This is a genomic window from Cystobacter fuscus, assembly GCF_044360685.1.
In the GTDB taxonomy this organism is placed as follows: Bacteria; Myxococcota; Myxococcia; order Myxococcales; family Myxococcaceae; genus Cystobacter; species Cystobacter fuscus_C.
The window spans coordinates 3334681-3392351 of record NZ_CP043491.1 but is presented as its reverse complement, the minus strand read 5'-3'; the positions used below and the strand labels follow the sequence as shown (position 1 = coordinate 3392351).

Below are 57671 nucleotides of genomic sequence, written 5' to 3'. Positions count from 1 at the left end.
GGCTCCCCCCTGGATGGCACTCTGCTCACGCGGGCCAACCTCCGCGCGCGGGACAACGACCCGTATACCCACTACCAGCTCGCCCCCTACGCGCGTCCGCTGGCCGAGGGCCTCGTCATCCCCGCGCGCGCCAAGCCCGTCTTCTTCCCCATGGCCAGGGGGCTCGTGCCCGCCTACTACCTGGAGCTCCACACCGCCCGGGACGATAGCCGGGAGTCGGACTACTACTCCTACGTCGTGTCCGCGGCCGATGGCCGGCTGCTCCTGCGCAACAACCTCGAGGCGCACGCGGACATCTCCTACCGCGTCTGGGCGGACACCACGCCTCCGTATACACCGCTGGATGGACCCGCGGGTGGCATCACCACGCCCCACCCCACGGGCACGCCCGGCACCGTCAGCGTGCCGCCATTCGAGGCCCCCGCGCTCATCACCCTGCGGAACGCCCCCTTCAGCCGGAACGATCCCTGGCTGCCGGACGGCGCCACGGAGACCGTGGGCAACAACGTGGACGCCTATGCGGACCTCGTCGAGCCGGACGGATACGGCACCGGTGACTCCCGCGCCTCGGTGACGGCTCCCGGGGTGTTCGACCGGAGCATCGATTTCAGCCTCCAGCCCAATGCGAACGCGGAGCAGATCCAGGCGGCCACCACGCAGCTGTTCTACGTGAACAACTGGCTGCACGACTGGTTCTACGACGTGGGCTTCGACGAGGCCTCGGGCAACGCCCAGCACGACAACTTCGGCCGGGGCGGTCTGGAGCACGACGCCCTCCTCGCCGAGGCGCAGGACTACGGGGGCCGCAACAACGCGAACATGTACACGCCGGCGGACGGCGCGTCCCCGGTCATGCAGATGTACATCTACGACAACAAGGATACGAGCCTGCAGACGAGCGTCCCCGGGGGCACCCCGCGCAAGTACAAGGTGGGGTCCGCCACCTTCGGCGCGCAGGATTACGACATCAACGCCGAGGTCGTGCTCGCGGTCAGCGGCACTCCGGCCCGAAACACCGCCTGCACCGCGCTCACCAACGCCGCGGAGGTGGCCGGAAAGATCGCCCTCGTCGACCGCGACACCACCTGCTCCATCGGCCAGCAGATCCTGAACGTGCAGAACGCCGGCGCCGTGGGCGTCATCTACGCGAACAACGTGGACAGGCTCATGTCGGCCTCCGAATCCAATGCGAGCATCACCATCCCCTCCCAGTACATCACGCTCTCCAATGGCAAGGAGCTCAAGGCCCAGCTCCCCGGACTCACCGCGCGGCTCTACAGCAAGCGGTTCATCGAGCTGGATGGCACGATCGACAGTACCGTCGTGGCGCACGAGTGGGGCCACTACATCAGCAACCGCCTCATTGGAAACGCGAACGGCCTGAGCAACAACCAGGGCTGGGCCATGGGAGAGGGCTGGGCGGACTTCACCGCCCTGCTGATGATGACGCGCCCGGAGGACATCCACGTCCCGTCCAACGCCCGCTGGAATGGCGCCTACGCCACGGCCGGGCACATCGCGCGCGGATTCGGCAGGCCCGGGGACCCCACCTTCTTCGGCGTCCGGCGAGTGACCTACTCGGCGGACATGACCAAGAACGCGCTCACCTTCCGGCACATCTCCAACGGACAGCCACTGCCCACCACGGCGCCCATCGTCCCCAATGCCTACAACAACGCGGAGTCCCACAACGCGGGTGAGGTCTGGGCCACGATGCTGTGGGACTGCTACGTGTCGCTGCTGCGCGCCTACCCCTTCGAGGAGGCCCAACACCGTATGAAGCAGTACCTGGTCAACGGCTACAAGCTCACGCCCGCCACGCCCACCTACCTGGAGGCGCGTGACGCGCTCATCGCGGCGGCCTCCGCCGCCTCCGTCGAGGATGGACGCCGTTTCTGGGAGGCCTTCGCCCGGCGGGGCGCGGGCGTGGGCGCGGTGGCGCCGGACCGCACCTCCCTGGACCATGCCGGCGTCGTGGAGAGCTACGACACGACGGCCGACGTGGCGGTCGTCTCCCTCTCCGTGGAGGCCGTGTCCAGGACGTGTGACCGCGACAACATCCTCGACAACGGCGAGACCGGCTTGCTGCGCATCAAGCTGCGCAACCTGGGCCCCACCCGCACCGAGCAGACCGTCGCCATTGTCACCACCTCCAGTCCGGGCGTGACGCTGGGCCATGGCGGCCAGGTGCAGGTGCCGACCCTGGACATGCTCGAGGAGACGGAGGTGACCCTGGCCGTGTCACTGCAAGGCGTGACGGGGCGCCAGTTGCTGAGCTTCACCGTCACCACCCGCCAGGGCGAACTGTCCCGGCCGGGCGACCGCAAGGGCACCCTGAGCGTGGGGGCCAACCACGACGAGACGCCCGCCTCCACGGCTACGGAGGCAGTGGAGTCCCACACCCTGCCCTGGACCCTGGAGCATGACAGCCACCTGACCCAGCTGGACTGGAGCATCCTCCCGCACCCTACTCCTCCCAACCATGTCTTCTTCGGGGAGAACGCGGACACGACGAGTGACCTGCGCCTCATCACCCCGCCCCTCACGGTGGGCACCACCGAGCCCCTCGTCCTCGAGTTCAAACAGGCCTGGGACTTCGATCAGGACGGCGGTTACTTCTATGACGGCGCGGTCATCGAGCTGAGCCAGGATGACGGACAGACCTGGGCGGACGTCGGCGCGGCCCTGTACAACGGCACGCTCGTCGCCTTCGACGAAAACACCAATCCGCTCCAGGGCCGCGAGGCCATCGTGGGTAGAAACGAGGGATTCCCCGCCCTCATCGACTCCAAGTTGGACCTCGGAACGGCGTACGCGGGCAAGACGGTGCGCCTGCGCTTCCGCATCGGCTCGGACTACTCCTTCAAGGCGACCGGCTGGATGCTGGACGACTTGCGGTTCAGCGGCATCACGAACACGCCCTTCACCGCCATCCACGCGGAGGATGGGGTGTGCGTGCCGCCCCCGGCTCCCGTCATCACCGCCGGAGAAGACGTGTCGGTGGAGGAGCACACGAGCCTGACGCTTCACGGCAGCGCCACGGATCCGGAAGGCAATGCGCTCACCTCCGTGTGGAAGCAGCTGTCCGGCCCGGAGGTGACGCTCACGGACGCGAACACGCTCACGCCGTCCTTCCTCGCCCCCGAGGTGAACGCCAACACCGACCTGGTGTTCAAGCTGTCCGTCTCCAACGGCGGCAGCACGGACAGCGACACCGTGAAGGTGACGGTGACGAACGTGAACCGCGCCCCCACCGCCCACGCCGGTGACGCGCTCACCGTCGAGGAAGGTACCCAGGCGCAGCTCGACGGCACCGCCAGCTCCGACCCGGACGGCGACGCGCTGAGCTACATCTGGACCCAGGTGGAGGGCACGCCCGTGACGCTCTCGGGCGCGGACTCCGCCACCCCGTTCTTCACCGCTCCGGACGCGGACGCCGAGACGACGCTGCGCTTCAGCCTCGTGGTCAAGGATGGCTCGCTCGACAGTGCGCCCGCCTTCGTCTCCGTCACCGTCACGCCCAACCCGGACCCCGAGCCGCAGCCGCAGCCCGAGCCGCCCAAGTGTGGCTGCTCCACCGGCGCCGAGGCCCCCCTGGGCCTCATCGGCCTGGGGCTGCTCGCCCTGGCGCGCCGCCGCCGGGTGAACTGAGAAGCTCCGGTCCTCCTCTTCCCTCCTTCCGGGAAGGGGAGGGTCGTGCGTTGAACATCCCCGCTATCCCCGGGGCGCGTTCGGGCGTAGAGCAGACCGCGTGAAGACGTCCCCTCCTCCGCAGTCCGCTGCCCCCGCGAAGGTCCTGTCCGTCGTGGAGCTGCGCAAGCAGTACGGCGCCACCGTCGCCGTCGACGGGCTCTCCTTCGACGTGGGCCGCCATGAGATCGTCGGGCTGCTCGGCAGCAACGGCGCGGGCAAGACGACCACCATCAACATGGTGCTCGGGTTGCTCGAGCCGAGCTCGGGCTCCATCCACATCGAGGGCGTGGACCTGGCGCGGCACCGCACCCGGGCGCTCGCGCACACGAACTTCGCCGCCATCTACGCGCCGCTGCCCGGCAACCTCACCGTCCAGCAGAACCTGCGCACCTTCGGCCTGCTCTATGGCGTGAAGCGGCTGTCCGAGCGCATCGAGGAGCTCCTCACCCAGTTGGACCTCACGCGCTTCCGCGACGTGCGCTGCGGGGTGCTCTCCTCGGGAGAGCAGACGCGGGTGACCCTGGCCAAGGCCCTCATCAACCGCCCCGCCCTGCTGCTGCTCGACGAGCCGACCGCGTCGCTGGATCCCATGACGGCGCGAGACATCCGCGCCCGCATCCGGGACTTCGCCTCCCAGGGCCAGGGCGGCGTGCTGTGGACGTCCCACAACATGTACGAGGTCGAGGAGGTGTGCGACCGGGTGCTCATCGTCTCGCGCGGGAGGATCGTCCTCCAGGGAGACCCCCGGGCCCTGCCCGGCCAGTACGGCAAGGCCACGCTCGAGGAGCTGTTCATCACCGTGGCGCGAGGGGAGCCGTCATGAATGCCTCCCGTGTCACCGCCATCGTGATGCGCCAGTTCTACCTCTTGAGGGGCAGCCCCGCGCGCATCCTCCCGCTCTTCATCTGGGTGGCCATCGACGTCGTGCTGTGGGGCTTCATCACGCGCTACCTCAACACCGTCACCGCCTCCGGCCTGGACTTCGTCACCTCGCTGCTGGGCACGGTGCTGCTCTGGAACTTCCTCACCCGCGCCATGCAGGGCGTGACGATGGCGTTCTTCGAGGACGTCTGGTCACGCAACTTCCTCAACCTCTTCGCCACCCCGCTGTCGACCTCCGAGTACATCAGCGGCCTGGTGCTCTCGAGCATCGCGACGAGCAGCATCGGCCTGGTCGTCATGGTCGCCGTGGCGGGCGCGGCGTTCGGCCTGTCGCTGTTCACCTACGGCGTGCTGCTGCTGCCCTTCCTGCTCGTGCTCTTCCTGTACGGCATCGCGCTCGGCGTCTTCGGCAGCGCCGTGGTGCTGCGGCTCGGGCCCGCCGCCGAGTGGCTCATCTGGCCCATCCCCGCCATCGTGTCGCCCTTCGCGTGCGTCTTCTATCCCCGCGCCACGCTGCCGGAGTGGATGCAGCTCCTCTCGCTGCTCTTCCCGCCCTCCTACGTCTTCGAGGGCATGCGGGCGGTCGCCACGGGCGGCCCCTTCTCCGGCACGGCGCTGCTCGTGGGCGTGGGGCTCGCGCTGCTCTGCCTGCTGCTCGCCTGCGTCTTCTTCCTCCTCATCTACCGGGAGGCGCTGCGCTCGGGCCGCGTCGCCCGCTACAGCGCCGAGAGCGTGAGCTGAGCCTCCCGGCAGGAAGCCAGGGCGGGCGTCCCACCGAGCGCTTTCCGGCCAGCCACCCGGCGGGCGGGCGCTGGGGGGGTGAAGGGCTTGCTCATGGATGGATGTGTGACGGTGAACGGTTCACCTCCGAGTCCGGATGGCCCGGACAGGAGGCCTCATGCACCGACTGTACGCCCTCGCGCTCGGCGCGATGACCGTGGCACTCACCCTCACCGCGAGTGGTGCGAGCGCCGCGAAACTGACGCGCGAGCCCTACCTGCAGCGGGTGGGACCGGACACCGCCACGGTGGCCTTCCGGCTGGACACGGCGTGTGCCCCCACGGTGCGCTATGGCACCCATGGGAGCATGGAGCTGTCCGTCACCGCGCCCACCTCCCAGACGCGGCAGGCCGTGGAGCTGAGCGGCCTGGAGCCCGGCACCGAGTACACCTATGTCGTGGACGCCTGCGGCTCGCGCACCAGCCCGGTGACGTTCTCCACCGCGCCCGTGCCCGGCACCCGCAGCGTGCACTTCACCACCGTGGGCGACTTCGGCTCGAACAACCAGGATCAGCGCGACGTGGCCCGGGCCATGCTCGGCCGCAAGCCGCAGCTCTTCCTGGCGCTCGGGGACAACGCCTACGAGATGGGCACAGAGGCCGAGTTCCAGCACAACCTCTTCGAGCCCATGGCTCCGCTGCTCGCGCAGGTGCCCTTCTTCGCCGTCCCGGGCAACCACGAGTACGAGACCAACAAGGGCCAGCCCTACTTCGACAACCTCTACCTGCCCACCAGCCAGAGCGGCGGCGAGTACTACTACTCCTTCGACTGGGGCTTCGTGCACTTCGTGGCGATCGACTCCAACTGCGCCATCGGCCTGTCCTCGGCCGACCGCTGCACCTTCGAGGCGCAGCAGCAGTGGGTGGAGGAGGATCTGGCCGCCAGCACCGCCCCCTGGAAGATCGTCTTCTTCCACCACCCGCCCTGGAGCAGCGGGGATCACGGCTCGCAGTTGAAGATGCGCCGGGAGTTCGCCCCCCTCTTCGAGAAGTACGGGGTGGACCTGGTGCTCACCGGGCATGACCACAACTACGAGCGCACCCACCCCATGCGCGGCAATGAGGTGGCTCCCTCGGGCGCCACGGACCCCGTCTACCTCGTGGTGGGCAGCGGCGGCGCGAAGCTGCGCGAGCTCAGCATCGCGAGCAAGCCGTCCTGGTCGGTGCTGCGCAACAACTCGGACCACGGCTACCTGGACGTGCGGGTCGAGGACGGGACGCTCACCGCCCAGATGCTCACACCCTCGGGCAAGGTGATGGACAGCTTCACCCTCACCAAGGACCTCCCGCCCGAGCCCACGTCCCCCACGCAGCCCGCGCCCCCCCCGGGCACGCCCCCCACGACGACCCCGGCGCCCTCGCCGGGCCAGCCGCCCATCGAGGGAAGCACCCAGTCCCCCCCGGGGGTGGTGCCAGACCTGGGGGACCCGAACAACCCGGCCGAGCCCCTCCCGGGCTGCTCGGCCACCCCGGCGATGACGCTGCTGCCGGCCGGGATGTGGGTGCTCGCCAGCGCCCTGCGCCGCCGTCGGCGCTGACCGGGAAGGCGGGGGCGGCCCCCCTCGGCGCCCGGGAAGGCCCCCGGAGCGCCTCCGCCCCCGTCTCCGCCCTTGTCATCGAGCGCCCGGGATGCGATGCGCCTGCGTGCCGACAGCGCGCGCCCGCCCACCCCGGGCCTCCGGAGTCTTTCATGAAGAAGAACCCCCGCCCCTCCCCCAGGGCCCCCCAGTCCCGCCGTAAGCCGCCCGCCGCCGCGGAGGGTGTTCGCGCGATCCGCCCCGTGCGCGAGGATCTCGTCCTCCAGGCGTGCCTGGAAGCCTATGGCTTCATCCGCCAGGAGGGCCGCATGGCGGACCGGGCCCTGGACTACACCCTGCGCCACAAGAAGAACCTCTACTCCAACGAGCGCCGCGCCGTGGCCGAGCGGGTGTACGCCCTGCTTCGCCGCCAGCGCACCGTGGACTTCCTCCTCGAGCACGCCTACCCGGGCTTCGCCCGCCTGGACCGCACGCGCCAGGACGTGCTGCGCCTGGCCGCCTCGCGCGTGCTGCATGGCGAGTCCCTGGAAGAGGTGGAGCACTCGGCGGTGCAGTCCGGCCTGGGCGCGGGCGCGCTGTCCGGGCTCGCGCGGGCCGCCCGGACGTTGGAGGCACTGCCCCCGGACAAGCGCTTCCCCATCGCCGCCTCGCTGCCGGACTTCCTCGCGGCGCGCTTCCGCGAGGCGTTCGGCCCGGACGCCGAGCGCGCCGCCGAGGCGATGAACGAGCGCGCGCCGCTCACCGCCCGCGTCAACGGCCTCAAGGGCGACCGCGAGCGGGTGCGCGAGCTGCTCGAGAAGGAGGGCGTGAGCACCCAGCCCACCCCGCTGTCGCCGCTCGGGCTCATCCTCGACACGCGCACCAATGCCTTCTCGCTCGAGGCGTTCCGCGACGGCGCCTTCGAGCTGCAGGACGAGGGCAGCCAGCTGTTGGGCATGCTCGTGGACGCGCCGCCCACCAAGGTGGTGGACGCGTGCGCGGGCGCGGGCGGCAAGACGCTCCAGCTCGCCGTGCAGATGAAGAACCGGGGCGACCTGTACGCGCTGGACGTCGAGGAGGGGCGCATGGAGGATCTGCGCAAGCGCACGCGCCGGGCGGGCGTGCACAACGTGCGCACCCAGCTCATCCCCGTGGATGGCCCCGAGGTGGATACGGCGCTCGCGCCCCTGATGGGCAAGGCGGACCGGGTGCTGGTGGACGCGCCGTGCAGCGGCACGGGCACCCTGCGCCGCAAGCCGGACGCGCGCTACCGCCTCACCCCCGAGATGCTGGCCGATCACGTGGCACGGCAGAAGCGGCTGCTCGAGCGCTTCTCCCGGCTGGTGAAGCCCGGCGGGCGGCTCATCTACGGCACGTGCAGCGTGCTGCCCGAGGAGAACGAGGCCGTGGTGGAGGACTTCCTCTCGCGGCACCCGGATTACACGGTGCGTCCGGTGGCCGAGGAACTGGGAGCGGAGCTGGGGGCCAAGGTGAGCAAGGGCCCCTACCTGCGGCTCGCCCCGCACCTGCACGGCACGGATGGATTCTTCGGGGCCATCCTCGTGCGCGCGAAGTAACCTCTTCCGGGCGCAGTCCCTGGAGGGAAGGCAATGCCGGAAGCGGTCCACTATCGCGTCTCGATGCTCCGCCCGCACGCGCACCTCATCGAGGTGGAGGCCACCTTCCCCGCGGCGCCGGAGCCGCTTTCCGCGGTGCTGCCGGTGTGGACGCCCGGCAGCTACCTGGTGCGAGAGTTCGCGCGCCAGCTCCAGGACGTGAGCGCCACGGGCCCCGGAGGCGAGCCCCTCGCGGTGCGGCGCGTGGACAAGCGCACCTGGCGTGTGGAATCAGGGGGCCGGGCGGTGACGCTGCGTTATCGCGTCTACGCGCACGAGCTGTCGGTGCGCACCAGCCACCTGGACGGCAGCCACGGCTACTTCAACGGCGCCACGCTCTTTCTCTACACCGAGGCCACGCGCCACCTGGAGCACCACGTCACCGTGGAGGCCCCCGAGGGCTGGCGGACCTTCACCGCGCTGGAGCGCCGGGGCGAGGCGTTCGTCGCGAGCGACTACGACGAGCTGGTGGACAGCCCCTTCGAGGTGGGGCCCCACACGCCGCTCACCTTCACCGCCGCGGGCGTGCCGCACGAGGTGGTGGTGTGGGGGGACTCGGTGCCGGATGCCTCGCGCCTGTGCACGGATCTCCAGCGCGTGTGCGAGGCCCAGGCGCGGCTGTTCGGCGGGCTGCCCCACCGGCGCTACCTGTTCCTCGTCTACCTCACGGACAAGGGACGCGGGGGCCTGGAGCACGGCGCGTCCACGGCGCTGCTCTTTCCGCGCGTGGGCCTGCAGAGCGCGCGGGGCTGGGAGGACTTCCTCACGCTCGCGGCGCACGAGTACTTCCACCTGTGGAACGTCAAGCGGGTGAAGCCCCGGGCGCTCGTGCCCTTCGACTACTCGCAGGAGAACTACACCTCGCTCCTGTGGGCCTTCGAGGGTGTCACCTCGTACTACGACAACCTCTTCGTGCTGCGCGCGGGGCTGATGAGCGCGAGCCGCTACCTCACACGCCTGGGCGAGACGCTCTCGGCGCTCCAGGCCACGCCGGGCCGCAAGGTGCAGACGCTGGCCGAGTCCTCGCTCGTGTGCTGGGTGAAGCACTACCGTCCGGACGAGCACTCCCCCAACAGCGCCATCTCCTATTACCTCAAGGGCGAGGTGGTGGCGGTGTTGTTGGATCTGGAGCTGCGCCGCCTCACCGGCAACGCGCGGGGCCTGGATGACCTGATGCGGCTGTTGTGGAAGCGCTACGGAGACGGCTCCGGCGTGCCGGAGGAGGGCGTGGAGGCGGCGGCCGCGGAGGTGGCGGGGCAGGACCTGTCGGCCTTCTTCGACCGGGCGCTGCGCAGCACCGAGGAGCTGGACCTGTCGCCCTTCGCCCACGTGGGCCTGGAGGTGCGGCTGCGCCCGCGCGAGTCCACGAATGACCGGGGTGGCAGCCCGCCGCCGCGCACCAAGGGAGAGGGCCGGCCCAAGGGGTGGCTGGGGGTGGTGCCCAAGGGAGGCGCCACCTTCTCCGCGGTGCTGGAGGGCTCGCCCGCGCAGGAGGCAGGGCTGTACGTGGACGACGAGCTGGTGGCGCTCGACGGCTGGCGCGTGGACACCGGGGCGCTGCTCACGCGCTGCGAGGACAAGTCCCCCGGGGACACGGTGCGCGTCACGGTGTTCCGCCGGGACAAGCTGGTGGAGGTGCCCGTGGTGCTCGGCCAGAAGCCCGCGGATGCCGTGTGGCTCGCGCGTATGGACAAGCCCACGGACGCGCAGAAGGCCGCCTACCAGGCGTGGCTCGGCACGCTGTGGGAGGAGCCGGGGTAGTCACCTCAAACACAAGTCAAGAGGGACAAGAGCGTCTTTCACATCGATGCTGGTCCAGAAACACTTGTCTCATAATCTGTATCAGCAAGAGGCTCGTATTCTGGAGAGGAAAGGGCACGAAAATCCTCTGGCCAGGGAGCAGTCAACTGACAAAGCAAACGCTGCTGAGTCGGCGACGATACCGGGTTGACTCTTTCCACCCTGACATTGACGGGCAGCTTCCGGTCCCTCAGACTGGAAATATCGGCACAATAATAACGAGGTACCCAACCCAACAAATAGTTATCAAACTCCGTACGGAGCATCAATGAATTTGAATCAAACTCATTCTGCCAATCCGAAAGCAGGAGCAAGCGTTCGTCCAATTGGCATTTACTGACTCGTACCTGCGACTCAAACGGAACATACCGAACACCATGTACGAAAAATTTAATAAGATAATTCTGGTCGCCGGCCTCCGACTGATGCCTCAACGGAGCAGGAAATACTTCGAAGGAATCGGTGGCTCGGCGCCCACCGCTTCGGGCGAGGATCTGAAGTGGTTCTGGAGGCGACTCAGAGTCCCGCCTCAGGCCCAGCCGCTCAATGTAAGCAGCGTACTCCTCACGATTTGACGACATCAGCCGATTTTGAAACAGCGGGAATAATCTATCGGAAAGATAGCGCCGTTCTGGTTCCATGAAGCCCAGAATCGGCTGCATGCTGGCGCTTCGCCGGGCCTCTTCGTACCCTCTCGTATAGATAAATTCGTACAGGCCGTCGGGCAGACGACGCAGACGTCCAACGACGAACCAGCGCCTTGAGTGCAATGAGTCCTGCCACGCAAGATAGATGACGGGAGTCTGATCAATCATTGCCATTCCTCGACCAAGCATCCAACAGGCGAGCGCGATTAGACATAATGACTTGGTATGCAAAATTTCGATGAGTCGCCGAGATCAAACTGGCCGGCACCTGATGGAGTGTTCTGTAAATGAAGGCGCCATCAGTTGTACCCAATCGAGACAACCAGTAGTCTCGCGCGGCAGGCCGCTGCATTGCCGCATGAAAAAAGGCATCCACCGTTTTCATAGGTCGCTTGGGACTCAACGGATTGAAGAGAGCGGAAGTACATTTTGCAGCATAAATACCAACAGTAACCCGAGGATCTTTGCCCTCAAGACGCAACTTTGCCCTTTCCTCTGGCTCGTTCCGCCCCATGGAACTACCATGGTCGTAGGTGGGCGAAAGCAGTCGCTGCTCACCACGTTGAACGACAGCCCAATTCTCATGGTGCCGATCGCTGTTTCCGATCCAAGCATCGAAAAGCAGATACCCAAGAAAGAGATCCATCCCATCGAAGGATTGGGGCAAACCGTCCGGGCGTTCACTCCAAACATCAACATGAAACCGCTCAAAAGCAGATGCGACAGCCTCGATGGTATGTTGAGAGATATGAAAACGGCCCGCCATCGGGTAACTTGTATCGAGTTCGAACAGGAGCTCGTTGCCATGAACCAAACGGTCTCCCCGCTGCAAGAAGGAACGTGAGATGACGCCGGGTTGTCCGTCACAACTTGCAAGCTCGACCTCGGCGTGAGGAAGGCCGAGATGACCTGCAAGCACTGCGGCCACTTTTTCCGACCAGTCCTCATTCTCTCGTCCACGCTTGAACAGCCATGTCTTCGCGTCGAGACTGAACCAGAATTTTGATTTTGAGCCTAACTGTTCGTCATAACGCTCCTCAAAAGGAACGCTAATCTCCCTGATTGGAAATTCGTCTTCACTACTCATGGCTCATCCCGCAGGCTCGAAACGGCCAGTGAACCGGAACCCGGACACCTCGGTCCCCTTCTGTCCACATCCTGACGGCTCTAGCCGACGTGCGGAGCCACGGAGTGAGGGACGATTTTGTACAGGTCGGGTTCATCAGGCGGCAACCTACCACGGGCCTCTGTCTCCCCATCAAAGAGGGGCTCCGTCATCGGAGAGACAGAACAACCTTAGCCGGTCCTTCTTCGGGACGCAGGGAAAACATCCAATATTTTCAGGCGGTTACACAAACATAACTGAAGTGACGTTCAAGGTCAGAGCCCTCCCGGCTCGTCGTGATGGAGGGCTCGCCCGCCTGGGAGGAGAGGCTGTACGCGGGCGATGGTAGCCGCCGGGACAAGCTGGTGGAGGTGCCCGTGGTGCTCGGCCAGAAGCCCGCAGATGCTGTGTGGCTCGCGCGCATGGACAAGCCCACGGACGCGCAGAAGGCCGCCTACCAGGCGTGGCTCGGCACGCTGTGGGAGGAGCCGGGGTAGCAGGCCACGTTCCCGAGTCCCCAGTGGGTGACTTGAGATGTTTGGTTCTTCTTGCTGACTCATGAGGTCATCCTTATGATGACTTCATGGGTCATGACCTAAGCAACGGCCATGGGTGGCCGTCATGAACGGGTCGAAGCGCAAGGCCACCTTCGCGGACCTGGAGGCCGTCCCTCCCAACAGTGTGGGGGAACTCGTCGATGGCGAGTTGTACGAGAGTCCCCGCCCAGCCCCGCTCCAAGCAAGAGCGGCCTCCCGGCTCGGAATGCTGCTGGGAAGGCCCTTCGATCTGGGAGAGAAGGGCCCCGGAGGCTGGGTCATCCTGAGCAAGCCCGAGCTGCACCTGGGGAGCGACGCCCTGGTTCCGGACCTCGCCGGTTGGCGCCGAGAGCGCATGCCGGAGATACCCCACACGGAGGCCTTCACCCTGGCTCCCGACTGGGTCTGAGAGGTGCTCTCTCCCTCCACGGCGGTGCTGGATCGAGAGAAGAAGATGAAGGCCTATGGCCGCGAGGGTGTGAGCCATCTGTGGCTGCTGGATCCCCTCCAACGCACCCTGGAGGTCTACCGGATGGAGCATCGGCGCTGGAGCCCACGAGGCCTCTGGAGCGGAGGCGCCACCGCGCACGCCGAGCCCTTCTCGGTGCTCCCGTTGAAGCTCGCCACGCTCTGGGAGCGGTAACCCAGGCGTCGCCCGGTCTAGAACTTGCTATCCGTGGTGCCGCCACGGTGAGCACCCCCTTCCCTCCCCGAGACCGTGGTCGCGGGGACACGGATGGCAAGGCTGGCATGACACGGCGGACACGGAATGAGGACAGGCCACCACGGTGGGGGCAATGGCCGGTGCTCGCGGGTCTGCTCGGCGCGCTCGCCTCGCCGGTGGCCTCCGCTGAAGGCCCGCGCGTCATCCTGTGGGCCTGGGAGCGTCCGGAGAATCTCCGCTTCCTGAATCCCTCACAGGCCGAGGTCTCCTTCCTCGCGGCGACGGTGGACCTCACGGAAGAAGCGTTCTCCGTCCGCCCCCGCCGCCAGCCGCTCTACCTGCCCCCGGGCCTGCGCCCCCGGGCCACGGTGCGCATCGAGATGCGCCAGGGCGGCTCACTCGCCCATGTGGCACCGGAGCTTCGTCAACGGCTCGTCGAGCGGCTCGTCACCATTGCCCAGGGGGTGAAGGCAGCCGCCCTGCAAATCGACTTCGACGCACGCGAGTCCGAGACCGAGGCCTACCTCACCCTGCTCGGGGAGCTGCGCGGCCGGATGCCCCCGGGACTGCCGCTGTCCATCACCGCCCTCGCCTCCTGGTGCGGCTCCGGCAGCTGGCTCGCCCGCGCGCCTGTGGACGAGGTGGTGCCCCAACTCTTCCGCATGGGCCCCGACGACGTCCGGCATTACGAGCGCGCCCAGCGCGGCTTTGCGCCTCCCTGCGCTCGCAGCGTGGGGCTCGCGCTCGACGAATGGCGGGCGCCTCCCGCGAGCGCCTCCACCGTCTACCTCTTCAACCCGCGTCCGTGGACCGCCACCGCGTTCACGGAGGCCCACTCGAAACTGAACCCATGAAGACCTTCCTCCCCCTCCTGCTCGGAGTGGCTCTCCTCACCCTGCCCGGACGCGCGGACGCCTGTGGCCCCGATTACAGAGAACCCTTCTTCGTCCACTCCACCCACCCCGACCGGCCCTTCTCCACCTATGCGGAGGGACACCTCGGCATCCTCCAACCGACGTACCGTGCCATGTACCTGGCCTACGCCTACCGGACGATGCTCGGGGTGCCCACCACCCCTCGGGAACAACAGGCCCTGCTGGAGGGCTGGTCCCGTGAGCAGGGGGACTCGGGGAGCTTGAGGGAGGTCAACGACCCAGAGAGCCCGACGCTCCGGGCGTGGCGCCAGGCCCGCGCGGAGCTGCCCCAGGAGACGCCCTCGACGCCCGAGGTCCTGGAGGCGGACAGCCGGGACTATGCCTCGTACGTGCGCATCAACGAGGATGCCCTGAAGCACGCCGCGGAGACGGCCCGGACGCTCGCGCGGCTCTGGAAGAAGCGCCCGGCCCTGCTGCGCGAGTGGCTCCGCGCCCAGGACGTCGTCTTCGGCGCCTGCGCCCCCCTGCCGGACAGGGAGGAAGGCCTGGACGAGGGACTGACGCCGGCGGAGCGCTCCCGCCGGGCCGCCGAGCGCGCGTACCAGGAGGCCGCGCGCCTGTTCTACTGTGGAGACTTCCCCGCCGCTGCCCAGGCCTTCCAGGCCATCGCCGCGTCGCCGGACTCTCCCTACCGGAACATGGGCCTCTACCTCGCCGCCCGAGCCCTCGTGCGCCAGGCCATGCTCGCGAGGAAGGACGGAGAGGGCAGCACCCAGGCCATGCAGGAGCCCTCCTTCCAGAAGCCGTTCCGCGAGGCGGAGAAACTGCTCGGCACGGTGCTGGCCAATCCCAAACAGCGCGAGGCCCACGCGCCCGCGCGCCGGCTGCTCGGCTTCATCCGCTATCGGCTCGCTCCCGAGCAGCGGCGGTGCGAGCTGTACTCTCTCATCCTGGAGAAAGGCACGGGCACGGCGCTCGAGGCGGAGTTGATCGACTTCACCCATCTCTTCTCTCCCGAGAGGACCTGCCCGGGACTCAAGGGCGATGCCGCCGACCTGGAGGTGTGGCTGCGGACGACCTGGGCGCCCTACGAGTACACCCTCCCGGAGAAGAGCCCGGACAAGGACTATGAAACCGCGCTCGCGCGATGGAAGAAGACGTCGCGCCTGCCCTGGCTCGTCACGGCGTTGATGAAGGCCCGGCCCGACTCTCCCGGACTGGCGGAGCTCTTGGAGGACGCGGGCAAGGTCCCCGCCAGCGAGCCCGTGGGCGTGACGGTGGCCTACTACTCCGGGCACCTGCTGCGGGAGCTGGGCCGCGCGGACGAGGCACGCCAGCGGCTGGCCCGGGTGACGCCGGAGATGACGGCGGAGCAGGTGTCCACGGACAACCTCCTGCGGCGGGAGCGGCTGCTGCTCGCGACGAGCTGGGACGAAGCCTTCCGCAACCTGACCCGGCGGGTGGCGGGCGAGACCGGCTATGACATCGGGTACAGCGACGCCATCCCCGTGCCCCCCAGCAAGCGGCCGATCTACTTCGACACCGACGCCCGCTCCGTGCTGGGTCCGGTGCTCACCGCGCGGCGCATGCTGGAGCTGGCACGAGGCGACGCGCTGCCCCCGGGCTTGCGGCGGCAGGTGGGGTGGGCGGCGTTCACCAAGGCCACGGTGGTGGGCGACGACGAAACGTTGCAGGCGGCCGCCCGGGCACTGGCGGAGACGGAGCCCACCGCTCGGGAGGAGCTGCTGCGCATCGTGGGCCGGCCCACGCCCGAGGACCGGCGCTTCGACGCCCAGGTGCTCGTGATGGGACTGCCCCTGCTCTCGCCCTTCCTCGAGCCAGGCGCCGATCGCTACTGGTCGGCGGACCCGAAGCTCAACCTGACGGTGGACGAGTCCCGAGCGCGCAACTGGTGGTGCGCGCCGCCCATGCCGAAGGAGGGCTCCTCTCCGCTCGCCTTCGTCCCCGAGGAGGAGCGCCAGGCCGCGCTCGCCGAGAGGAAGCAGCTGGTGGAGGCCGGCAACTCGGTGTCCTGGTTCGGCCGGGTGGCGGTGGAGTGGGCCCAGGCGCATCCGGAGGATCCGCGCTCGCCCGTGGCGCTCTACCGGGTGGTCCGCGCGAGCAAGCGGGGTTGTGGGGGTCAGAATACGAAGGAGGCCACGGCCGCCTTCCGCCTGCTGCACCAGCGCTACGCGAAGTCGGACCAGGCCAAACGCGCCCCCTACGTGTATTGATCGCTTGGGGTTGGCATAGGATTCCGCCCGGGAGCCCGCTCATGCCACCCCTGCCGCCCGCCCGCTGCAACCGCCACCCCACCGCCACCGCCGGTTGGCGCTGCGTGGGGTGTGCCTCCTTCCTCTGCCCGGAGTGTGTCGAGGCCCGGCGCATCTCCACCGTGGACCTGATCGCCTGCCGCGTCTGCGGAGAGCGGGCCGAGACACTGGTCGTCCACCGCTCGCGGCAACAGCCGCTCGAGGAGCGGATGCGCACCGCGGTGCGCTACCTGCTCAATCCTCACTCCCTGGCCATGCTCCTGGCCATCGGGACGCTCCTCACGCTCCTCACCTTCCTCACCCGGGCGTCGTTCATCCTCGCGCGGCTGGCCCCGGCGGTCCTGCTGTACGGCGTCTTCTGGGGCTGCTTCTTCGCCATCCTCCGGGCGAGCGCCCGGGGCGAGACCGACCTCCCCCTGCCCGAGTACAACGATCTCATCTCCGACTGGCTCCTGCCCTCGCTGCGCGGCCTCTTCGCCACCAGCGCCGTGTGGCTCCCCTTCGGCGTCTACCTCGTCTACTTCAGCGGCTGGGACGCGCACGCGTACATCGTGCGCCTGTTCGACGATCCCATGTTCTACGCGACGGGCACCTTCCACGCCCTGCCCTGGGAGCCACTGCGAAAGGACCCCATCGTGTGGGTGCTGGGACTGGCCGGCCTCGTCTACCTGCCGATGGGCCTCATCCAGGGAGCCATCGGCGCCCCCTTCCTGGAGATGCTCAACCCCGTGCGCGGCGTGCGCGCCATGCTGCGCCTCGGGCGCGACTACACCACCACGCTGGGCGTCCTGTTCGTCCTGGGGCTCGCGGGGCTGGTGACGTACACCCTCGGCGCGAGCGTGCGCGCCCTGGACCTGGGGCTGCTGACGCGCTGGCTCGCCGAGCTCATCGAGCTGCCCGTGCCCCTGTTGATGGCGCACGTGCTCGGGCTGCTGCTCTACACCCGGGGAGATGCCCTCGGGTACGGGGCGCCCTCCGAGTACCTCACCCCCGTGCTGCCCGGCGCGGCCCCGAGCACCACCCTGCGCGTGGAGGGCCTGAACCTGCCCGAGGCGCGGAGTGCCCCGCCGCCCGAGCTGCGCATCCAGGAGCTGACCCAGGCCGTCAGCACCCGCGACATCCCCCGCGCCCTCGCGCTCTACGCCGAGCTGCACTTCCTGCCCCGCGCCGCCCTCCCCCCCGCGGTGCACCTCTTCGTCGGACAGGCGGCGGCGAGCCAACAGGAGCATGCCCTCGCGGTACGGGCGCTGGAGGCCGCCGCGGACTCCGCCCCGGAGGATCCACTCGCCCCCCGCGCCCTGGTGCTCCTGGCGCGCGTGCTCGGCGAGCGCATGCAGGAGCCGGGGCGGGCCCAGGAGGTCTACCGCTACATTGTCGAGCGCTACCCGGACACGGACGCCTCGCGCTTCGCCCGGGTCCGACTTCCGCCCACCTCCTGACAGGTCCGCTTGCGCCCGGCCCCGTGCGTGCGCACTCCCTGTCCATGCACCGAGCACGTGCCATGTGGATGGTTCTGGGCCTCGCGCACCTCTCCGCCTGCGACGGGGGACTGCGGGTACCCAACCCCGAGAGAGACCCCTGTACCGAGGAGCTCGTCACGCTGCGCGTGGAGGTAGTGGACACCCAGGGAGCCACGGTGAGCGGTGCCGTCGTCACGGCCACCCACGCGGACACGGGCCACTCCGTCACCAGCACCACGAGTGAGCGGGGCGTGACCACGGCGGTGAACGAGGACATCGGCCCGGGCCGGGTGCGGCTGACGGCCCTCGCAGGCACCCGGCCCAGCGACTCGGCCGAGGTGACGTGGACGTGTGATGAGTGCCACTGCTACCCCGAGCCCAGCTCGGTCCAGTTGCACGTGCGCCCCTGAGCCCTCGGGGGGCCGGTCCCTCCAACGGCATTTGTTCCGGACGGCGTGACTCGATAGGTTCGGAGTCATGTCGAGCGTGCAAGATCTCCTGTGTTGTTCCGTGGCGGAGTTGACCGAGCGGTTCGTCACCCAGTCCCGTTCCATTCCCCAAGGACTGCTGGAGGCCCTGGAGGCGGACACCCGGCAGGGCGCCCGCGCGCTCGCCCGCCGTCTGCGTCAGCAGCAGGGGAAGAACCGCTCGGAAGGCCAGCGCCTGCGCCACCTGCTGCGCTTCGAGACGGAGCTGTGGGAGCAGGGCCATCTGCACGTGGCGGGCGTGGACGAGGCCGGCCGGGGCCCGCTCGCCGGACCCGTGGTCGCCGCGGCGGCCATCCTCCCGCGGGGCTGGAAGCTCGAGGGGCTGGACGACTCGAAGAAGATCGCCGACGAGTCCCGCCGGGATGAGCTGGCGGAGGCCATCAAGCAGGGCGCGGTGGCGTGGGCCGTGGGCCAGGCGGAGCCCGAGGAGATCGATCGGCTCAACATCCGCCGGGCGAGCCTGCTCGCGATGCACCGTGCGCTCCAGGGCCTGGGCATCCAGCCCACGTTCGTCCTGCTGGACGCCTTCACCATCCCCGAGTGCACCCTGCCCCAGCGCGGCATCATCAAGGGCGATGCCCTGTCGCTGAGCATCGCGGCGGCGTCGGTGCTGGCGAAGACGACACGCGACCGGACGATGCGGGAGCTGGACACGCTCTACCCGGGCTATGGGCTCGCCGAGCACAAGGGCTATCCCACGGCCTCGCACGTCCAGGCCATCCACGAGCGGGGCGTGCTGCCCATCCACCGCCGCAGCTTCGCGCCCGTGCGGGAGGCCCTCGGCCTGCCCGTGCCTCCTTCTCCTCAAGGCGAACTCTTCCCAGGACCAGATCCCATATGAGCGCGGACCGAGACATCGACGGTTGGTTCGCCGAGCGGGGCATCACCTCGGCGACGTCCCGGAGCCGGGCCCGGGCGATTCTGGAGGAGGCGGGCCTCACCCGCCCAGGCAAGACGCGCCTGAGTGAACCCAAGCTGCCCCGGGCCGAGCAGCTCCTCCTCGAGCGCTTCTACCGCGTGTGCACCGCCGCGGAGTGCCAGCAGGCGGCACGGGCCAGCGGCCGTGAGCCCCTGCCGGTGGAGCCCCGAAGCCACTGCGAGCACTGTGGCGGCTCGAACAACCACCGGGCCGAGGTGGCCTTCCTCCAGACGTGTCTCCAGCACGCGGTGCGCCGGGTGGTGGTGGTGGGCGGCTCGCCCGCGGTGCGCGAGGAGCTGAAGGACAAGCTCGGCGGCCGGCTGGAGCTGCGCGTGGTGGATGGCACCGAGCGGCGCACGGGCACCCAGGCCCAGGGCGACCTGGAATGGGCGGACCTGGTGCTCATCTGGGGCGCCACGGAGCTGCACCACAAGGTGAGCACCCACTACACCCAGCCGGGCACGCCCCATCGGCACAAGGTGGTGCACGTCGTGCGGCGGGGCGTGGCCGCGCTGCTCGACGCGGGCATCACCCACCTGAAGCAGCGCTGAACACGACAGCGCGTGCACCCCGGGTGTCCGGCCCTCCACTGATGGGCCGGACACAATCGAGCACGGAAGGACGGCGAAGCGATTGCGACGGAGCGTCACATGCGCTACGTCCAGGGGTGTGCTGCGTCTGCTCCTCGTGCTCGCGCTGATCAACGGCCTGGTGCCCGCCTTTGGCGAGGCGCTGGAGCTGGTCGCCGACTACGCGGCGTCCGGCCATGTGGCGCACCTGGAGCCGATCCAGGCGGACCCGCAGTCGGGCGACGAGCACGGCTGCGGCCCCACCGAGCACCACTGCCGGTGCTGTGCGAGCCAGTCCCTGCTGCCCACGGCGATGTTCGGCCTCATGTTGCTCGACGTCCGGGAATCGCCACGCACGCCCTTCGTGCACGAGGCCGTGGCCGAGCGGCCCGGTGTGCGGCTCTTGAGGCCCCCCATCCGCGCGTGAGTCCCGGGCTTCGAGTCACTCGTCCGTTGAGCTGAAGCGCACGTCGAGGCGAACCGATGCCCCGGAGGAACCGTCCTCCCCGGGAAGAGGTGCCGGACCCCCGTGGTCCGAGCGCACCCGTCTTCCCGTGGGGGTTTCCCGCCGTTGGGTTTCCCTCTCCTGGCCTCGCTGGTGCCACCGTGCTCTCCCCTCTGTCCCTGACGTTTTGTCTGTTCCTCCAGTCCGCTGCCGTGCCCCACCCGTTGACCGTGGAGGAGTCGGTGGCGATCGCCCTCGAACGCGGTCCCCGCCTCATCTCCGCCCGGGCCGAGGCGGCCAGTGCCCGGGCCCGCCTGGAAGGCGCCTCGCTGCTCGCCCAGGAAAATCCCCAACTGCAGGGCGCCGTGGGGCCCCGGTGGAGACGAGCCAGGGAGAGCGCCGAACCGAGCGTCGATGTCTCCCTGGGCGTGAGCCAGCGGCTCGAGCTGCTCGGCCAGCGGGGCGCCCGTCAGGATGCGGCGACGGCCCAGCTCGCCGCGAGCGAGGCACGGCTCCAGGCGCTCCGCGTCACCGTGGCCGCCGAGGTGCGCGGCGCCTTCGCCCGGCTGCTGGCGGCCGAGCAGGAGCTGCGCCTGGATGACGAGGGACGGCTGCTCGCGGAACAAGCGCTGAGGGCCGCCGAGGAGCGGCTGACGGCGGGAGCCGCCTCGCGCATCGAGGTGAATACCGCGCGGGTGGAGATGGGCCGGGCCGCGCACGAGCGCGTGCTCTCGGTGCGGCGCCGGAGCCTGGCACTCGCGGAGCTGCGCCTGCTGCTGGGGCTGGAGCCCACCGAGACCCCTCGCCTGTCGGAAGACTGGAAGCCCGATGACGCCGAGCTCCCCCCGCTCGAGGCACTGCTGGAGCGGGCGCTGGCGCAACGGGCCGAGGTGAAGACCGCACGCGCCGAGCTGGGCGCGGCGCGTGCCGAGGTGACGCTCGCCTCGCGCGAGGCGCTGCCCGTGCCGCGCCTGGGCGCCAGCTACTCGCGCGAGGAAGACGCCCACATCGTCCAAGGGACGCTGGGCATCGAGCTGCCGCTCTTCAACCGCAACCAGGCAGCCCGGGGCCTCGGCGCCGCGCGACAGCACCAGGCCCAGGCCACACTCGAGGCCACGGAGCGGATGGTGCGCTCGGAGGTGGCCCTGGCCCTGGAGCGCTACCAGAACGCGCGCGCCGCGATGGCCGTGTATGGCGCGGACGTGCTGGAGGCGCTCCAGCAGAACCTCGCGCTCGTCAACGAGGCGTACCGGGCGGGCAAGGTGGACTTCTTCCAACTGCTCGTCATCCGCCGGGACGCGCTCGACGCCCGGCGCGGCTCCATCGATGCGCTCGCGGAGCTGCACATCGCCGAGGCCCAGCTCCAGAGCGCGCTCGGGAGCCAGCCATGAAGGCGCGCACACTTCTGGGCGTGCTCCTGGTGTGGCTCGGGGCGGGCTGCTCGAAACCCTCGGGAGGCCACCCGCCCGAGGAGGGCGCGGCGCACGCCGGAGAGGAGCACTCCGCCGGGGAGGAGCACGGCGAGCAGAGGGTGCGGCTCACGCCCGAGGCGATGCGCTCGGCGCGGATCCAAACGCGGGAGGTCCAGAGCAAGCAGTTGTCGGTGGGGCTCACCGCGCCGGCGCGGGTGTCCTTCACGCAGCGGGGCGTGGCACAGGTGGCCGCGCGGGTGCCGGGGCGGCTGTCGAGCATCGAGGTGAACCTGGGGCAGCGGGTGAAGAAGGGACAGGTGCTGGCCTACCTGGAGAGCCCGGAGCTGGGGCGGGCGCGGGCGGACTACCTGTCGGCGGCGACGAAGGCCCGGGTGGCCGAGGACAACTACCGCCGCGAGAAGGAGCTGCTCGACAAGGGCATCACCAGTGAGCGGGAGATGCGCGAGGCGGAGAGCACGTTCGTGACGGCGCAGGCCGAGCGCAACGCGGTGGATGGACGGCTGCATGCGCTGGGCCTGTCCGACGAGGAGATCGCCGCCCTGCGCGGCAACGAGCACTACAGCACGCGCCTGGCGGCCCTCAGCCCGCTGGACGGCACGGTGGTGGAGATCACCGGCACCGTGGGCCAGGCGGTGGAGGCCACCACGACGCTCTTCACCGTGGGGGATCTCTCCACGTTGTGGGTGCTGCTGGACGTGACCGAGGTGCGCGTATCGGAGGTGAAGACGGGGCAGCGCGTGGACATCACGGTCGCGGCGCTGCCGGGCCGGCGCTTCCAGGGACGGGTGGAGTACGTGGGGGACATCATCCACGAGAAGACGCGCACGGTGCCGGTGCGCGTGGGGGTGGACAACCAGGACGGAGCGCTCAAGCCCGGCATGTTCGCCCAGGCGGAGATCGCCACGGATCCAGGAGATCCCGCCGCGCCTCCGCGGCTCGTCGTGCCGCGCGAGGCGGTGCAGAAGCTGGGGACCCGGCAGGTCGTCTTCGTCCCGGAGGGGCCTGGGGCCTTCAAGCCGGTGGAGGTGCGCACGGGCTTTGGCTCTGGAACGGAGGTGGAGCTCGTCTCCGGGATCGAACCGGGCACGTCCGTCGTCACCCAGGGCGCCTTCATCCTCAAGTCCGAGCTCTCGCGCGAGAGCATGGGCGAGGGCCATTCCCACTAGGGAGGCGAGTGCACCATGTTCGACTCGCTCATCGCCTTTTCCCTGCGCAACCGCTTCCTCGTCTTCCTGCTGGCGGTGCTGCTCATCGGCTTCGGACTGGACGCGCTGCGCCGGCTTCCCATCGACGCCGTGCCGGATGTGACCAACGTGCAGGTGCAGATCCTCACCTCGTCGCCGGGCCTGGGGCCGGTGGAGGTGGAGACGTTCATCACCCTGCCCGTCGAGGCCGCCATGGGTGGCCTGCCCGACACGCTGGAGGTCCGCTCGCTCTCGCGCTTCGGCCTGTCCGTCGTCACCGTCGTCTTCCAGGACGGCGTGGACATCTACTTCGCGCGCCAGCTCGTCCAGGAGCGGCTCGTGTCCGCGCGCGAGAACATCCCCCTCGGCTACGGCACGCCGGAGCTGGGGCCGCTCTCCTCGGGACTGGGGGAGATCTACCAGTTCGAGGTGAGGGGCGAGGGGGTTGGCTCCATGGAGCTGCGCTCCATCCTGGAGTGGCAGATCTCCCCCCGGCTGCGCTCGGTGCCGGGCGTCGTCGAGGTCAATGCCTTCGGCGGAGAACTCAAGACGTACGAGGTGCAGGTCGAGCCGGCGAAGCTCGTGGCGTATGGCTTGTCCTTGCAGCGCGTCTTCCAGGCGCTCGAGGAGAACAACGCCAACGCGGGAGGCGCCTCCATCGCGCGGGGGCCCGAGCAGGTGCTCATCCGCGGCGAGGGGCTCATCGAGTCGCTCGCGGACATCGGGGACATCGTGCTCACCACGTCTCCCCAGGGGACGCCGGTGCTCGTGCGGGACGTGGCCGAGGTGCGCTTCGCTCCCCAGGTGCGGCAGGGAGCCGTCACCCGGGACGGGCGGGGAGAGGCCGTCACCGGCATCGTGATGATGCGGCTGGGGGAGAACTCGCGCGAGGTGGTGGACCGCGTGAAACAGGCGGTGGAGGCCATCCGCCCCACCCTGCCCCCGGGCATCGAGATCGACACCTTCTATGACCGCACGGATCTGGTGCGCAAGACGCTCCACACGGTGGCGCGCAACCTCCTGGAGGGAGGGCTGCTCGTCATCGTGGTGCTGCTGCTCATGTTGAGGAACCTGCGCGCGGGCCTGCTCGTGGCGAGCGCCATTCCGCTGTGCATGCTGTGTGCGTTCATCGGCATGCGCCAGCTCGGCATCTCGGGCAACCTGATGAGCCTGGGGGCCATCGACTTCGGGCTCATCGTGGATGGAGCGCTCATCATCACCGAGAACGCCGTGCGGCACCTGGCGCGGCGCCACCAGGAGCTGGGCCGGCCCCTCACCCGCGAGGAGCGGGACGAGGTGGTGCACCGCTCGACGGTGGAGATCCGCGGCGCGGCGGCCTTCGGCGAGGTGATCATCGGCGTGGTGTACCTGCCCATCCTCACGCTGAGCGGGGTGGAGGGGAAGATGTTCCGGCCCATGGCCATCACCGTGCTGTGCGCCCTGGCGGGGGCCTTCGTGCTGTCGCTCACGCTGGTGCCCGCGCTCGCCTCCGTCTTCCTGCAACGCGACATGGAGGAGCGGGAGAGCGCGATCGTGCGCGCGGCGCGGCGCGTGTACGAGCCGGCCCTGGCGTGGTGCCTCGCGCGGCGCCAGAAGGTGGTGGCGATCGCCGCGGGCGTGCTGGCGTTGAGCCTCGCGCTGGTGCCGCTGCTGGGCACGGAGTTCATTCCGCGGCTGGACGAGGGCGCGCTGGCGCTCCAGGCGTGGCGCGTGCCCTCGGTCTCGCTGGAGGAGTCCGAGCGGCAGACGGGCCTCATCGAGACGGTGCTCAAGCGCTTCCCCGAGGTCACCACGGTCATCTCGCGCACGGGGCGAGCGGAGATCGCCACGGACCCGATGGGGGTGGAGATCAGCGACATCTACGTGATGCTCAAGCCCCACGAGGAGTGGACGACGGCGGACACGCGCGAGGGCCTCATCGCCGCGATGCAGCGGGCACTGGGCAGGGAGGTGCCCGGCAATGTCTTCTCCTATTCACAGCCCATCGAGCTGCGCGTGAGCGAGCTGCTGTCCGGGGCCCGCTCGGACGTGGTGCTCAAGCTGTACGGCGAGGACATGGAGGAGCTGGAGCGGACGGGAAACCGGCTCGCGCAGGCGCTGTCCCGGGTGCCGGGGGCCGCCGACGTGAAGGCCGAGCAGGTGGCGGGCCTGCCGGTGGCGCGGGTGCGGATCGACCGGCAGGCGCTGGCGCGTCACGGCATCAACGTCCGCCAGGTGCTCGACACCATCGAGACACTCGGGGGCAAGGAAGTGGGCACGGTGCTGGAGGGGCAGCGGCGGTATGCCTTGCAGGTGCGCTTCGCCGCCTCGGCCCGTCAGCACGTGGAGCAACTGGAGAGCCTCCCGGTGGCGGGTGCCTCCGGGCAACTCATTCCCCTGTCTCAGTTGGCGCAGGTGGTGGTGGAGGAAGGCCCCGCGCAGGTGAGCCGGGAGAACATGCAGCGGCGGATCGCCATCGAGGCCAACGTGCGAGGGAGGGATCTGGGAGGCTTCATGAACGAGGCGCAGGAGGTGGTGGGCCGCGAGGTGAAGCTGCCTCCCGGCTACTGGCTGGAGTGGGGAGGACAATTCAAGAACCTGGAGTCCGCGACGAGCCGGCTCGTGCTCGTGGTGCCGCTCACCCTGCTGCTCGTCTTCACGCTGCTGTACACGACGTTCAACGCGGTGCGCCCAGCGCTGCTCATCTCGCTCAACATCCCCTTCGCCGTCACGGGCGGACTGCTGGCGCTGGGGGTGCGTGGCATGCCGCTGTCCATCTCCGCGGCGGTGGGCTTCATCGCGCTGTTCGGCGTGGCGGTGCTCAACGGGCTCGTCCTCGTGGCGGCCATCCGCCGGTTGCGCGAGGAGGGCCTGCCGCCGCTCAAGGCGCTCCAGGAAGCGGCCCAGGTGCGGCTGCGGCCGGTACTCACCACGGCACTGGTGGCCTCGCTGGGCTTTCTGCCCATGGCGTTCGCGACCGGAGCGGGCGCCGAGTTGCAGAAGCCACTGGCCACGGTCGTCATTGGCGGACTGCTCAGCGCCACGCTGCTCACGCTCCTGGTGCTGCCCACCGTCTATCCATGGTTCGACACGGAGCCTTCCGCCAGCGATTGATCGACATCATCGCGGGACCCCCTCGCGGCCCGCGAAGGCGGGCAAGCCCCCGCACGATGGGATAGCTTGACGAGATGAAGCTCCGACTCCCGAGTGCGAAGGAACTCGCATCCCGCCTCCTGCCTCGTCGCGCGGCCGTCTGGACGCGCCGCGCGGTCGAGCACGTCCTACCGCCTCCCGACCTCGACGCGCACGAGCACGCGCTCTGCGAGGCGGTCAGGCCCTTCACCATGACCAGCCCCGAGCGGATTGTCTCCCTGGAGAAGGCCGTTCGCTATGTCGTGGAGAACGAGCTGCCCGGGAGCATCGTCGAGTGTGGGGTGTGGCGAGGGGGAAGCATGATGGTCGTCGCCCGGACGCTGCTCGCGCTCGGGGTCCGCCGGGAACTCTGGCTCTACGACACCTTCGAGGGGATGCCACCGCCGTCCGACGCCGACGTCTCGTGGCGGGGCACATCCGCGGCGGACTTCCTCGGGGCCCCCGAGCGGGAGCGTGACTTCAACGTGTGGTGCATCGCCGATGAGGCGGACGTCCGGGCGAACGTGGCCAGCACGGGTTACTCCCTGGAAGCAGTCCACTTCGTCCGCGGGAAGGTCGAGGAGACGATTCCCGCGCGGATGCCGGAGCGGATCGCGCTCTTGCGGCTCGACACCGACTGGTACGAATCGACCCGGCATGAGCTGGAGCACCTCTACCCACGTCTCGTGCCCGGAGGGGTGTTGATCATCGACGACTATGGGTACTGGCAGGGCGCGCGCAAGGCGGTGGATGAATACCTAGCCTCGCTCGCGCGCAAGCCCCTTCTGCAGCGCATCGACTCGGCTGGGAGACTCGCCATCAAGGTGTGACGCCCCGGGAAGCGTCAAACTCGACTTTCGTCCCAGGGGAGCATGTCGTCCCGAGCAAAATTCCACGGGCTTGTGGGGCAGCCCACGTAAAACGAGGCTCCGCGATCGAGGCGGCCCTCAGCAACCATGAGAGCGTCGGCTGCGGTACGTCCATTCGCGTGACGAGGCCGAGGCACTCACCGCTGGCGGCCCCAGCATCCGCTTCTCCATCTGTCGCCTACTCGGAATCCTCCTCTGATTCGTCTGTTTCCACCTCTTCCCCTTCTAGGGGTGCGCTCATGAACGTAAACCGCCCAGGCAATCGGACGACCATGAAACCCTTTCCAGCGATTCTGACGCGCTCTGCGTCCTCTGCCTTCCCGCTGGCCAGCCATTTGTCCGCCTCTTCCCGTGTTGAAAACTCATGGGAGACTTTCAGCTTGAATGAGGGGTCATAAACATCCCTGTAGAACCTGCGAAAGTCATCCTCTTTCCGGATGTGGCGGGGATAGATCAATGCAATCTGCGCAAGCTCGATTGCGTCTCTCTCCGGTGATCCCTCTGGGTGCTTCTGGATGATTGAGTTGAGAATGTGGAGAATTGCCTCTGTGTCGAAGTCTGGGATATAGGGCATGGCGGCGCCGAGCCTTTCGGTTTCTTCCTACTGGAGGCGAAGTCTAGGGTTAGATGGGAACAAGAAAGAGCGCGCCACCAATTATCGCAATGACAAAGCCTACTCCGGCCACTACCACATGAGTTCCGGGCGGTGCCTCGGGTGTGTGCTCTTTGAGCCAGTCGAGCGCTTCGCTCATGCTTGGAAATGTCAGCTTCTTGCTCTGTGACTCTTGCCGCTCGAGCTCCTCTTGTTTGTCGACACACTCATTAAATTCTTCGCGGCACGTCCTGGTGCAGTATTCGCGGTGTACAGCGGAGTGTTTCTTGATGCTCCAAACAGGAGGCTTGCGCCTCCAGCACTTGTCGTAGCACTGTATTTGCAGTTCGTTGCAATAAGCCTCAGCTCCAGCGCCACCGATGCCGCGTGCATCTTCTTGAAAGTCGATGCTGCTTGCGTTCTCGGTGATCAGGTACATCTTGCGCTCGGGCACTTGCGTGTGGGCGCATCCGAGGTTTACCACTGCCACGGCCACCATCAGCGCCATCAACCGCGTCAGGCCTGATGGGTACATTGCCTTGCTCCTCGGCGCTTCACTCCGTTAGCTATCTGCACTCCCGTCCAACCTCGGCGGAGTAGACCACCCCATGCACAGCTTCAGCCGAGGGTCGCATGAACTGCGGCGCTCGGCTGGCTCAAAACAGCGAAAGTCGGGTTTGACACATTCCGTGAGAGGAAAGATGTCGGAACGAGTCATTTGGCACCCCTTCCCGACACCCTTCCCGGGGCGGACATGGGTACGCCCTGAACAATGGGCCTTCAGGCCCCGTGTGCGGCACCACGTCACGCACAGAATGGGCTTGAAATGAAAAAAGCCCCGGCGTATTGAACCGATCGGTTCAAATGACGAGCCCCGCCGCACTCGCTCGCAACGGGCGTCACGGCGCACATCCGAAAGAAGAGGAACTGCTATGTCCGATATGTCCGAGACCGTTCGAGTGGTGGTCGTCTATCACAGCGGTCGTGGTGGCCACACGACGAAGGTGGCCGAGGCGGTCGCGGCCGGTGCCGCGAAGGTGCCCAACACGGAGGTCCAACTCCTCTGGGCCGAAGATGCGCCGAAGCACTGGGACGTCCTGGACTCCGCCGATGCCATCATCATGGGCGCGCCCACGTACATGGGCAGCTTGTCGGCTCAGTTCAAGGGCTTCATGGATGCGACCTCTCACCTGCAGTACGCGCAGAAGCGCTGGGCCAACAAGGTGGCCGCGGGCTTCACCAATGGCGGCTCGCGGGGTGGCGACAAGCAGAACTCCCTGATTCAACTCATGACGTTCGCGGCGCAGCACCACATGCACTGGGTGAACCTGGGCCTGCCGTATGGCAACAACCGCTCCTTCACCAACGAGGACGTGCTCAACCGGGATGCGTACACTCTGGGCGTGGCGGCTCAATCCAACCTCGATCAATCCTCGGACGTCGCGCCACCGCCGGCCGACTTGAGAACCGCCGAGTTCCTCGGGCAGCGCGTGACGAACGTCGCCAGGGAATTGAAGGTCGGCCGGGCGGTCCTCGCCCAGCGAAAGTGAGTGGAACATGTCACGACCCAAGGGGTTCAACCGGGAAGGGGTCATGAGAAAAGCCATCGGCGTGTTCTGGAAGAAGGGCTACGCCGACACGAGCCTTCAGGACCTCGAGCGTGCGACAGGCGTCAACAAGTCAGGGCTCTATTCCGAGTTCCAAGGCAAGGACGACCTGTTCACCGAGAGCTTGAAGTTCTACCTCGAGCAGGCCCACACGGATGAACTCCTCTCCGCCCAACCCCTGGGCCTGGACAACGTCGAACGCTTCCTCGCCCTCGGGTTGCGCTGCGCTTACGGCTCGCCAGGCTGCCTGTTCGTCAACTCGTTCCGCGAGGTGGCGGTGCTGCCCCCCGCTGTCGAGACACTGATTCGCGAGAACCGGCGCCAACTCCGCTCGGCCCTGACGCGCAACCTCGAGGCCGCGCTGCCCTCGGGCGACGCCAAGGCGTTGGCCGACCTGGTGCTGACGTTCTTCTCGGGCCTCACCCTCGAGCAGAACCTGGCCACGGACGAAAAAGAGACCCGGCGGAAGATCGCGAGCTTCATGCGCTTGCTGCGTGCTCAAGCCGGGGCGGACACGACCTCCCCCTGAACCATGGGCCGTCAGGCCCCCTGTCCGGCGAGCTGGTGTCATTCGTCGAGGTACGTCGAACAAATGCGCCACCGCCGCACCCCGAGGAGCGCGGCCAGGCCTGATTGACGCATCAAGGGGGAAACCTCCTGCTGAAGGGTTATGGGAAGCCACCAAGGCCGTGCTCTGGTTCGAGCACAAGACGGGCCATTCTTGGTGCACCCACATGTTTCATTGCCCTGGCTATACCCTCCTCGGACTCCTGCAAGCCACGTCCTCCCATCTCCTCTACCGTGCACTCCGAGAGGTGGATCGCCAGCCCGTCATCCTCAAGACGCCCCGCTCCGACTTCCCGGGAGCCCGGGAACGAGCGCTCCTCCAGCACGAGTACACGCTCCTCCAACGGCTGCGCGGGACACCCGGAGTCATCCAGGTCCACGCCTGTGAGCTGCTCCAGGAGCGTCCGGTCCTCATCCTCGCGGACGAAGGCGGCGCCCCGCTCTTCGCGCACCTGGGTCCGCCCTTGGCTCCCGAGCGATTCCTCCCCATCGCCCTCGGCCTGTGCGCCACCCTGGCCGAGGTCCACCGCCGGGGCGTCATCCACAAGGACATCAAACCGGCCAACATCCTCCTGTCCGCCTCCGGCCGGCCCTGGCTCATCGACTTCGGCATCTCCACCCTCCAGCGGATGGAGCATGTGGAGGCGTCTCCCGCGCCGCTCGTGAAGGGGACTCCGGCCTACATGTCTCCGGAACAGACCGGGCGGATGAACCGGGCGCTGGACTACCGCACCGACCTCTACTCCCTGGGCGTCACCTTCTACCAGATGCTCACGGGACGTCTGCCCTTCGAGGGCAGGGACTTGTTGGAGTGGTTTCACGCCCACCTGGCCCAGACACCGCTGCCCCCGCACCAGGTGGAACCCGCGGTGCCACCCCTCCTCTCCGCCCTGGTGATGAAGCTTTTGTCCAAGAGGGCCGAGGAGCGCTACCAGGGAGCGGAGGGCTTGCGGTTCGATCTGGAGCGCATCCAGCGTGGAGAGGAAGACTTCCCCCTGGGGGAGCGGGACGTGCCCGCGCGATTCCTGCTGCCCCAGCGGTTGTATGGCCGGCAGGCCGAGGTGGACACCCTGCTCGAGACCTTCGAGCGCGTGGCACGGGAGGGCCGGCTGGAGTGGGTGCTGGTCCGCGGCTACTCGGGCATTGGCAAGTCCTCCGTCGTGCATGAGTTGCACAAGCCCGTGTTGAGGCGCCGGGGCTTCTTCCTTCACGGCAAGTTCGACCAGTTCCAGCGGGACGTGCCCTACGCCACGCTGGTGCAGGCCCTCCGAGGCCTCATCCAGCACCTCCTGGCCGGGAGCGACGAGGAGCTCGCCACCTGGCGGCACCGCCTGTTGGAAGCCCTGGAAGGGCAAGGACAGAGGCTGTTGGGCATGGTGCCGCAATTGGAGCTCGTCCTGGGCAAGCAGCCCGACGTGGCGGAACTATCGCCCGAGGCCGCGCAAAACCGCGTCCATCATCTCTTCCAACGCCTGCTGAGCGTCTTCGCCACGAGCGAGCGCCCACTGGTTCTCTTCCTGGATGACTTGCAGTGGGCGGATCTCGCCAGCCTCAAGCTGTTGCAATACCTCGCGTCCCATCCGGACACGCCCCCCCTGTTGTTGGTGGGCGCCTATCGGGACAATGAGGTGAGCCCCTCGCATCCCCTCCTGTCGGCGCTCGCCGAGGCGCGCAAGGCGGGGGCCCGGCTCGGGGACATCCACCTGGGAGCCTTGTCCCCCGAGCAGACCCGCCAACTGGTGGCGGAGGCCCTCCCGGGTGCCCGTCCGGACGTCGTGGAGCCACTGTGCGCCCTGGTCTGGGAAAAGACCGCGGGCAATCCCTTCTTCCTGTTGCAACTGTTGCAGACGCTCCACCAGGAGGAGTTGGTGACGCGTGCGCCCGAGGGGGGCTGGCGCTGGGACGAAGCGGGCGTGAAGGCGCGTGGCTACTCGGACAACGTGGTGGACTTCATGGTGGGCCGGCTGCGCCATCTGCCCGAGGACACGCAACACCTGCTCCAGCTGGCCGCCTGTGTGGGGAGCACCTTCCCGCTCTCCCTCCTGGCCCACCTGACCCGGCGGGAGGTCTCCCAGGTGGAGGATGGCCTGGAGCCCGCCCTGCGGGAGGGACTGGTGGAATGGACGGGTTCCCAACACCCGCGATTCCTCCACGACCACATCCAACAAGCCGCCCAGGCGCTCCTCCCGGACGAGGAGCGCAAGAGCGCGCACCTGCGCATCGGCCGCCAATGGCTGCACGACCTGTCTCCGGAAGAACTCGACGAGCGCCTCTTCGATGTCGTGGGCCAGCTCAACGCGGGCGTGGAACTGATGGGGGACGAGGGGGAGCGCTCGCGCCTGGCGCACCTCAACGCACGGGCGGGCTTCCGGGCCAGGGCCGCCTCGGCCCACCATTCGGCCGTGGGCTGTTTCACCATGGCCCTCTCCCTGCTGCCCGGCGACCCCTGGGAAGCCGACCATGCCCTGACCTTCAAATTGCGCTCGGCGCAGATCACCAGTGATTCGATGAGCGGCCATTCCGACAAGGCCGTCCTCCTGGCGGAGGAGTTGTTGAGCCAGGCCCGTACGCGCTCCGACATGGCCGCCGCCCACATTCTCAGGGGCCGCCTCCACGGCCTCGCCGGCAACACCCAGGGTGCTGTCAGCACCCTCCTGGAATGCCTGCGGAAATTCGGATGGGACCTGACGCTCACCCCGCCCGAGGAGGAACTCCACCGGGCCGAGGAGGAACTGGGACTGTTGCTGCAACGGCATTCCGTCGAGGAGCTCCTCGCCCTGCCCTCCCCGACGGATGCGGACCTGACGGCAACCATCGACGTCTTGTCGGCCTTGAGCGCCTCGGCCCTGTTCGCCAATGTCAGACTGTCCACCCTGGCCGCCCTCCAGTCGGCGATCTTGAGCATCCGCCACGGCAACACGGAAGCGTCCGCGAACAGTTATGTCCTCTGCTCCTCCTGGTATGGCACCAATCGCCAGAAATACGGTGAAGCACGCGCCCTTGGCGAACTCGCCCTCCGCCTGAGTGAGCGCTACCCACTCTCCCCTCACAAGATCCGGGTGCTGAACTACTCCGCGACCATCCAGAGTCTGTCCGTCCCCTTCGCCCAGGTCCGAGAGACCATCCTCGCCGCCCTTCGAGAAGCAGTCCTGAGGGGAGACGATCCGGGAGCCTGCGCGTCTTGCTTCTCGCTCATCCGAAACCTCCTGCTCGAGGGTCGTGAGCTTTCCGAGCTCCACCAGGAGTCGAAGGCCTTCGAGGAGTTCGTCCGCAAGTCCAGCCATCCCATGTTCGCCCACCTGGCGCGCTATAACCTGCGCCTCGTGCAGCAACTGCGAGGGCTCACGCCCTCGTTCTCCTCTCTCGATGGGGAGGGGTTCGATGAGGCGAGCGTCGAAGAACAGCTCGTGAGGAGTGGCTCGCCTCAGTTCCACGGGCTGTTCCTCCACATCAAGATGCAGTCGCGCTTCATGTGTGGTGACTACGAGCAGGCCCGCCAGGCCCGCGCGAAGGCCTCGGAGAAGGCCCCCAGAGCGCCGGGCGATCCCATGCGGTTCACCTATCATCTGTATGGGGCGCTGACACTGGCCGCCTGCCACCGGAGCGCGTCCCCCGCCGAACAGCGGGAGCTCCTCGTCGAGCTCGACAAGCACCGTCAACAGCTCGCGGCCTGGGCCAGCGGGTGCCCGGCGAACTACCTCGCCGCCGAGAGGATGGTGACCGCCGAGCTGGCCCGGCTCTCCGGCAACACCGAGGAGGCCCTGCGTGCCTACGAGGCCGCCCTGCTCGCCGCTCGCGAACACGGCGGCCCCCACCTCGTGGGCCTCGCCAGTGAGCTGGCCGCCCGTTTTTGCAAGGGCCTGGGCTTGCCCTCCCTCGCGACCGCCTACATCCGCCAGGCCCGCGAGGCCTATTTCCAATGGGGGGCCCACGGAAAAGTCCACCAGTTGGAGGAGCTGTGGCAGCAACTGCTCCCCGCGCCCGCCTCCGCCCAGGACACCACCACGGAGCAGGGGACAGGCCCCCAGCACGTCGATTCACTCGCCGTCATCAAGGCCCAGCAGGCCATCTCCAGCGAAATCCTCCTCGAGCCCCTGGTGGCCACCCTCCTGCGTGTCACCCTGGAGAGCGCCGGTGCCCAGCGCGCCGCCCTCTTCCTTCTCCAGGACGACGCACTCCAACTGGTCGCGCTCCAGCCCTCCTCCCCCTCCGACAGCGGGAGCCTTTCCGCCAGCTCACTGCCCCTGTCCCTGCTGTCCTACGTGCGGCGCACCCGTGAGCACGTCCTGCTCAACGACACCTCTCGGCCCCACCCCTTCTCCTCCGACCCCTACTTCTCCTCGTCCTCCGCCCGCTCCATCCTTTGCCTCCCCTTGCGTCGCCAGGAAGCCGTCTTCGGCCTGCTCTACCTGGAGAACTCCCTGACCCAGGAGGCCTTCTCCCCCGCCCGGCTCTCGCTCCTGGAGCACCTCGCCTCCCAGGCCTCCATCTCCATCGAGAATGCCCGGCTCTACTCGAACGTCCAGAAGGCCGAGGCCGCCCTGCGCCAGGCCAACGAGGAGCTGGAGGCGCGCGTCCACCAGCGCACCCACGAGTTGAAGCGGGCCCAGGCCAAGTGGGTGGAAACCGCCCGCCGGGCGGGCATGGCGGAAATCGCCTCCAATGTGCTCCATGACGTGGGCAACGCCCTCACCAGCATCGTCGTGGACACCACGCTGATGCGCGACACGCTCGCCACCTCCCGCGTGGGCCGCCTCCGGCAAGCCGCCGCCCTTCTGGAAGACAACCGTGCCCACCTGGCCGACTTCCTCACACGGGACGCGCGCGGCCTCGAACTCGTGGACTACTTCACCCAACTGGCCAAGGAGCTGGAACGGGAACAGGCGTCTCTCGCCACGAGTCTGGACACCCTGGACACCCAGGTGTCACGGGTACGTACCATCGTGGAGAGTCAACAAATCCATGCCACCTCCACCCTGTTGTGGGAAGAGTGCGACCTGGGCGAGTTGATGGAGGAGGCCCTGCGTCTTCAACAAGGCGCCCTGCTTCAGGCCCAGGTCACCATCTCCCGCGACGTACAAGCCCTTCCCCTGGTGAAGACAGACAAGCACAAGGTGCTCACCATCCTGTTCAACCTGCTGAGCAATGCCCGCCAGGCCCTGGAAGCGCACCCCCAACCCGCACCTCACCTCACCCTCCGTCTGGCCCAAGAGGGCGACTGGGTGCGCCTGCAGGTGATGGACACGGGAGTGGGCATCGCTCCGGACATCCGTCCGCACCTCTTCACCCAAGGCTTCACCACCCTCCCCCACGGCCATGGGCTCGGCCTGCACTCCAGCGCCCTGGCCGCGCGACTCATGGGCGGACGTCTCTCCCTGGACAGCGAGGGCCCGGGCCGCGGCACCACCGCGACCCTGCTCATCCCCTTTCTCGCCCCTACCCGCACTTTTGAATCGGACTCCAAAGAGCCTTGAAGGCCAGCCACCCCATGAATGCGAGGGTCACGTGTTAAATCCCGCCGCGTTCCCAAACTCGCTTCATGGAGAAATCCGATGGCCGCGTCCTTCAAAACCACTCTTTTCAGCGTCCTCGCCGCATTGACCCTCAGTGCTCCAGCCTGGGCCGCCACCCCGAGCACCCAAGAAGTCTGGCAGCACCACATCCAGGCCTGGGCGGCCCAGGACGTCGCCGCCATCACGTCGGATTACACCGACAGCTCCATCCTGATTCTCAACAATCAGGTCATCCGCGGCAAAGCAGGCATCGCCCGGGCCTTCAGTCAGTTGTTCCAGATCTTCAGCACCGGCCAGAACCAGTTGGATCAACCGACCATCAATGGCCGCGTCATCTACCTCACCTGGCGCTATACGCCGAAGAATGAAAACACGTTCTTCGGCAGCGACACCTTCGTGGTCGAAAATGGAAAAATCCAGATTCAGACCATCGCCTCGGAACTCTATATCAGCCACCCCGTCAAGCCTTGACCGGTAAGCCTCCGGCGGGGGGGTGGAGCGGCTCTATTCCATAGGCTAGGTTCTTATCCCATGGGATAAGCGCCTCCCAGGCCGGCGCTGGGTTCCGGCCAGGAAAGCCCCTGGAGAGACGCGGGTTTACGTGGACGGGCCCCCCGGAGAATGGCCTGGCACGCCCGATGCTCAAGGCCAGGGCATGGCGAACCTCTCCCTCTTCCAGACTCCTCGCGGCCCGGCGATGCCCCCGCCCGATGCCCTCAACGAGGAGGGCGCTCCTGCCTTTGCCTTCACGCCCCGGCACGCGCTGGCCCAGTACGCGGCCACCGGCTGCCTCAACGGCACCTTCTACGCCGCGGCCGAGGTTCAGCTCGATCAGTTGCTCGCGCTGAGCGGCCAGGTGGAGCCGGAGTTCGTGGCGCGCACGGCCCTCTACTGCCGCCACCGTGGGTACATGAAGGACACTCCGGCGCTGCTGTGCGCGGTGCTCTCGGTGCTCGGGCCCGAGCTGCTGCCCCGCGTCTTCCCGCGCGTCATCGACAACGGCCGCATGCTGCGCACCTTCGTGCAGATCATGCGCTCGGGGCTCGTGGCCCGCCGCTCGTTGGGGAGTCTCCCCAAGCGCCTGGTGCGCGAGTGGCTGGAGGCGCGCGACGAGGACACGCTCTTTCGTGACTCGGTGGGCCAGTCCCCCTCGCTGGCGGACATCGTCCGCATGGTGCACCCCAAGCCGAAGACGGCCCGGCGCGAGGCCTTCCATGGCTACCTGCTGGGCCGGCCCCACGCGCGCGAGGCCCTGCCGGAGCTGGTGGCCCACTACGAGGACTTCAAGGCCCGCCCCACCTCGCGCGAGGTGCCGGAGGTGCCCTTTCAACTGCTCACCTCCCTGCCCCTGAAGACGGAGGCGTGGGTGCGTATCGCCCAGAGGGCCTCCTGGCACATGACGAGGATGAACCTCAACACCTTCGCCCGGCATGGCGTCTTCAAGGAACCGGGCATGGAGAAGATGATCGCCCGGCGACTGGCGGATCCGGCGGAGGTGCGGCGGGCGCGGGTGTTCCCCTATCAGCTCCTGGCGACGTGGCGCGCGGTGGGGCGCGCGGTGCCTGCGCGGGTGCGCGATGCGGTGGAGCAGGCCATGGAAGTGGCCATCGAGAACGTGCCGCGCGTGCAGGGCCGGACCTATGTCTGCGTGGACGTCTCGGGCTCCATGCAATCGCCGGTGACGGGTCATCGCGAGGGGGCGACGACGGCGGTGCGCTGCGTGGACGTGGCCGCGCTGATGGCGGCGGCCATGCTGCGCCGCAACCCGGGCGCGCAGGTGGTGCCCTTCGAGCATGACGTGGTGCCGCTGGCCCTCCAGGCGCGCGACAGCATCATGACCAACGCCCAACGGCTGGCGGCGGTGGGTGGCGGCGGGACGAATTGCAGCGCACCTCTGGCGTGGCTGAACGCGCGTCAGGCGAAAGGAGAGTTGGTCGTCTTCGTGTCGGACAACGAGTCCTGGGTGGACGCGCGGGCGGGAGCGGGAACGGAGACGCTGCGACAGTGGGAGCTCTTCCGGCGCCGCAATCCGAACGCGCGGCTGGTGTGCATCGATCTCCAGCCCTACCGGACGACCCAGGCGCCGGAGCGCGGGGACATCATCAACGTGGGAGGTTTTTCGGATGTGGTGTTCGAGCTGATGTCGGACTTCACCCGGGACGGGTTGGATGCCCGCCGGTGGGTGGAGTCCATCGAGAGCACCGAGCTTTGAGGAACGCCGAGGGCCGGATGCGAGTGTGACTACATTCTAAACTGTCCGTCTCACTCACCCCTTGCCGGCCCATGGCGGAGGGGGGAGGCCGAATGCGAACGGGACTACATTCCCAATTGTCCGTCTCGTTCACTCCTTGTCGGCCGCCCTCCTCTTCCTCGTTTTCCTCCTCCGTCGCTCCCCTCACACGCTCACGCTTCGGACTCCAGCCGCGCGAGCAGCAGAGCCATCGCGCGGTCCGAGATGGCACGGCGCACCCCGCTCCGGTCTCCCGTGAAGACGTGGCGCTCCACCTCGGCCCGCCCCCCCCGGCGCACGACCGCGAGGAAGGCCAGTCCCACCGGCTTGTCTGGCGTGCCTCCCGTCGGCCCCGCGATGCCCGTCTCCGCCACCGCCCAGTCCGCGCGGGAGCGCTCCAGCGCGGCGTGGGCCAGCGCCTCCACCGCCTCCGCGCTCACCGAGCCATGAGCCAGGAGCAACCCCAGTGGCACGCCCAACTGCTCCACCTTGGATTCGTTCGAGTACGGGATGAACCCGCGGTCCACCACCGACGACGCGCCCGGCACCTCCGTCAGCCGGGCGCACACGAGGCCGCCCGTACACGCCTCCACCAGCACCAGGCGCACGCCCTTCTCACGACAGCGCCGCGACACCTCCACCGCCAACACGTCCGGTGACTCGCTCATCATCCGTATCCGACCAACGTCCTCGGCCTCGCCTGTCCTCCCATCAGACCGAGGACGGAGCCACCAGCAGGGAGGTCGGAGCCGTCAGGGCCAGGGAAAGGCCAGTCGTCGTCAGCCTTCCGGTCACGGCGTCCCTCTTGAGGGACACGATGTTGTTGCTCTGCTGATTGGCCACCAGCAGGTAGGTGCCCGTCGGGTCCAGGATGAAATCCCGGGGCCACTGCCCCTGGGTGGAGGCGTGCTGCACCAGGGTCAGCTTCCCCAGCGAATCAATGGCGAAGACGACGATGCTGTTATGACCGCGGTTGGAGCCGTAGAGGAACTTGCCGTCTGGGCTGACCCGGACCTCCGCGCAGTAGCTGGTTCCGGTGTACCCGGCCGGCAACGTCGAAACGGTCTGCACCTCGGTCAGCGTGCCTTGCGCCGGATCGTAGGCGAGGGAGGTGATCGTCGAGTTGAGCTCGTTGATGACGAAGACGAACCGCTGACCGGGGTGGAACGCGAAATGGCGCGGGCCCGCTCCGGGCTTCGTGGAGAACGACGTCTGGGAACTGGCATTCAACTTTCCCAGTGTTGCGTCGAACCGGTAGATCATGACCCTGTCCGTGCCCAGGTCCGCGGCGAGCGCGTACTGATTGGCGGCATCCACCTGGATCTGGTGGGCGTGAGGGCTCCCCTGATTGGGATGGGGTCCCGACCCCTGGAACTGTTTCGTATCCGTGGGCGCGCCCAGTCCTCCATCGCTCCGGATGGGGAAGACGGCGACGTTTCCGCCACTGTAATTGGCGACCATCACGAACTTGTCGTTCCCATCCACGCTCACGAAGCAGGGAGCGCCTCCCAGTGAGGCCTGCTGGTTGATGAGCGTCAACGCCCGGGTCGTGGGATTGACGGCGAAGGCACTCACGGCCCCGCTGGGCCTGCCCTGGAACGACCCCAGCTCATTGACGGCATAGAGATAGCGGCCCTTGTGGTCCAAGGCCAGGAAGGAGGGCTCGGACACGTTCCGGGTGACAGCGACCTTCTGGAGGGCGCCCGTCGCCATCGTCAGACGGCACAGGGCGATTCCCTCGCCGCCCGCCGAGGTATACGTGCCCACATAGAGGAAGTACTCCGTGGGCACCGCGAGCCAACCCGGTTTGAAGTTCCCCAGGTACATGCCCATCACACCCAGACCGGAGGACCGCAGGAATCCACGACGCGTCAGATCAGTCTCGCTCATGGAAACAATGGAAAACCCAAATCTCTCCTAGACACCAGCTTTTTCTGGATTCACCATGTATTTCTCGATTTAGCACTTTTCATTGCTATCGCGATTATTACGCATGGGGTGAAAAATGCGTGAACACCGGCCTCCTCCATCAGCAGCCAGTGGTCGTTCGAGCAGGTGCGGTGAGCGGTGAGCCGCCGCCCGACTCGGACTCGTGGTCTCGAGTCGGGCGTGGCCCTCGCGCGAGAGAGGAAGCGCTACTCCTCGTCGCTGCGCAGCGTCGCGAGGACGTTGAGGTCCTCGAGCGTCGTGGTGTCGCCCGTGGTCTGCTTGCCGCTGGCCACGTCACGCAGCAACCGGCGCATGATCTTCCCCGAGCGCGTCTTGGGCAGCCCTTCCGCGAAGCGGATCTCATCCGGCCGGGCGATGGCGCCAATCTCCTTGCCCACGTGCGAGGCCAGCTCCTTCTTGAGCTCCGGCGAGTGGCCCACGCCCTTCTTGAGCGTGATGAAGGCCACCAGCGCCGTGCCCTTCAGGTCATCCGGACGGCCCACCACCGCCGCCTCGGCCACGGACTTGTGGGCCACCAGCGCGCTCTCCACCTCGGCGGTGCCCAGGCGGTGGCCCGCCACGTTCACCACGTCATCCACGCGGCCCATCAACCAGAAGTAGCCGTCGTCGTCCCGCCGCGCGCCGTCGCCGGTGAAGTACATGCCGGGCAGCTCGCTGAAGTACGTGTTCACGTAGCGCTGCGGGTCGCCGTACACCGTGCGCAGCATCGACGGCCACGGCCGGGTGATGAAGAGCTGGCCGCCCTGGTTGGCCCCCACCGGCTTGCCCTGCTTGTCGAGCACCTCCGTGTGGATGCCGGGCAGGGGCAGCGTGGCGCTTCCGGGCTTGGTGGGCGTCGCGCCCGGCAGCGGCGAGAGCATGATGCCGCCCGTCTCCGTCTGCCACCACGTGTCCACCACCGGGCAGCGCCCGCCGCCAATCACGTCGCGGTACCACATCCACGCTTCCGGGTTGATGGGCTCGCCCACCGAGCCGAGCAGCCGCAGCGAGGACATGTCGTGCTTGCGCGGGATGTCATCCCCCAGGCGCATGAAGGCGCGGATGGCCGTGGGCGCCGTGTAGAGGATGGAGATCTTCTCGCGGGCGATGAGCTCCCACGTGCGGTCCGCGCCCGGGTGCGTGAGCGCGCCCTCGTAGATGACCGAGGTGACGCCATTCATCAGCGGGCCGTAGACGACGTAGCTGTGGCCCGTCACCCAGCCGATGTCGGCGGTGCACCAGTAGACGTCCTCCTTCTTGAAGTCGAACACCCAGCGCGAGGACAGCGAGGCGAACACCGCGTAGCCGCCCGTCGTGTGCAGCACGCCCTTGGGCTTGCCCGTGCTGCCCGAGGTGTAGAGGATGAACAGCGGGTGCTCGCTCTCCACCCACTCCGGCTCGCACACGTCCGACTGCTTCTGGGTCAGCTCGCTCCAGGACTGCTCCTTGCCCTCCAGGCGCAGCGTGCCCTGCGTGGTGCGCTGGAGCACCACCACGTGCTCCAGGCTCTTCATCTGCGGCAGCGCCTTGCGCACGTTGTCCAGCAGCGGCACCACCGCGCCCTTGCGCCAGCCGCCATCCGCGGTGAGCAGCACCCGCGCCCCCGCGTCGTTCATGCGCTCGAGCAGCGCCTCGGCCGAGAAGCCGCCGAACACCACCGAGTGCACCGCGCCCACGCGCGCGCACGCCAGCATCGCCACCGCCGCCTCGGGCACCATGGGCAGGTAGATGCCCACCCGGTCCCCCTTCTTCACGCCCAGCGCGCGCAGGCCGTTGGCGAGCTGGTTCACCTGCCGCGACAGCTCCCCATACGTCACCTTGCGCCGATCCCCGGGCTCACCCTCGAAGAGGATGGCCGTCTTGTCCTTGAGCGCCGGCAGGTGCCGATCCAGGCAGTTGTACGAGAGGTTGGTGCGCCCCTCGACGAACCAGCGGGCATGCGGCGGCTTCCACTCGAGCACCGTCTGGAAGGGCTCCTTCCAGTACAGCTCCTCGCGCGCCCGCGCGCCCCAGTACGCCTCGGGGTTCTTCTCCGCCTCGTCCCACAGCCGACGGTAGTCCTCCATGCTGCCGATGTGCGCGCGGCGCGAGAAGTCCTCCGGAGGGGGAAAGAGCCGGTTCTCCACGAGGACTGATTCCAATGCCTGCGGGTTCGGACGCGGTGTTTCAGCCATGAGATCCTCCGGTGTGACGTATCGGGATACCCCCTTTCTAGAGGGCTCGCGTCCGGAGTCTCAAGCAGAGCTTTCCTACTGGCACCCGTCGTCTTGGACTGCCCGATACTTCACCCAGAGCTGGCAGGCGCACTCGGGCTGCTCCACCCGCGGCTCGATACGCACGCTCAGCACGCCGTCGAAACGCCTGGCGCACTGCGTCGTGCCCTCCAGGTGCATCCACACCTGCTCCACGAGGCACTGCTTGCCCCGCAGGGTGATGGCCGCGCTGGACTCGCTGCCATCGAGCACGAAGGCGTCATCACTGAACTCGCCGCGGGGAAGCACGAAGCCGATGAGCTGCAGGCCCCGCCAGTCCGAGGTCATGCGCACGACATCGCCGTCGATCTTCAGCTCGCCGTCCCAGAGCGACTCCTCCGAGGAGAGCAGGCCGCAGTCATCCCGGATGAGCTCCGTGGTGGTGAATTCATAGCGCTTCTCGTTCTGGAGGTTGGCGCGGGTACAGCCACCCCCCAGCAACAGGGCCAGGGTGCACGGAAGGAACCAACGGAGCAGAGGGAGCGCGGCCACGGCGAGCAGGCTAACGCAGCACGGGCCCACATGCGCGGTGCAATGGGGAGGCCAGGGGTTAGAATGTCGCCCCATGGCCTCGTACAAGAACCCCGTGCCCACCGTGGACTGCATCATCGAGTTGTCCGGCGAGCGCGTCGTGCTCATCCGCCGCCAGAACCCACCCCTGGGCTGGGCCCTGCCCGGTGGCTTCGTGGACGAGGGCGAGCGCCTGGACGTGGCGGCGGTGCGCGAGGTGAAGGAGGAGACGGGCCTGGACGTGGAGCTGGTGGAGCAGTTCTTCACCTACTCGGACCCGAGCCGGGATCCCCGCCGGCACACCCTCTCCACCGTCTTCATCGGCCGGGCCCGGGGCGAGCCCCAGGGCGCGGATGACGCCGCCGAGGCACGGGCCTTCCCGGTGGACGCCCTGCCCCGCGAGCTGTGCTTCGACCATGGCACCATCCTCGCCGACTACCTGACCTACAAGCGCACCGGCCAGCGCCGCAAGCTCTGAGCCCCGAGCCTCCTGGATGCACTACCTTCCCCTGCTCCTCGCGCTCGGCCTGCTCGTGGCGCTGCATGAACTGGGTCACCTCGTGGCCGCGCGGCTGCTGGGCCTGCGGGTGGAGCGGTACACGCTCGGCTTCGGTCCGCCCGTGTTCTCCTGGCGGTGGCGGGGCACGGAGTACGCACTGGGCGCGGTGCCGCTGGGCGGTTCCGTGCGCATCCACGGGATGAACCCCCACGCGCCGGGCCTGGAGCCCACGGACTCCACGAGCTTTCCGGCGCAGCGCCCCTGGAAGCGGCTGCTGGTGCTGCTCGGGGGACCGCTGGCCAATGCGCTCTTCGCGCTCGGTGTCCTCTTCGCGCTCTACACCACCGGCACGCACGTCGTGGTGCCGCTCACGGTGGGCACCATCACCCCCGGCTCCGAGGCGGCGCGCGCCCAGTTGCTGCCCGGCGATCGGCTGGTGAGCGTGGATGGCGAGCCGCTGGAGAGCTGGAGTGGCTTCGTGGAGTTCATCGCGCGGCGGCCCGGACGCGAGCTGCGCCTGGGCGTCGAGCGTCAAGGCGAGGAGCGCGAGGTGGTGGTGCGGCCCCGGCCGGACGAGCGGGGCGTGGGGCGCATTGGCGTGAGCCAGCAGTACGTGTACCGCGCGCACGCGCCCGGCCAGGCGCTGCTGCAGGCACTGGCACACACGGGCAACCTCGTGCTCGAGGGCGCACGGATGGGGGAGCGGCTCCTGCGCGGCACCCAGGGCATCGCCCTGGCCAACCCGCTGGGCGTGGTGAAGCAGTCCTCGGGAGCGGCGGGCAGCGGCCTGGGCGCCTTCCTGCGGGTGATGGTCAACCTGTCCATGGCCCTCGCCTTCTTCCACCTGCTGCCCCTGCCCTCGTTGGACGGCGGACGCATCGTGTTCGTGCTCATCGAGTCGATCAGCGGCCGCAAGGTGCCCGCGCGAGTGGAGACGCTGGTGCACGCGGTGGGCTTCGTCGCCCTGCTGGGTCTGGTGCTGACAGTGTCGCTCGCGGATCTCCGCCAGCGCGTGGGCCGTGCCCAGCAGGGCCTCGACGCGCGCGAGCCGGGTGACAGCCCCCTGTTCCTCTGGGAGAAGACCGGAGGAGGCACCAGGCCCGGCGCCTCCTCCCACGTGGACGACTGCCCCGCCCGGCCACCCGCTCCTTCCGGAACCGCCGCCGCTGGGTCCCCGAAGGACGCTTGCACCAAGACCGAGGCGGCGAGCCCTCCTCCCTGAGACCTGGCGCCAGGCGGGCGGCCTTCCCCGGATAGCCATCCGCGCACCAGCACTCGCACTCGTCTCCCTTTTCGTGAAAAATCACGAAGTCATGGAATTGGTACCGGATGCGAAAACCCAGGGAGCGGCTTGATGGACTCCGGGGTCCAGGGTGGGGAGGGAATGGGGATGAAGAGGGGATGCGGGCCTTGAGGCGAGGGGGCAACGACGGGCGGCTGGCGCTGGAAAGAGCGACGCTGTTGGGCGCCCTGGTGGAGCTGGAACAGGCCAACCCGGAGGGCTGCGTGGCGCTGTGCGCCGTACGGGATGAGGCCCAGGCCATCGTCGACTTCGAGTTCATCTTCTCCAACGACGCCGACGTCATGAAGCGCGTCTGTCCGGAGCTCGTCGTCGGGCGGCGGCTGAGCGAGGCCGCACCCGAGGCGCTGCGGAGCCAGTTCACCCTCTGGTGCCAGGTGGTGGAGACACGGCGGGCCGCGCGGAGCGAGCTGCAGGAGGCCGGCTGTTGGTTGCGCGGCACGATCACCCCCCTGCTGGACGGCGTCCTCGTGCGCTTCCAGGACATCACCGCGCTCGTACGGGACACGCGGGAGCGCGAGGCGCGGCTCGAGCAGGAGCAGTCGGGCCGGCGGGAAGCGGAGGTCCTGGCGCGAGAGCAGGCCGGGCAGCTCCTGGTGGCCCAGGAGAAACTGGTGCGCTCTGGCAGGCTCATGGTGGCGGGCCAGCTCGCGACGGGCGTGGGGCACGAAATCAACAACCCGCTGGCCTTCGTCACCGGCAACCTGCACGTGGCCCTGGAGCAGCTCGGCGCGCTGGCCAGTGAGCTGTCCCCCTCCGCCACCGAGCGGCTGCGCGAGACGGCCCAGGCCCTGGAAGACGCGCGCAAGGGCGCCGAGCGCATCCGCTCCATCGTGAGGGAGCTGCGGACCCTGGCGCGCGCGAGCGACTCCCACACGGAGCCGGTGGACGTGGGCGCGGCCCTGGAGCTCAGCCTGTCCATGGCCATGCCTCACATCCGCCATCGGGCCCAGGTGGTGCGCCACGTCATGCCCGTACCGCGCGTGCCGGGCAACGAGTCCAAGCTGGGCCAGGTGATCCTCAACCTGTTGATCAACGCCGCCCAGGCCATCCCCGAGGGAGACGCGACCCACCACGCCATCACCGTGGGGACCCGGATGGAGGGCTCCCAGGTGGTGATCGAGGTGCGCGACACGGGCAAGGGAATGAGCGCGGAGGTCCTGGCGCGCATCTTCGAGCCCTTCTTCACCACCAAGCTCCCCGGCGAGGGCACCGGCCTGGGACTGCCCATCAGCCTGGACATCATCCGGAGCATGGGCGGCGAGATGAAGGTCCAGAGCGAGCCCGGACGCGGGAGCTGCTTCCAGCTCGTGCTGCCCGTCCTCGACGAGGCCACGGCTCCGGAGCTGGCCCCTCGGGTGGTGAAGCAACCGGCGCCCTCGCGCCGGCGCGTGCTCATCGTCGACGACGAGCCCGCCATCGGCACGATGATGGTGCGCGTGCTCGGGCGCCACCACGAGGTGAAGGTCGTGCACAGCGGGCGCGAGGCGCTCGAGCTGTTGTGCGGGGATCCCGGCTACGACCGGGTGTTCTGCGACCTGATGATGGGGGACATGACGGGCATGGATCTGCACGCGGCGCTCGCGCGGCGGCGTCCCGAGTACCTGCCACGCATCATCTTCATGACGGGCGGAGCCTTCACCGACCGGGCGCGGGCCTTCCTCGCGGAGGCCTCGGTGGAGAGCATCGACAAGCCCTTCGAGGCCGGCGCCCTGCGCGAGCGCGTGGAGCGGCCCCTGCCGGATGAGCGGTAGCGGCACTCACGCCAGGAGCTGGAACTGCCCCAGGTCGTAGCGCCGGCTGGTGAAGTGCCACAGCAGGCTGCCGGAGATCCACTGGCCGCACATCTTCCAGAGCGCCTCCAGGCAACCGGGGGCGCGTGGACGCATCGCCAGGAACTCGCCGAAGCGGGCCGCGTAGAAATCCCTCGCGAACGACACGTACTCGTGGCCGACGGGAAAATAGGACTTCAGACGCAGGTGCTCCTGCTCCTGCTCCTCCTCCTTGCGCAGGGACAGCACGTCGTTCTGCAACGCGACGAGGTCGGCCGCGACATGCTTCATCCGCTCGGCCGCGTCCCGGTCGCGCTCGGGCAGTGGCCTGCCCAGGTAGGCGAAGCAGAACTCGAGCTCCGGCCGCATGCCGATCGTCAGGCCCCGGTTGTCCAGGTAGCGCGGCAGCGACACCTGCTTGTCGAACTCCAGCAGGAAGCCCTCGTAGTAACCGCGGATCTCCCGCACGATGCGCGAGGTGTCGAGCCCCACGCGCTCGATGTCCTCCAGGACGATGCGCAGCAGGGCGCAGCTCATGTTCACCCATGGCAGCCGGCTGACGTGGCGCCGGTCCTCGAGCCAGGCCGACAGGTCGTGCACCACCGCCTCGCGCAGCTCTGGCGGCACCGAGTGCCCATCGACGAAGTAGTCCAGGGCGAAGAACCAGTCCATCCGATCCTGACTGTTCTGGAGGTAGAGCGAGGAGACCGTGCTGCACGTGTAATAGGTGAGCAGATCGAAATCCCCTTGGAGCATGTGCGCGCGGAGCTTCTCCAGCGCCGGAAAATGCCCGCGCCTGCTCAAGTCCAGGGACACGGGATACGTGTTCGCGATGACACGATAGTTGGAGAAGTCGATGGGCCAGGCGATCCGGTGCCGAGTGCCATCCACATGGATGTCGAAGACGGCCTCGTCCCTTCTGGCCAGCGTCTGGATGAGTGCGTCGATGCGCGCGTACCGGGGCTCCCCGCGGACGGCCCCCAGGCTCGGCCGGAGCACCGCGGCCATCCGCCTGTCATTGAAATGGAACGCGGCATTCGCTGCCATCTGGCAACTCCTCATCCTGGTGGATAGAAACAGGCGGCCCCCCTCCCGGGCGCTGGCCGGGCAAACAAGCACATCGTGGAATACGAGTAAACGAGAGAAAGCCAAAAAGGCACACGGCCTCCTCGTATCCCAGAGCCACCCCACCTGATTCCCATCCTCCAAGGAATTCCTCCCGGATGAGACATGAGAGTGAAAGTCCATGGACTTCGTGAACGGGTTCACGTCCCGTGACGACGAGCGGGCTCGCCCGCCTGGACAGTCAGCCCACGGCGCACGGGGCTCGTCCTCCGAGCAACCAGGAGGTGCCTCGCGGGGCCGAATCGCGCCGATAGAAGGGAGCCACGGAGACGGGAGCCGTCTATGATCCCCCACGCCATGAAGACCAAGGCGAGCCACGACGGCCTGTTCTGCGAGCTGTATTGGGGGACCACCCGGAATGAGGCCTGGAACTTCGGCCCCGAGCAGACGCGCGTGCTCGCCGCGCCGGATGAAACGGTGGCCCTGCCCCTCTACGGCTTCACCCTGCCGGAGGAGCCCTTCCTCATCGCCGAGCGCACCCCGGAGGGCTACCGCGTCTTCGTGCCGCCCGCCTCGCGCGTCGAGCGCAGCCGGCGCGGCGACGCCTTCCAGCCGGTGCCCGACACGGAGCTGCGCCGCTCCGGGGCCAGTGCCTGGGTGGAGCTCACCGCGGAGGACCGGGTGCGCCTGTCCCAGGGAGAGCTGTCCCTGCTGCTCGCCCCCTCGGTGGCGGGCAAGCGCGCGAGTGGACTGGGCGCGCGCGACCTGGGTCTGCTCGCGATGCTGCTCGCCCTCCTGCTCAGCATCCCGGTGGGGTTGATCCTCGCGGGGCACTCGCCCGAGCACATGGCGGAGTCCAATGCCCGCGCCCTCGCCGCCGCGCGCGAGAAGGAGCAGGCCGAACGCAAGCGGCTCGGCGTGGACACCCCGGCGCGTCCCCTCGCCCCGGACACCCTGCCCGACGCTGGCGTGAGGACAACGCTGCCCGGCAGCTTCGGCGTCCACTGAGATGAGCGCCGGGCATCCCGTGCTGCACTTCATCGCGGGAAAGGTGGGCTCGGGCAAGACGACGCTCGCGCGCAGGCTCGCGCTCGAGCTCCCCGCGGCGCACATCTGCGAGGACCAGTGGATCGCCCTGTTGGGGGGTGAGGTGAAGACGCTGCGCGACTACGTGCGCCACTCCACGCGCTGCCGTGGGTTGATGGGGCCGCACCTGCGTGAACTCCTGCGCGTGGGCTGCTCGCTGGTGCTCGACTTCGCTGGGAACACGCCGCGCGACCGCGCCTGGGTGCGCGGCATCTTCGAGCCCATGGGAGCCGACCACGTGCTCCACGTGATGGATGTGCCGGAGACGCTGTGCCTCGAGCGGCTGCGCCGGCGCAATGCCGAACGGCCCGCGGGTCTGTTCTGGTTCGAGGTGAGCGAGGCGCTCCACCACGAGGCGGCGAGGTATTACGTGCCGCCCACGGAGGCGGAGGGCTTCCACGTCGTCCGTCACGACGCGGCCTGCCTCGGCGACGGATAGAAGGAGCCCTCTTTCAGGACGACTGGCCGAGAACGGCTGCCGTCGGCGGCACTGCCGGCGCGAGATTCCGGAGGAGCCCTCCGCTCCGCCGTGCGGTGAGTGGTGCGACGGGGCCGGGTGACTGCCAGTTCGCGCCGATGCCCTCGGCGAAGTCCTCGAGCAGTGCTCGGGCGTAGGCCTCACGGGCCTCCCGAGCCGTTACCTCCGACCAGGCGAGCCGCTCCAGAGCCTGAGCCCCTTCCTTGGTCTCACGATAGGCCCGCTCGGCACTCGCGTTCGGATCGCACAGGTACCGGAGGTATTGCTTGGGGTGCCGGTGGGGCTCGACCGCGTTGGGCGCTCGCCTCTGGAGCCATTGACGGTAATCGGGGTCGTCCACCTCGAAGGCTTCCGTATCGTGCTGGGCCACGTCGAATCGGCTCGCCGCCTTTGCTCCAGCACGAGTGAGTGCGGCGGACTCCGCGTAGAAGTAGGCCTCGGGCATGGGCACGAAGAGGTGGAACGAGGCGCGGCGGCGAAGGTGCTCGCGCACGCGCGTCTCGTCGGCTGGCAGGAACTTCCGGTCCTTGAGCGTGAGTTCGAGCTCCCGCGCGAGGTACGCGGTCACGACATGCGGCTGGTCCACGTTGACCAGTTCGAGATCGTCAACGGCGAGCACCAGGTCTGGAATGGCATTCAAGAACCTGCCCGGCTCGAACGCCGACACGATCGCTTGAGCCATCTCCCGAGCGCGCGTCTTCAGCCCCGGCACGCGTCCCGGGTGACTTCCCAGCCTGCTCGACGTGAAGTCCTGCACCTTCTGCGTCGGCCAAAACTCCAACTCATCTTCTGGGAAGGCATGGCGCAACGATGCCGCCAACGCGACCCGTTCCATCTCCCCGGTCACAACGAGCTGCACCCGGATCATGTCTTCGGCGGGACCTGCGGGGCGATCGTCTGATTCATGTAGAGGTCGCCGAGGGCGAAGTTCCGGAGCCACTCCGGATTCTGGTGCTGGTCGAGCCGTACAGGGAGGCTCTCATGCCCCGGCTCCATGATGAAGACGTGGTCCAGTTGGCCGTTGAACTCGTTCAGTAATGTCGGTGAGTGCGTAGCGAGTACAATGGTCAGTCTATGCAACTCGGCACGCTCCCTCATGAGCGCAACGAGCCGCTGTATCGCATACGGATGGAGACCGTTCTCTGGTTCGTCGATGCAGATGACCTCATCGTCTTCCCCCGATGCGACCGCGCAGAGCGAAAGTAGCGCCATGAGGAGCCCGTTCGGAGCGAGGTGCATGGGTGTCGGATCGCCACCTCGGGGACCGTAGAATTGGGCAGCGACGGTTTGGCCGGCGACCGCGAAGTCGAGGTCATCAAACAGATCCGGAAAACACTCCCGCAGGCCGTTTCGCACCCACTCCCAGAGAGGTCGATGCTCTCTCTTTCCCGCGATCCAGTTGCGCAGGACGGTGAAGACATTGCGCCCATCTGGGTTGAGTTTGACGTCCGTCCCCTCTCGTGACCCATCCCTCTTCAACTGCCAAAAGGCATCGAAGCTGTAGAAAATCGGGGATGCCAGGCAGGCCAATAGGAGGTACAAATCCCCTAAGTTAGGGATCGATATCGACACAGCAGACAGAAAGCCTTGGTCACCAAGGATCTTGTTTTCCTCAAGAAGCCGAAAACTAGCTTCGCCGGCTCGCTGTTCCGCCACGACCTCCTGACCGACAATAAGACGTTCGGGAACGGGCTCAACGACACCGGGTCCACGCGTGGAGGGTTCGGCCTCCCACCGCGCAACTCCGGAGGTAAGTGCAAATCGAACGGGCTCATTGGCGGCTGCTTGCCAGTGCTTAAAAAGGAAGGCACCACCGTGTGCGCTTAGCGCTTTTCCAAAGCCTTCCACTGTGGCGCGTCTCAGAAACTGCAGCACGCTCAGCAGAGTCGTCTTGCCACTGCCATTGGGACCAACGAGCGCGCAGACGCCGTTCGCCTTCCAGCGAATCCGGCGCAGGGCACGATAGTTGTCAACCTCAAGTTCGAAACCCATGTGGCCTCCAGCGCGGAAGATACTCGCGGTTTCTCGCCAGGGACCAAAAACTCGACTGTCAACCCGGCTCAGGGCCCCAGGCCCACCCACACCTCGCCATCCTCGAAGAACTCCTTCTTCCAGATGGGCACGTCCTGCTTGAGCCGTTCAATCGCGTGCTCGCACCCGAGGAACGCCTCCTTGCGGTGCGGCGCCGCGGCGGCGATCACCACCGCCAGCTCGCCCGGATGCAGCGTGCCCACCCGGTGCACGATGGCCAGCCGCGTGCCGTTGAACCGCTCGGCCACCTCGGCCCCAATCTCCGCCAGCTTCTTCTCCGCCATGGGAGGATAGGCCTCGTACTCCAGCCTCACCACGCGCCGGCCCTTCGTCTGGTTGCGCACCGCCCCCGAGAAGGTGACGAGCCCGCCCAACGCCTCGCTGGCCACCGCCTCCACCACTTCCTCCAGGCGCAGCGGCCGGTCCACCACCCGGAACAGCCCACCGGAGCCCCCCGCCACCGGCGGAATCAACGCCACCTCGGCCCCCGGGGGCACCTCGGTCTCGGACGTGGAGAACTCCTGGTTCACCGCCACCCGCAGGTGGGGCAGCAGCGGCGCGAGCCCGGGGTGGCGCGAGGCCAGCAGGCTCAACACCTCCCCCACCCGCGTGCCGACGGGCACCTCCAGCGACTCGCGTGCGAGCCCCGCGCGCTCCCGCGCCGCGGCGAAATAGAGAATGGTGAGCGAGCTGGACACGGCGGCAACCTCAGCGCGAGCGCAAGACGGTGCTCATGCGGAAACGGCCGCCCCCCTGCTCGGGCGCGAAGTCGAGGAAGAGGCTCTCGATGGGCGGCAGTTGATCGATCAACGTGCCCACCAGGGCACGCGCCATGGGAAGCTGCTGCGGCGGCACGCCGGGCACCTCCCGAGGTGAATCCAATTCCGAGCGCACCCGGCCCATGTCCACCATGGCCGACAGGTGGCCCGGCTCGAAGCCCTGGGCCCCGAAGCGCTGGCGCAGCTCCTCGCCCACCCCGCCCTGCGCGCGCGCCGTCAGCGACTCGCCCCCGCGCAGCGTCAGCCGGTCCGCCGTGAGGCTGACGTCCACCGGCTGCTCGAACACGCGCGTGGTCAGGCGCGTGGCGCCCCCTTCCTTGCGCACCTCGAAGGGCTGCCCGCGCGACTTGAGCACCCCGGTGAGCCACTCCAGCACCGGCTCGGAGCGCACGAGCCCCGCCTGGAACAACACGCTGCCGCGCGGCTCCGGCAACTGGGCGCCCTTGAGCAGGTGGCGGTAGAAGGCCGGCGCGTCCAGGTAGGCCAGCAACGACAGGTCTCCGCGCAGCGCGCCCAGCATCCCCTGCACGCCGGCCGCGTCGAGTCCCTGGCGCGCCATGCGCTGCTCCGTCTGCGCGCGGCGCTCCGAGCCGGGTGCGCCGAAGACGAGCTTCGCCAGCGTCTCGGGAGGCAGGGACACCGACAGCGCGGCGATGGGCCCCAGGGGCGCCCGGGCCAGCAGCTCCGAGCCCGGCGCCGTGCCGCCCTGGAAGAGCGACTTGTCCGACACCACCCACCCCTCCAGGTCCGCCCGGGTGTCCTGGAACGTCAGCGCCGCCCACAAGCCCTGGATGCTCGCGGACGCGTCCTCGCCCTCGGGGCGGGCGAACACGTGCACGTGGCCCGCGCCCACCTTCGCGCGCAGCGACGTGAGCAGCGGCTGCTCGGAGAGTCCCGAGCCGCTCGCGCCCTGGATGCGCGCGCGCACCTCCTCCACCGCCGCGAGGCTGTCCTCGCCCACCTCCGCCAGCACCTGCTGCGGCGTGCCCTCCTCCTGCTCGGACTCGGACTCCGGCGCGTCCGGCACCACGACGTACAGGTAGCCGCGATCCGGGAAGACAACCATCGGCATGCCATTGTCCCGCCGCAGGAAGACGATGCCCTGGGGCTCGCGCCGCATCACCCGGGCGCCCCGCGACTGCACCTCCTGCACCACCGCATCCACCGCGGCCTGGGTGTCCAACACGCCCAGCAGCACCACCGAGCCCTCGAAGCGCGGCAGGGAGAAGAAGCCCAGGCCCTCGTCCGGATCCACGAGGCGCGCCTGCCCTCCCGTCACATCGCGCAGCACCAGCGCCAGCAGGGGAATCGAGTCCAGCGTCTGCAGCACCTGGGACTCGCCCACCAGTTGCGACATGAAGCCCATCAACGGGTCCACGTTGCCGCGCAGCTGGGGAAAGAAGAGGGCCACCTCGGCATCCTCCGGGATGGCGCGCAGCACGGGCCGGGACACCACCGTCAGCGTGGCGCTCGCCAGCACCGCGTCCTTGTCCAGCGCCCGCACCGCGTAGGTGCCCGGACGCTCGAAGGCGTGGGCCACCCGCGCGCCGGATTGGGCCGGCGAGCCGTCACCGAAGTCCCAGGACACCACGGGGGCGTCCCGGCCCTCGGCACCGAAGTCCACCGGCACTCCGGCCTCCACCGTGCGATCCCCTCCGGCCTCGGGCTTCACCGCCCTGTGGCAACCAGGACCCGACAGCGCCACGGCCACCACGAGAACTGCCGTCAGGGCCCGAACGGAGAAGCACGGAGGGAGAGTCATGTAGGGCCTAGTAATCCAGCGCCAGACCAAACATCCAGTAGGAGTCCGACAAGTTCAAACCCGGCTGCCCAAAGCTGTTCACTTTCGAGTACGTGTATTCAGCGAAGATATAGCTGTGGTTGATGCCCATGTCCGAGTCGAAGTCGCGCGCGAAGCGCGGCTCCAGCACGTCGAGCATGAAGGACAGACCCACGGCCACTTCCCAGCCGAACCTGACGCCGGTGCCCTTGCGCGCGGCCACCGCCGGGCTCCCCTCCACCCCCTCGCCTCCCTCCACCGCGTCCTTCGCGGGTGCCTCGTCGAGCTTGCCGCCCTTGGTGGCCCACCACGGAATGAAGACGAGCCCCGGCTTGACGTAGGGAATCAACGGGAAGCCCCACTGGAACGCCGGATAGTCGAACCGGTAGACGCCCCTCAGGTGCAGGGGAATCACGTGGAAGCCCGCACGCTCCGCGCTTGGCGTCTGTCTGTCCTTCTGCAGGGCGTAGCCGTACTTCTCCGCGTAGCCCCCCGACAGGCTCACCCCCGCCGTGCCGATGCCCTGGTAGAAGAAGCGTTGCAACTCCAATTCGAAGAGCCACCAGCGCCCCTCACCATAGATGTCCTTGAAGGGCGTGCCACCCAGCCCCTCCTCCGCGTCGACCCGCGGGCGGTAGCTGCCGAGCCGCAACTCCACGGAGCCGCCACGGGGCGACTGGGTGGGCGCGTCGGAATACTCCTGGGCCTGGCCGGGGAGCGCGGCGAGGAGCACCGCGACACCGAGGGCTACTGCTCGAGCCATGAACGATTTCTCCTTGAGAACAACCAGAAACCCAGGACGGCCAGCACCGCGCCACCCGCGACCCCACCGCCCACCGCCCCACAACCAAACTCCTGCCCATTCGACTCGCCGTAGTGCTCCATGAAGCCATACGTCTTGGTGGGGATGACCTGCACGCGCGAGCTCGGATCGCTCTCATTGCCCGCCGCGTCGAAGACGGTGGCCTCGGCCTCGTAGGTGACGTCATTCTCCAGGTTCTCCACCAGGAGGGCCCCCTTGCCCAGCGACCACTCCACCTTCCGGACCTCCTCTCCACTGAGCAGGACCCTCACCACCCCCCGGGTGGCATCCGTCGGGGCACTCACGGTGAAGCTCGCGGCGCTGTCCATCCCGCTCGTCGCGGAGAGCGCGGGCGCGGCGGGCGGCTTGCCATCGTAGATGATCTTGGCCGCGGTGGCGTTCACCACCGTGGAGGAGCAGCCAATGATGCCCTCGATCTGCCGGGTGGCGCCGCACAGCGTGAACGTCCGCTCCTCGGCGAGGCTGCCACAGGCCCCCCCCGCATCCGACGAGCCGAAGGGCAGACGCGAGCGCTCGAGGTTGAAGGTGCCCTGGGTCGAACCCTGGAAGGTCGACAGGGGGATCTCGTCCAGCGGGACATCCCCCTTCGAGGTGTCGCCCGCGGACCCCTGACACGAGCCCGTCGTCGTGATCCAGAGGTTGAGCCTGTCGCAGGGCTGGATGTTCCGCGTCCAGGTGACGGTCACGGGATTCGGGCAGTCGGCCTTGCCAAAGCTCAGGGTCTGCGTGTTGGAGGTGCCGAACGTGAATGACACCTGAGCCGAAGCCGCGGAGGACAGCAGCAACGCGGTCGTGAAGAGGAAGGTGCGCATGGGTGCGGAAGAGGTTAGCAAGCCAGGGGCCAGGAGGAATCCGGCCCCGCCCCCTCCGGCGCCCGGAGCGGGCCCCCCCACCCGCCGTCAAATGGGCAGGGACGGCCGAAACGACCTTGCCAAATTGTCAGGCGGGACGCGCGGCGAGCCGCAGGCCCGCCTCCACGAGGTTGAGGGCGGCGCCCCGGCCGGCGTTGTCCACGGTGGCGAAGAGGGTGAGCCACTCGGGGGACTGGGGGAAGGAGCGCAGGCGGCCCACATGGACGGTGGGGTCCGCGGTGACGAGGCTGGGCATGGGGTAGACCTTCTCCCCGGGGGAGTCGAGCACCTTGAGGGCGGGCGAGCCCTTGAGCGCGGCGCGGGCCTGATCCACCGGCGCGGGCTTCTTCAGGCGCACCTGGAGGCTGAGGCCATGGCCGTGGAAGGTGGGCACCTGCACGGCGGTGCCGGCCACCACGGGCACCTCGCCCCGGGGCGCGAAGAGGCGCGCGCACTCCAGCGTCCAGCCCGCCTCCTCCTCCGTCCACGGCGAGTTGGCGAGGAAGGGGCGCACCTGGGGCACCAGGTTGAAGCCCACGCGCTGGGGGAAGGTGTGCGCCTCGGGGTCCCGCCCGGACAGGAGCGCCGCCGTCTGCTGCTCCAGCTCGCGCACGCCCGCGTTGCCCGCCGAGGACACCCCCATCATCGCCGTCACCTGCACCTGGGCCACGCCGAAGGCCTGACGCAGCGGCTCGAGGATGCACGCCAGCGCGGTCGTCACCGCCGAGGGCAGCGCCACCAGGCGGCCCTTGAAGTTCGCCTCCAGCAGCTCGGAGTTGAAGCCGGGGAGCACCAGCGGCACGGCGCCCTCGGCCCGGAAGGCGGAGCTCACGTCCACCACCCACGCCCCCGCCGCCTGCGCCTGGTGCGCGAGCGAGCGCGACGCCTCCGCCGGCGTGGCCAGGAGCACCAGCCCCATGCCCCGGAAGGACTCGGCCGAGACCTTCTCCACCTCCAGCGTCTCCTCGCCGTAGTCCAGCTCCTCGCCCGCGGAGCGCTCCGAGGCCAGCAGGGTGAGCTGCTCGGCGGAGACCTCCCGGTCGAAGAGCGTGGAAACCACCTCGCGGCCCACCACGCCCGTGGCGCCCACCACGGCGATTCGCAGGTTCTCGTTCATGGCGCCCCCTTTACCCCAAGCCCCGGCCAGGTGGGTCCCGCATCTCGCCTCCCCCCCACCGGATGTCACCCCGTCCCCCCGGCCGGGGCCGAGGTCTCCCGGCAAACGTCGACTCATGGATGCGAGCGCCCCGGACGGACACCGCGCCTGGCCCTTCCGCGAGCGGACCCCCACCGGGGGTGTTACGAGGGCCGCGCCGTTCCTTCTCCCTCTTGCGACCCGAGCATGCTTCCCCTCCTGTTGAGCGCGACCCTCCTGGGAGCCACCCCCACCGCTCCGGCCGAGTTCCCCGCCACCGAGTCCGTGCCGCGCGTGCCCATGCGCTCCCGGGCGCCCCTGGTGGCCGGCATCGGGGCGGGCTTCACCCTCACCGGCACGCTCGTCTGGCTGGTCTCCAACGTCCAGGAAGGCAGCGTGGCCTCGCTGCCCGTGAGCCCCGCGGAAGTCCAGGTGGAGCGCTGGAAGCGCCAGCAGACCCAACTGGGCGGCATCGGCCTGGCGCTCGTCGGGGTGTGCACCGTGGGGATCGCGGCGGCGATGTGGAATTGGGCTCCCGGCCCCGCCCGCGCGGTCTCCGCGGCGCCCCTGCTGCTCCCGGGCGGAGGCGGCGTGGCCCTGGGAGGGACGTGGCCGTGAGAGGGGGCGCGCTGATGGCGGCCCTGCTGGTGACGTGGGGGGCGCTCGGGCACGCCGCCGAGGTGCCCCCAGCCGCCCTGCCCGAGACCGGCAAGGCGCAGCCCCCGAGGGAGCAGCCTCCCGCGGATGCGCCACTGCGCCGCAGCTACCTCGTCCCGGCGTTCGAGGCCGCGGCGTTCAACATCGGCCTGTTCTCCTTCCACAACCTCATCACCCGCGAGCCCTTCGCCGTCATCTCCTGGGAGACGACGCGCGGGCACTTCGATGGCACCCACGGGTGGACCTTCGACGTGGACCAGTTCATCACCAACCAGTTCGGCCACCCCTACCACGGCTCGCTCATCTACAACTTCGCGCGCTCCTCCGGGATGCCCTTCTGGCGCGCGGGCCTCTACAACTTCGCCGCCAGCCTGGGCTGGGAGTACTTCGCGGAGAACGAGGCCCCGGCCATCAATGATCAAATCACCACCACGCTCGGCGGCATGTTCCTGGGCGAGGTGCTCTACCGCACCTACCGCGCCGTGATTCCCGAGGGAGGTGGCCAGGTGAGTCCGCTGCGCCGGCTCACGGGACTGCTCCTCAGTCCGGGTGCATCGCTGAACGACTGGCTGCTCGGCGGAGAGGTCTCCTCGGGCGACATCGACTCGGCGCCGCCGCTCTCCTTCGTCCTCACCCCGGGCGTGAGCCTGATGACGCGGCTGGAGGACCGGACGGCCACCACGCCCAGGCGCCTGCTCGAGGCGGGGCCTCAGGTGTCGCTGGCGGCGGAGCTCACCTACGGGGCCCTGGGCGATCCGACGTGGCGCTACCGCTATCCCTTCTCCTACTTCGACGCGAGCGCGGGGCTGACCTTTCCCGGCATCATCATGGGCAACCTCTATATCCGGGGACTGCTCCTGGGCGGGCAGTACGGGGGCCTGACGAGCCCGGTGAAAGGCCTGTGGGGCCTGTTCGGCCTCTATGACTTCGGCGCCAACAACATCGTCCGGGTGTCGTCCGTGGGCCTGGGCCTGGGGACGACGGTGCAGGCGAGGCTCGGCCAGGAGGTGTTCCTGCAGGGCAGCGCCATCCTGGGCGGCCTGGGGTTCGCCGCGGCGGGCAGTCTCGGCCTCGAGTCGCTGCTCGTGCGCGACTACCACGTCGGTCCGGGCGCGGAGGGCATCCTGGAGGCGAGACTCGTGCGCCGGGGCTTGGGGATGTTGCGCATGCGCGCCCGGCACTGGTGGGTGACGGGCGTGTACGCCGAGCCCCGGGACGGCTTCGAGTCCATCACCTACGTCACCCTCGACGGGCGCGTCCGGCTCTCCCAACACCTGGCGCTGGGGCTGGAGCTGCCCCTGTCGCAGCGCTCCTATGACTTCGGACCGGACGCCACGCAAACCATTGGCG

47 protein-coding genes and 1 pseudogene (2 of these 48 only partly in view) are annotated in these 57671 nt (G+C 68.4%); 32 read left to right on the top strand and 16 right to left on the bottom strand.

Annotated features, from left to right (window positions below):
* From F0U63_RS13975 to F0U63_RS13950, 6 genes are all read left to right on the top strand, one after another.
* On the top strand, positions 1-3651 hold the 3' portion of the coding sequence (locus F0U63_RS13975; RefSeq protein ID WP_395846395.1) for a myxosortase-dependent M36 family metallopeptidase. 582 nt of this gene lie to the left of the window's left edge; only the last 3651 of its 4233 coding nucleotides appear in the window; the start codon falls outside the window, past its left edge; the stop codon is at positions 3649-3651.
* Between the two features lie 100 nt (positions 3652-3751).
* Positions 3752-4516, top strand: a complete 765-nt coding sequence (locus F0U63_RS13970; protein ID WP_395846394.1) for an ABC transporter ATP-binding protein — start codon at positions 3752-3754, stop codon at positions 4514-4516.
* The gene (locus tag F0U63_RS13965) at positions 4513-5316 is read left to right on the top strand and encodes an ABC transporter permease (protein ID WP_395846393.1); all 804 of its coding nucleotides are present in this window, start codon (positions 4513-4515) and stop codon (positions 5314-5316) included. The genes F0U63_RS13970 and F0U63_RS13965 overlap by 4 nt, the downstream gene beginning before the upstream one ends.
* A gap of 157 nt (positions 5317-5473) precedes the next feature.
* Positions 5474-6892 carry a purple acid phosphatase family protein gene (locus F0U63_RS13960; RefSeq protein ID WP_395846392.1) on the top strand — a complete coding sequence of 473 codons (1419 nt, stop codon included), beginning with the start codon at positions 5474-5476 and terminating at the stop codon, positions 6890-6892.
* A gap of 152 nt (positions 6893-7044) precedes the next feature.
* A complete protein-coding gene (locus tag F0U63_RS13955) occupies positions 7045-8448 on the top strand; it encodes an RsmB/NOP family class I SAM-dependent RNA methyltransferase (RefSeq protein WP_395846391.1) in 1404 nt (467 codons plus the stop codon).
* Positions 8449-8481: 33 nt separating this feature from the next.
* Entirely contained in the window at positions 8482-10248 is a 1767-nt protein-coding gene (locus tag F0U63_RS13950) for a M61 family metallopeptidase (RefSeq protein ID WP_395846390.1), read from the top strand.
* Between the two features lie 38 nt (positions 10249-10286).
* Here the strand turns inward: F0U63_RS13950 and F0U63_RS13945 are convergent, their stop codons facing one another.
* Both F0U63_RS13945 and F0U63_RS13940 read right to left on the bottom strand, forming a co-directional pair.
* Entirely contained in the window at positions 10287-11102 is an 816-nt protein-coding gene (locus F0U63_RS13945; RefSeq protein WP_395846389.1) for an HIRAN domain-containing protein, read from the bottom strand.
* Positions 11095-12021, bottom strand: a complete 927-nt coding sequence (locus F0U63_RS13940; protein WP_395846388.1) for a HipA domain-containing protein — start codon at positions 12019-12021, stop codon at positions 11095-11097. The genes F0U63_RS13945 and F0U63_RS13940 overlap by 8 nt, the downstream gene beginning before the upstream one ends.
* A 314-nt stretch (positions 12022-12335) precedes the next feature.
* Here F0U63_RS13940 and F0U63_RS13935 point away from each other — a divergent pair.
* The 14 genes and pseudogenes from F0U63_RS13935 to F0U63_RS13870 all read left to right on the top strand — a co-directional run.
* Positions 12336-12536, top strand: a pseudogene (locus F0U63_RS13935) (M61 family peptidase); the annotation flags it as partial.
* Between the two features lie 124 nt (positions 12537-12660).
* On the top strand, positions 12661-12984 hold the full coding sequence (locus F0U63_RS13930) for a Uma2 family endonuclease (protein WP_395846387.1): 324 nt from the start codon (positions 12661-12663) through the stop codon (positions 12982-12984).
* A 3-nt stretch (positions 12985-12987) separates the two neighbouring features.
* Positions 12988-13218, top strand: a complete 231-nt coding sequence (locus F0U63_RS13925) for a Uma2 family endonuclease (protein WP_395846386.1) — start codon at positions 12988-12990, stop codon at positions 13216-13218.
* A gap of 161 nt (positions 13219-13379) precedes the next feature.
* The gene (locus F0U63_RS13920; protein WP_395846385.1) at positions 13380-14093 is read left to right on the top strand and encodes a DUF3142 domain-containing protein; all 714 of its coding nucleotides are present in this window, start codon (positions 13380-13382) and stop codon (positions 14091-14093) included.
* Positions 14090-16348 (top strand): hypothetical protein, encoded by a 2259-nt coding sequence (locus F0U63_RS13915; protein WP_395846384.1) that lies wholly within the window; start codon positions 14090-14092, stop codon positions 16346-16348. Before F0U63_RS13920 ends, F0U63_RS13915 begins: the two co-directional genes overlap by 4 nt.
* A gap of 41 nt (positions 16349-16389) precedes the next feature.
* Positions 16390-17826: a tol-pal system YbgF family protein gene (locus tag F0U63_RS13910; RefSeq protein WP_395846383.1), complete on the top strand. Its 1437-nt coding sequence runs from the start codon at positions 16390-16392 to the stop codon at positions 17824-17826.
* A gap of 62 nt (positions 17827-17888) precedes the next feature.
* Positions 17889-18257, top strand: a complete 369-nt coding sequence (locus F0U63_RS13905; protein WP_395846382.1) for a carboxypeptidase-like regulatory domain-containing protein — start codon at positions 17889-17891, stop codon at positions 18255-18257.
* Between the two features lie 67 nt (positions 18258-18324).
* Positions 18325-19176, top strand: coding sequence for a ribonuclease HII (locus F0U63_RS13900; protein WP_395846381.1), 852 nt, complete (start codon positions 18325-18327; stop codon positions 19174-19176).
* Positions 19173-19805 carry a hypothetical protein gene (locus F0U63_RS13895; RefSeq protein WP_395846380.1) on the top strand — a complete coding sequence of 211 codons (633 nt, stop codon included), beginning with the start codon at positions 19173-19175 and terminating at the stop codon, positions 19803-19805. Before F0U63_RS13900 ends, F0U63_RS13895 begins: the two co-directional genes overlap by 4 nt.
* A gap of 118 nt (positions 19806-19923) precedes the next feature.
* The gene (locus F0U63_RS13890) at positions 19924-20250 is read left to right on the top strand and encodes a hypothetical protein (RefSeq protein WP_395846379.1); all 327 of its coding nucleotides are present in this window, start codon (positions 19924-19926) and stop codon (positions 20248-20250) included.
* A gap of 179 nt (positions 20251-20429) precedes the next feature.
* Positions 20430-21659, top strand: coding sequence for a TolC family protein (locus tag F0U63_RS13885; RefSeq protein ID WP_395846378.1), 1230 nt, complete (start codon positions 20430-20432; stop codon positions 21657-21659).
* Complete coding sequence (locus F0U63_RS13880) at positions 21656-22867, top strand: efflux RND transporter periplasmic adaptor subunit (protein WP_395846377.1); 1212 nt, start codon at positions 21656-21658, stop codon at positions 22865-22867. The genes F0U63_RS13885 and F0U63_RS13880 overlap by 4 nt, the downstream gene beginning before the upstream one ends.
* Positions 22868-22882: 15 nt before the next feature.
* A complete protein-coding gene (locus tag F0U63_RS13875) occupies positions 22883-25978 on the top strand; it encodes an efflux RND transporter permease subunit (RefSeq protein ID WP_395846376.1) in 3096 nt (1031 codons plus the stop codon).
* 74 nt (positions 25979-26052) lie between these two features.
* Positions 26053-26826 carry a TylF/MycF/NovP-related O-methyltransferase gene (locus F0U63_RS13870; RefSeq protein ID WP_395846375.1) on the top strand — a complete coding sequence of 258 codons (774 nt, stop codon included), beginning with the start codon at positions 26053-26055 and terminating at the stop codon, positions 26824-26826.
* 217 nt (positions 26827-27043) lie between these two features.
* Here the strand turns inward: F0U63_RS13870 and F0U63_RS13865 are convergent, their stop codons facing one another.
* Both F0U63_RS13865 and F0U63_RS13860 read right to left on the bottom strand, forming a co-directional pair.
* Positions 27044-27439, bottom strand: coding sequence for a hypothetical protein (locus tag F0U63_RS13865; protein WP_395846374.1), 396 nt, complete (start codon positions 27437-27439; stop codon positions 27044-27046).
* A 49-nt stretch (positions 27440-27488) separates the two neighbouring features.
* Positions 27489-27992 carry a hypothetical protein gene (locus F0U63_RS13860; protein ID WP_395846373.1) on the bottom strand — a complete coding sequence of 168 codons (504 nt, stop codon included), beginning with the start codon at positions 27990-27992 and terminating at the stop codon, positions 27489-27491.
* A gap of 397 nt (positions 27993-28389) precedes the next feature.
* Between F0U63_RS13860 and F0U63_RS13855 the strand changes: the two genes are divergently transcribed.
* The 5 genes from F0U63_RS13855 to F0U63_RS13835 all read left to right on the top strand — a co-directional run bounded on the left by F0U63_RS13855 (position 28390) and on the right by F0U63_RS13835 (position 37356).
* Complete coding sequence (locus tag F0U63_RS13855; protein WP_395846372.1) at positions 28390-29007, top strand: flavodoxin family protein; 618 nt, start codon at positions 28390-28392, stop codon at positions 29005-29007.
* A gap of 43 nt (positions 29008-29050) precedes the next feature.
* A complete protein-coding gene (locus tag F0U63_RS13850; protein ID WP_395846371.1) occupies positions 29051-29593 on the top strand; it encodes a TetR/AcrR family transcriptional regulator in 543 nt (180 codons plus the stop codon).
* Between the two features lie 205 nt (positions 29594-29798).
* A complete protein-coding gene (locus F0U63_RS13845) occupies positions 29799-35105 on the top strand; it encodes an AAA family ATPase (RefSeq protein WP_395846370.1) in 5307 nt (1768 codons plus the stop codon).
* A 78-nt stretch (positions 35106-35183) separates the two neighbouring features.
* Positions 35184-35615, top strand: coding sequence for a nuclear transport factor 2 family protein (locus F0U63_RS13840; RefSeq protein ID WP_395846369.1), 432 nt, complete (start codon positions 35184-35186; stop codon positions 35613-35615).
* Positions 35616-35799: 184 nt separating this feature from the next.
* The gene (locus F0U63_RS13835) at positions 35800-37356 is read left to right on the top strand and encodes an RNA-binding protein (RefSeq protein ID WP_395846368.1); all 1557 of its coding nucleotides are present in this window, start codon (positions 35800-35802) and stop codon (positions 37354-37356) included.
* 191 nt (positions 37357-37547) lie between these two features.
* On the opposite strand, the gene F0U63_RS13830 is transcribed toward F0U63_RS13835, so the two are convergent.
* From F0U63_RS13830 to F0U63_RS13815, 4 genes are all read right to left on the bottom strand, one after another.
* On the bottom strand, positions 37548-38045 hold the full coding sequence (locus F0U63_RS13830) for a CinA family protein (protein ID WP_395846367.1): 498 nt from the start codon (positions 38043-38045) through the stop codon (positions 37548-37550).
* Positions 38046-38085: 40 nt separating this feature from the next.
* Positions 38086-39264, bottom strand: coding sequence for a lactonase family protein (locus F0U63_RS13825; RefSeq protein ID WP_395846366.1), 1179 nt, complete (start codon positions 39262-39264; stop codon positions 38086-38088).
* Between the two features lie 245 nt (positions 39265-39509).
* Positions 39510-41477, bottom strand: coding sequence for an acetate--CoA ligase (gene acs, locus F0U63_RS13820; protein WP_395846365.1), 1968 nt, complete (start codon positions 41475-41477; stop codon positions 39510-39512).
* Positions 41478-41552: 75 nt separating this feature from the next.
* A complete protein-coding gene (locus F0U63_RS13815) occupies positions 41553-42047 on the bottom strand; it encodes a hypothetical protein (RefSeq protein WP_395846364.1) in 495 nt (164 codons plus the stop codon).
* A gap of 73 nt (positions 42048-42120) precedes the next feature.
* Here F0U63_RS13815 and F0U63_RS13810 point away from each other — a divergent pair, with 73 nt between their 5' ends.
* From F0U63_RS13810 to F0U63_RS13800, 3 genes are all read left to right on the top strand, one after another.
* Positions 42121-42543, top strand: coding sequence for an NUDIX domain-containing protein (locus F0U63_RS13810; RefSeq protein WP_395846363.1), 423 nt, complete (start codon positions 42121-42123; stop codon positions 42541-42543).
* A gap of 16 nt (positions 42544-42559) precedes the next feature.
* Positions 42560-43786 carry a M50 family metallopeptidase gene (locus F0U63_RS13805; protein WP_395846362.1) on the top strand — a complete coding sequence of 409 codons (1227 nt, stop codon included), beginning with the start codon at positions 42560-42562 and terminating at the stop codon, positions 43784-43786.
* 179 nt (positions 43787-43965) lie between these two features.
* Positions 43966-45618 (top strand): ATP-binding protein, encoded by a 1653-nt coding sequence (locus F0U63_RS13800; RefSeq protein ID WP_395846361.1) that lies wholly within the window; start codon positions 43966-43968, stop codon positions 45616-45618.
* A 6-nt stretch (positions 45619-45624) separates the two neighbouring features.
* Here the strand turns inward: F0U63_RS13800 and F0U63_RS13795 are convergent, their stop codons facing one another.
* On the bottom strand, positions 45625-46683 hold the full coding sequence (locus F0U63_RS13795) for a terpene synthase family protein (RefSeq protein ID WP_395846360.1): 1059 nt from the start codon (positions 46681-46683) through the stop codon (positions 45625-45627).
* 375 nt (positions 46684-47058) lie between these two features.
* On the opposite strand from F0U63_RS13795, the gene F0U63_RS13790 reads away from it, so the two are divergent.
* Complete coding sequence (locus F0U63_RS13790; protein ID WP_395846359.1) at positions 47059-47709, top strand: hypothetical protein; 651 nt, start codon at positions 47059-47061, stop codon at positions 47707-47709.
* Between the two features lies 1 nt (position 47710).
* Positions 47711-48226: an AAA family ATPase gene (locus tag F0U63_RS13785; protein ID WP_395846358.1), complete on the top strand. Its 516-nt coding sequence runs from the start codon at positions 47711-47713 to the stop codon at positions 48224-48226.
* A gap of 13 nt (positions 48227-48239) precedes the next feature.
* On the opposite strand, the gene F0U63_RS13780 is transcribed toward F0U63_RS13785, so the two are convergent.
* From F0U63_RS13780 to F0U63_RS13750, 7 genes are all read right to left on the bottom strand, one after another.
* A complete protein-coding gene (locus tag F0U63_RS13780) occupies positions 48240-49133 on the bottom strand; it encodes a hypothetical protein (RefSeq protein ID WP_395846357.1) in 894 nt (297 codons plus the stop codon).
* Complete coding sequence (locus F0U63_RS13775) at positions 49130-50257, bottom strand: AAA family ATPase (protein WP_395846356.1); 1128 nt, start codon at positions 50255-50257, stop codon at positions 49130-49132. Before F0U63_RS13775 ends, F0U63_RS13780 begins: the two co-directional genes overlap by 4 nt.
* 68 nt (positions 50258-50325) lie before the next feature.
* Complete coding sequence (locus tag F0U63_RS13770) at positions 50326-50994, bottom strand: molybdenum cofactor biosynthesis protein MoaE (protein WP_395846355.1); 669 nt, start codon at positions 50992-50994, stop codon at positions 50326-50328.
* Between the two features lie 10 nt (positions 50995-51004).
* Positions 51005-52837, bottom strand: a complete 1833-nt coding sequence (locus F0U63_RS13765) for a PKD domain-containing protein (RefSeq protein WP_395846354.1) — start codon at positions 52835-52837, stop codon at positions 51005-51007.
* Between the two features lie 7 nt (positions 52838-52844).
* Positions 52845-53618 carry an MXAN_2562 family outer membrane beta-barrel protein gene (locus tag F0U63_RS13760; RefSeq protein WP_395846353.1) on the bottom strand — a complete coding sequence of 258 codons (774 nt, stop codon included), beginning with the start codon at positions 53616-53618 and terminating at the stop codon, positions 52845-52847.
* Positions 53603-54490, bottom strand: coding sequence for an MXAN_2561 family MXYO-CTERM-anchored protein (locus F0U63_RS13755; RefSeq protein ID WP_395846352.1), 888 nt, complete (start codon positions 54488-54490; stop codon positions 53603-53605). The genes F0U63_RS13760 and F0U63_RS13755 overlap by 16 nt, the downstream gene beginning before the upstream one ends.
* 127 nt (positions 54491-54617) lie before the next feature.
* Positions 54618-55646, bottom strand: a complete 1029-nt coding sequence (locus tag F0U63_RS13750) for an aspartate-semialdehyde dehydrogenase (protein ID WP_395846351.1) — start codon at positions 55644-55646, stop codon at positions 54618-54620.
* A 225-nt stretch (positions 55647-55871) separates the two neighbouring features.
* Between F0U63_RS13750 and F0U63_RS13745 the strand changes: the two genes are divergently transcribed.
* Together F0U63_RS13745 and F0U63_RS13740 are read left to right on the top strand one after the other, a co-directional pair.
* The gene (locus F0U63_RS13745) at positions 55872-56282 is read left to right on the top strand and encodes a hypothetical protein (RefSeq protein WP_395846350.1); all 411 of its coding nucleotides are present in this window, start codon (positions 55872-55874) and stop codon (positions 56280-56282) included.
* Positions 56273-57671 carry the 5' portion of a DUF3943 domain-containing protein gene (locus tag F0U63_RS13740; protein ID WP_395846349.1) on the top strand. 65 nt of this gene lie beyond the right edge of the window, so only the first 1399 of its 1464 coding nucleotides appear in the window; it begins with the start codon at positions 56273-56275; the stop codon falls past the right edge of the window. Before F0U63_RS13745 ends, F0U63_RS13740 begins: the two co-directional genes overlap by 10 nt.

Coding starts and splice junctions, on each gene's coding strand:
- F0U63_RS13835 (WP_395846368.1), top strand. CDS start 35,800: ATGGCGAACCTCTCCCTCTTCCAGACTCCTCGCGGCCCGGCGATGCCC.
- F0U63_RS13940 (WP_395846388.1), bottom strand. CDS start 12,021: ATGAGTAGTGAAGACGAATTTCCAATCAGGGAGATTAGCGTTCCTTTT.
- F0U63_RS13805 (WP_395846362.1), top strand. CDS start 42,560: ATGCACTACCTTCCCCTGCTCCTCGCGCTCGGCCTGCTCGTGGCGCTG.
- F0U63_RS13845 (WP_395846370.1), top strand. CDS start 29,799: ATGTTTCATTGCCCTGGCTATACCCTCCTCGGACTCCTGCAAGCCACG.
- F0U63_RS13850 (WP_395846371.1), top strand. CDS start 29,051: ATGAGAAAAGCCATCGGCGTGTTCTGGAAGAAGGGCTACGCCGACACG.
- F0U63_RS13960 (WP_395846392.1), top strand. CDS start 5,474: ATGCACCGACTGTACGCCCTCGCGCTCGGCGCGATGACCGTGGCACTC.
- F0U63_RS13875 (WP_395846376.1), top strand. CDS start 22,883: ATGTTCGACTCGCTCATCGCCTTTTCCCTGCGCAACCGCTTCCTCGTC.
- F0U63_RS13860 (WP_395846373.1), bottom strand. CDS start 27,992: ATGTACCCATCAGGCCTGACGCGGTTGATGGCGCTGATGGTGGCCGTG.
- F0U63_RS13750 (WP_395846351.1), bottom strand. CDS start 55,646: ATGAACGAGAACCTGCGAATCGCCGTGGTGGGCGCCACGGGCGTGGTG.
- F0U63_RS13915 (WP_395846384.1), top strand. CDS start 14,090: ATGAAGACCTTCCTCCCCCTCCTGCTCGGAGTGGCTCTCCTCACCCTG.
- F0U63_RS13900 (WP_395846381.1), top strand. CDS start 18,325: ATGTCGAGCGTGCAAGATCTCCTGTGTTGTTCCGTGGCGGAGTTGACC.
- F0U63_RS13895 (WP_395846380.1), top strand. CDS start 19,173: ATGAGCGCGGACCGAGACATCGACGGTTGGTTCGCCGAGCGGGGCATC.
- F0U63_RS13965 (WP_395846393.1), top strand. CDS start 4,513: ATGAATGCCTCCCGTGTCACCGCCATCGTGATGCGCCAGTTCTACCTC.
- F0U63_RS13800 (WP_395846361.1), top strand. CDS start 43,966: ATGCGGGCCTTGAGGCGAGGGGGCAACGACGGGCGGCTGGCGCTGGAA.
- F0U63_RS13765 (WP_395846354.1), bottom strand. CDS start 52,837: ATGACTCTCCCTCCGTGCTTCTCCGTTCGGGCCCTGACGGCAGTTCTC.
- F0U63_RS13865 (WP_395846374.1), bottom strand. CDS start 27,439: ATGCCCTATATCCCAGACTTCGACACAGAGGCAATTCTCCACATTCTC.
- F0U63_RS13795 (WP_395846360.1), bottom strand. CDS start 46,683: ATGGCAGCGAATGCCGCGTTCCATTTCAATGACAGGCGGATGGCCGCG.
- F0U63_RS13830 (WP_395846367.1), bottom strand. CDS start 38,045: ATGATGAGCGAGTCACCGGACGTGTTGGCGGTGGAGGTGTCGCGGCGC.
- F0U63_RS13910 (WP_395846383.1), top strand. CDS start 16,390: ATGCCACCCCTGCCGCCCGCCCGCTGCAACCGCCACCCCACCGCCACC.
- acs (WP_395846365.1), bottom strand. CDS start 41,477: ATGGCTGAAACACCGCGTCCGAACCCGCAGGCATTGGAATCAGTCCTC.
- F0U63_RS13785 (WP_395846358.1), top strand. CDS start 47,711: ATGAGCGCCGGGCATCCCGTGCTGCACTTCATCGCGGGAAAGGTGGGC.
- F0U63_RS13950 (WP_395846390.1), top strand. CDS start 8,482: ATGCCGGAAGCGGTCCACTATCGCGTCTCGATGCTCCGCCCGCACGCG.
- F0U63_RS13955 (WP_395846391.1), top strand. CDS start 7,045: ATGAAGAAGAACCCCCGCCCCTCCCCCAGGGCCCCCCAGTCCCGCCGT.
- F0U63_RS13880 (WP_395846377.1), top strand. CDS start 21,656: ATGAAGGCGCGCACACTTCTGGGCGTGCTCCTGGTGTGGCTCGGGGCG.
- F0U63_RS13780 (WP_395846357.1), bottom strand. CDS start 49,133: ATGATCCGGGTGCAGCTCGTTGTGACCGGGGAGATGGAACGGGTCGCG.
- F0U63_RS13870 (WP_395846375.1), top strand. CDS start 26,053: ATGAAGCTCCGACTCCCGAGTGCGAAGGAACTCGCATCCCGCCTCCTG.
- F0U63_RS13855 (WP_395846372.1), top strand. CDS start 28,390: ATGTCCGATATGTCCGAGACCGTTCGAGTGGTGGTCGTCTATCACAGC.
- F0U63_RS13775 (WP_395846356.1), bottom strand. CDS start 50,257: ATGGGTTTCGAACTTGAGGTTGACAACTATCGTGCCCTGCGCCGGATT.
- F0U63_RS13905 (WP_395846382.1), top strand. CDS start 17,889: ATGTGGATGGTTCTGGGCCTCGCGCACCTCTCCGCCTGCGACGGGGGA.
- F0U63_RS13760 (WP_395846353.1), bottom strand. CDS start 53,618: ATGGCTCGAGCAGTAGCCCTCGGTGTCGCGGTGCTCCTCGCCGCGCTC.
- F0U63_RS13825 (WP_395846366.1), bottom strand. CDS start 39,264: ATGAGCGAGACTGATCTGACGCGTCGTGGATTCCTGCGGTCCTCCGGT.
- F0U63_RS13840 (WP_395846369.1), top strand. CDS start 35,184: ATGGCCGCGTCCTTCAAAACCACTCTTTTCAGCGTCCTCGCCGCATTG.
- F0U63_RS13755 (WP_395846352.1), bottom strand. CDS start 54,490: ATGCGCACCTTCCTCTTCACGACCGCGTTGCTGCTGTCCTCCGCGGCT.
- F0U63_RS13790 (WP_395846359.1), top strand. CDS start 47,059: ATGAAGACCAAGGCGAGCCACGACGGCCTGTTCTGCGAGCTGTATTGG.
- F0U63_RS13930 (WP_395846387.1), top strand. CDS start 12,661: ATGAACGGGTCGAAGCGCAAGGCCACCTTCGCGGACCTGGAGGCCGTC.
- F0U63_RS13745 (WP_395846350.1), top strand. CDS start 55,872: ATGCTTCCCCTCCTGTTGAGCGCGACCCTCCTGGGAGCCACCCCCACC.
- F0U63_RS13810 (WP_395846363.1), top strand. CDS start 42,121: ATGGCCTCGTACAAGAACCCCGTGCCCACCGTGGACTGCATCATCGAG.
- F0U63_RS13945 (WP_395846389.1), bottom strand. CDS start 11,102: ATGATTGATCAGACTCCCGTCATCTATCTTGCGTGGCAGGACTCATTG.